This window comes from Lachnoanaerobaculum orale, from assembly GCF_003862485.1.
GTDB lineage: Bacteria > Bacillota > Clostridia > Lachnospirales > Lachnospiraceae > Lachnoanaerobaculum > Lachnoanaerobaculum orale.
On sequence record NZ_RRCM01000002.1, the window covers coordinates 356367 to 403406 of the forward strand.

Annotated in this window: 35 protein-coding genes and 2 pseudogenes; 32 read left to right on the forward strand and 5 right to left on the reverse strand. The window is 35.3% G+C overall.

Annotated features, from left to right (window positions below):
- Window positions 1–270 precede the first annotated feature (270 nt).
- Complete coding sequence (locus tag EHW90_RS11650; protein ID WP_124952893.1) at window positions 271–2271, forward strand: AAA family ATPase; 2001 nt, start codon at window positions 271–273, stop codon at window positions 2269–2271.
- A 98-nt stretch (window positions 2272–2369) separates the two neighbouring features.
- Here the strand turns inward: EHW90_RS11650 and EHW90_RS11655 are convergent, their stop codons facing one another.
- From EHW90_RS11655 to EHW90_RS13895, 3 genes and pseudogenes are all read right to left on the reverse strand, one after another.
- The gene (locus tag EHW90_RS11655) at window positions 2370–3104 is read right to left on the reverse strand and encodes a MerR family transcriptional regulator (protein WP_009447362.1); all 735 of its coding nucleotides are present in this window, start codon (window positions 3102–3104) and stop codon (window positions 2370–2372) included.
- Between the two features lie 185 nt (window positions 3105–3289).
- Window positions 3290–3648, reverse strand: a pseudogene (locus tag EHW90_RS13890) (transposase).
- Between the two features lie 198 nt (window positions 3649–3846).
- Window positions 3847–4041 (reverse strand): transposase, encoded by a 195-nt coding sequence (locus tag EHW90_RS13895; protein WP_408610038.1) that lies wholly within the window; start codon window positions 4039–4041, stop codon window positions 3847–3849.
- 196 nt (window positions 4042–4237) lie between these two features.
- Between EHW90_RS13895 and EHW90_RS11665 the strand changes: the two genes are divergently transcribed.
- From EHW90_RS11665 to EHW90_RS11785, 25 genes are all read left to right on the forward strand, one after another.
- Entirely contained in the window at window positions 4238–5197 is a 960-nt protein-coding gene (locus EHW90_RS11665; protein WP_124952894.1) for a helix-turn-helix domain-containing protein, read from the forward strand.
- A 180-nt stretch (window positions 5198–5377) separates the two neighbouring features.
- Window positions 5378–5956, forward strand: a complete 579-nt coding sequence (locus tag EHW90_RS11670) for an MptD family putative ECF transporter S component (RefSeq protein WP_124952895.1) — start codon at window positions 5378–5380, stop codon at window positions 5954–5956.
- Window positions 5956–6636, forward strand: a complete 681-nt coding sequence (locus EHW90_RS11675) for an energy-coupling factor transporter transmembrane component T (RefSeq protein WP_124952896.1) — start codon at window positions 5956–5958, stop codon at window positions 6634–6636. Before EHW90_RS11670 ends, EHW90_RS11675 begins: the two co-directional genes overlap by 1 nt.
- Before the next feature lie 16 nt (window positions 6637–6652).
- The gene (locus tag EHW90_RS11680) at window positions 6653–8098 is read left to right on the forward strand and encodes an ABC transporter ATP-binding protein (RefSeq protein ID WP_124952897.1); all 1446 of its coding nucleotides are present in this window, start codon (window positions 6653–6655) and stop codon (window positions 8096–8098) included.
- Window positions 8099–8129: 31 nt separating this feature from the next.
- Window positions 8130–9857 carry an ABC transporter ATP-binding protein gene (locus EHW90_RS11685; protein ID WP_124952898.1) on the forward strand — a complete coding sequence of 576 codons (1728 nt, stop codon included), beginning with the start codon at window positions 8130–8132 and terminating at the stop codon, window positions 9855–9857.
- A complete protein-coding gene (locus tag EHW90_RS11690; protein ID WP_124952899.1) occupies window positions 9841–11577 on the forward strand; it encodes an ABC transporter ATP-binding protein in 1737 nt (578 codons plus the stop codon). The genes EHW90_RS11685 and EHW90_RS11690 overlap by 17 nt, the downstream gene beginning before the upstream one ends.
- Window positions 11578–11916: 339 nt before the next feature.
- Window positions 11917–13287 (forward strand): sodium-dependent transporter, encoded by a 1371-nt coding sequence (locus EHW90_RS11695; protein WP_124952900.1) that lies wholly within the window; start codon window positions 11917–11919, stop codon window positions 13285–13287.
- Window positions 13288–13433: 146 nt separating this feature from the next.
- Window positions 13434–13718, forward strand: a complete 285-nt coding sequence (locus EHW90_RS11700; RefSeq protein ID WP_007594995.1) for a co-chaperone GroES — start codon at window positions 13434–13436, stop codon at window positions 13716–13718.
- A 32-nt stretch (window positions 13719–13750) separates the two neighbouring features.
- Window positions 13751–15370: a chaperonin GroEL gene (groL, locus tag EHW90_RS11705; protein ID WP_124952901.1), complete on the forward strand. Its 1620-nt coding sequence runs from the start codon at window positions 13751–13753 to the stop codon at window positions 15368–15370.
- A 248-nt stretch (window positions 15371–15618) separates the two neighbouring features.
- On the forward strand, window positions 15619–16905 hold the full coding sequence (locus EHW90_RS11710; protein ID WP_124952902.1) for a hypothetical protein: 1287 nt from the start codon (window positions 15619–15621) through the stop codon (window positions 16903–16905).
- Between the two features lie 21 nt (window positions 16906–16926).
- On the forward strand, window positions 16927–18354 hold the full coding sequence (locus tag EHW90_RS11715) for a hypothetical protein (RefSeq protein WP_124952903.1): 1428 nt from the start codon (window positions 16927–16929) through the stop codon (window positions 18352–18354).
- 87 nt (window positions 18355–18441) lie between these two features.
- On the forward strand, window positions 18442–20304 hold the full coding sequence (locus tag EHW90_RS11720; protein ID WP_124952932.1) for a pentapeptide repeat-containing protein: 1863 nt from the start codon (window positions 18442–18444) through the stop codon (window positions 20302–20304).
- A gap of 18 nt (window positions 20305–20322) precedes the next feature.
- On the forward strand, window positions 20323–21663 hold the full coding sequence (locus tag EHW90_RS11725) for a hypothetical protein (RefSeq protein WP_124952904.1): 1341 nt from the start codon (window positions 20323–20325) through the stop codon (window positions 21661–21663).
- Between the two features lie 61 nt (window positions 21664–21724).
- Window positions 21725–22357, forward strand: a complete 633-nt coding sequence (locus EHW90_RS11730) for a hypothetical protein (protein ID WP_124952905.1) — start codon at window positions 21725–21727, stop codon at window positions 22355–22357.
- Between the two features lie 21 nt (window positions 22358–22378).
- Window positions 22379–23014: an acyl carrier protein gene (locus EHW90_RS11735; RefSeq protein ID WP_124952906.1), complete on the forward strand. Its 636-nt coding sequence runs from the start codon at window positions 22379–22381 to the stop codon at window positions 23012–23014.
- Window positions 23015–23027: 13 nt separating this feature from the next.
- On the forward strand, window positions 23028–24182 hold the full coding sequence (locus EHW90_RS11740; RefSeq protein WP_124952907.1) for an SseB family protein: 1155 nt from the start codon (window positions 23028–23030) through the stop codon (window positions 24180–24182).
- Window positions 24183–24200: 18 nt separating this feature from the next.
- The gene (locus EHW90_RS11745) at window positions 24201–24887 is read left to right on the forward strand and encodes an acyl carrier protein (RefSeq protein ID WP_124952908.1); all 687 of its coding nucleotides are present in this window, start codon (window positions 24201–24203) and stop codon (window positions 24885–24887) included.
- A gap of 168 nt (window positions 24888–25055) precedes the next feature.
- A complete protein-coding gene (locus EHW90_RS11750; RefSeq protein WP_124952909.1) occupies window positions 25056–25796 on the forward strand; it encodes a hypothetical protein in 741 nt (246 codons plus the stop codon).
- Window positions 25797–25897: 101 nt separating this feature from the next.
- On the forward strand, window positions 25898–26557 hold the full coding sequence (locus tag EHW90_RS11755) for a YoaK family protein (protein ID WP_124952910.1): 660 nt from the start codon (window positions 25898–25900) through the stop codon (window positions 26555–26557).
- 17 nt (window positions 26558–26574) lie between these two features.
- Window positions 26575–27573, forward strand: a complete 999-nt coding sequence (gene mgrA / locus EHW90_RS11760; protein WP_124952911.1) for an L-glyceraldehyde 3-phosphate reductase — start codon at window positions 26575–26577, stop codon at window positions 27571–27573.
- Complete coding sequence (locus EHW90_RS11765; RefSeq protein WP_124952912.1) at window positions 27566–28123, forward strand: chromate transporter; 558 nt, start codon at window positions 27566–27568, stop codon at window positions 28121–28123. The genes mgrA and EHW90_RS11765 overlap by 8 nt, the downstream gene beginning before the upstream one ends.
- On the forward strand, window positions 28120–28677 hold the full coding sequence (locus EHW90_RS11770) for a chromate transporter (RefSeq protein WP_124952913.1): 558 nt from the start codon (window positions 28120–28122) through the stop codon (window positions 28675–28677). Before EHW90_RS11765 ends, EHW90_RS11770 begins: the two co-directional genes overlap by 4 nt.
- A gap of 29 nt (window positions 28678–28706) precedes the next feature.
- Window positions 28707–30194 (forward strand): UDP-glucose--hexose-1-phosphate uridylyltransferase, encoded by a 1488-nt coding sequence (locus tag EHW90_RS11775; RefSeq protein WP_124952914.1) that lies wholly within the window; start codon window positions 28707–28709, stop codon window positions 30192–30194.
- 132 nt (window positions 30195–30326) lie between these two features.
- Entirely contained in the window at window positions 30327–32195 is a 1869-nt protein-coding gene (locus tag EHW90_RS11780; RefSeq protein ID WP_124952915.1) for a hypothetical protein, read from the forward strand.
- Window positions 32173–35214 carry a toll/interleukin-1 receptor domain-containing protein gene (locus tag EHW90_RS11785; RefSeq protein WP_124952916.1) on the forward strand — a complete coding sequence of 1014 codons (3042 nt, stop codon included), beginning with the start codon at window positions 32173–32175 and terminating at the stop codon, window positions 35212–35214. Before EHW90_RS11780 ends, EHW90_RS11785 begins: the two co-directional genes overlap by 23 nt.
- A gap of 69 nt (window positions 35215–35283) precedes the next feature.
- On the opposite strand, the gene EHW90_RS11790 is transcribed toward EHW90_RS11785, so the two are convergent.
- Window positions 35284–36324, reverse strand: a complete 1041-nt coding sequence (locus tag EHW90_RS11790; RefSeq protein WP_124952917.1) for a YeiH family protein — start codon at window positions 36322–36324, stop codon at window positions 35284–35286.
- 197 nt (window positions 36325–36521) lie between these two features.
- Here EHW90_RS11790 and EHW90_RS11795 point away from each other — a divergent pair, with 197 nt between their 5' ends.
- From EHW90_RS11795 to EHW90_RS11820, 6 genes are all read left to right on the forward strand, one after another.
- Window positions 36522–38240: an N-6 DNA methylase gene (locus tag EHW90_RS11795; protein ID WP_124952918.1), complete on the forward strand. Its 1719-nt coding sequence runs from the start codon at window positions 36522–36524 to the stop codon at window positions 38238–38240.
- A 35-nt stretch (window positions 38241–38275) separates the two neighbouring features.
- Window positions 38276–39784, forward strand: a complete 1509-nt coding sequence (locus EHW90_RS11800) for a class I SAM-dependent DNA methyltransferase (RefSeq protein WP_124952919.1) — start codon at window positions 38276–38278, stop codon at window positions 39782–39784.
- Between the two features lie 18 nt (window positions 39785–39802).
- Window positions 39803–40987 carry a restriction endonuclease subunit S gene (locus EHW90_RS11805; RefSeq protein WP_124952920.1) on the forward strand — a complete coding sequence of 395 codons (1185 nt, stop codon included), beginning with the start codon at window positions 39803–39805 and terminating at the stop codon, window positions 40985–40987.
- A 125-nt stretch (window positions 40988–41112) separates the two neighbouring features.
- Window positions 41113–42081 carry a site-specific tyrosine recombinase/integron integrase gene (gene xerA / locus EHW90_RS11810; protein WP_124952921.1) on the forward strand — a complete coding sequence of 323 codons (969 nt, stop codon included), beginning with the start codon at window positions 41113–41115 and terminating at the stop codon, window positions 42079–42081.
- Between the two features lie 36 nt (window positions 42082–42117).
- The gene (locus tag EHW90_RS11815; RefSeq protein WP_124952922.1) at window positions 42118–43263 is read left to right on the forward strand and encodes a restriction endonuclease subunit S; all 1146 of its coding nucleotides are present in this window, start codon (window positions 42118–42120) and stop codon (window positions 43261–43263) included.
- Window positions 43264–43388: 125 nt separating this feature from the next.
- Window positions 43389–46682: a DEAD/DEAH box helicase family protein gene (locus tag EHW90_RS11820; protein ID WP_124952923.1), complete on the forward strand. Its 3294-nt coding sequence runs from the start codon at window positions 43389–43391 to the stop codon at window positions 46680–46682.
- A 6-nt stretch (window positions 46683–46688) separates the two neighbouring features.
- On the opposite strand, the pseudogene EHW90_RS11825 reads toward EHW90_RS11820, so the two are convergent.
- Window positions 46689–47040 (reverse strand): annotated as a pseudogene (locus EHW90_RS11825) (hypothetical protein); the annotation flags it as partial.

Below are 47040 nucleotides of genomic sequence, written 5' to 3' on the forward strand. Positions count from 1 at the left end.
AAATAGATAATAAATTGACAAAAAAATAAGACTGAAATCCAGTCTTTATAAGGGTTTGAGGTTTATAAAGGGAATCGGTAGCTGTCAAACTCCCGTATGTTGAGATGGTGTGTACTTTTTTGGGGAAATTTCACAATTTAAAAATAATATATTTTATTAATATTAAACACTTACAGATAAGGAAATTGGAGTGAAAACATTTACAGATTTACCGGTTTGTGGCACAATTAAAAGTACTAATGCAAATATTATGTAGAGAGGAGTTAAAAATTGTATATAAGTAGAATAATAGATAAAAATATAGGACCGATTTCTAAAATTGATATAAGCCCTTCTTTTATGGATGATGGAAAACCTAAGCCTCTTATAATAGTAGGTGAAAACGGTAGTGGAAAATCAACAATGATATCTAATATTGTAGATTCATTATATGAGCTTGCAGGAAGAGTATTTAGTAATGCATTACATCATGATAAAGAAAGTTATAATTATTCATACTATAAGGTTATCAGTAGTAATGAGATAAAAGTAGGAGAAAGATATCTTTTTTCTAGAGTGATATTTGATAATAGAGTGGAATATTTATTTAAAACTGGTGATTGTTCATTTGAACAATTTAAGAATGAGAGTGGTTATGATGGAGATATCACAAACTGGGATACAAATACCGGAATAAAGGAAATTTATGGTTTAGATAACGAAGAAATAAAGGAAGTATTTTCTGAATATGTAATATGTTATTTTGGACCTGAACGCTATGAAAAGCCTAGTTGGTTAGGTGATACATATTATGATGATTTGTCAACACATTTATATGTTGAACCTAAATTTAATAATAAGCTAAAGAATCCAATAATGGCATATAATATTGGTAAAGGTAATTTTAGATGGTTACTTGATGTAATTGCTGACTCAAGGACAGATATAGGTATAGAAAAAAATAATACTCTGAAAACAGTTCACACAAATATACAGGAATTAATAGCAATGTCATCAGCACGACGAAATATTGAGAAAGTTATGAGTATTATACTAAATGAAGAGGTATATTTTGGACTTAACTTGAGAGTTCATGAAGGAGCAAGATTTAATATAAAAAGAGTTAAAGATGATTCAATAATTGCCTTATCAATGGATTCGTTGTCTACAGGACAATTGGCTCTTTTTAATATTTTTACAACTATAATTCGTTATGCAGATAATAATGATATCAATAAGAGTGTATATCCGGAGAGTATAATGGGAATAGTAATTATCGATGAGATAGAATTACATCTTCATTCAATACATCAAAAAGATATATTACCAAGATTGATGAAAGCGTTTCCATATGTTCAATTTATCGTAACAACACATTCACCATTATTTTTATTGGGACTGGAGGAGATATATGGTGATGATGGTTTTGATATTTACCAAATGCCTGACGGAAACAGAATTGGTGTTGAAAGTTTTTCGGAATTTAAAAGAGCCTATGAATACTTTACTGAGACTGAAACACATAATAAAAAGTTGAGGGAAGCAATTGATAAATCTGAATCAAGTAAACCGATTATTATAACTGAAGGAGCAACAGATTGGAAGCACATGCTTGCTGCGTATAATAAACTATCAAAAATCGACAAGTATAAAGAAGTATTTAATGATTTAGATTTTGAATTTTTTGAGTATGAAGCAAAGAATAGTAATAAAAACACAGAAAATAAGATAGATATGGGTAACACTGCATTATCAACCATGTGTGAGAGCTACTCTAAAATGCCCAATAGTAGGAGAATGATTTTTATTGCAGATTGTGATGATGATAGGACAAATAACAAGATGTCTTTACAAGGTGTTAAATATAAAACTTGGGGAAATAATGTATTTTCTTTTATTTTACCTATTCCTGACTTTAGAAAAGATACTCCAGAAATTTGTATAGAACATCTTTATAGTGATGATGAAATTAAAACTGAACACAAAGAAGGAGATATTTCACGTAGATTATATTTAGGTAATGAATTTAATAGTCATGGATATATGACAAAAGAGGATAAATGTTGTGAAAAGAAAAAATTGTGTGGAAGTGATAAGATTTCAATTATTGATGGATCATTTGGAGAGAGAGTAATTAATCCTAAAGAAGACAACAGTCCGAACTTTGCACTTTCAAAAATGGATTTTGCAGAATGTGTATTGAATGAAAAATCTGGATTTGAAAATTTTGATTTTTCTAATTTTGTTCCTATATTTGAAATTATTAAAGAGATAATTGAAAATGAGAATTGATATAAAGATAAATTAAACATACAAAAACACTTGATTTTCACCTCTAAGTACAATGAAATGATACTTAGAGGTGAAAATATATTAAAAAGATTTATAAATTAAATCTCTTTTACATACTGTTGAATTGCATTACATAGATACTGTGCCATACCTTCTCCGAATTTGTCCATATTATCTTTAAATTCCGGATTTTTAACATATCCATAGCCTATGCTTGAAAATACATCCGCACTACAGTCAAATGAGTATTCACAAATATGTTTATGAAGCTTTTTTGCCAGTTCTGTATTTTCTTTTGATGTAGCCTTCAGTCCCTTTGACATATTATTCGATATGGCAAAAAAGATATTATTAAAACCATCGGTAATTTCCTGTTCTCTTCCTTTTTGCTTTTTAACAGCTTCTTCAATAACTTCCTTTCCATAAAGGTCTATTGCTTTTTGTTTATATTTTTCATTGTCCTGATATGTAAAACCTTTGAATTTTTCTTTTGTTGACATAGTAATTCTCCTTTCTCTTGACTCAATAGTCTTTTCCAATGTATCAATAAGTGTTAAGAGTTTTTGCTTTTCTTTTTGCATCAAAACGAGTTGTTTCTTTAGATGATGGAGTATTTCCGAATCTTCCTGTTTTAATAAATCCTTTATCTGTTTTAAAGGAAATCCCAGATATTTATAAAACAATATCATTTGCAAAAAAGACATATCATCCTCGGAATAATATCTGTACCCGTTTTCATGCTTTTTAGGTGAAAGTAAACCTAGTTCATCATAATGGTGTAAAGTGCGCACCGATACACCGCTTATTTCACTAACCTTTTTAATTAAAAACATTTGAGAACCTCCTAACAAGGATAAGTATAAACTATGACGCAATGTTATAGTCAATACTTAAAATTAAAGATTATTCATATTAACAAAATATTTATCCTGAATTATTCACGGTGCAATATTTAAATTAAGTACCGTGCTATAAATCTCTAAACTTAATCCATGAAGCTATAACTGACTTAATACACCTAAAAATGGGCTGACTCCATGTTTGTAACAATGAATGTATACATGTATGTCATTTGGTTTTCAGGCTTTTCAACTTTACAGACAACACGTCTTTCATAAGGCCAAGGTCCGGCTTGATACATGAATTCACCATAAACTACAGCATAATCTACTTTGTTGTTTTTTGTAATTTCATCAAGTTCATCTACAAGGTAAGATGCCTTATCATGAAGTACAGCATTTTCTTTCAAACGAATTACATAACCGGTATCGTTTTCTTCACACTGTTTATAAAACTTAGTGTTGCAAAACCGCTATCAACACGAAGAAGAAGTTTAACTTCCGGAAAATCTTCAAGTATAGGCTGAAGAAAGTCCACAACCCCTGTACTTGAATACTGAGTTCCATCCCGGAGCTGAATTTTAATTAAATCTCCGGTAATTCATCATAGCAAACAAGCGGATGCTAAAGTACCTTTATTAAGCACTGCTTTAAACGCAGGATCATTTGTAAGTTCATATGAAGTGTCATCTTCAAAATAGCCTGCAATGATCATATATATCATCTGAAGAAAGTTTTATTTATCAGTATGATAACAAAATAATGCAGAATCATTGGTTTTAAATGATTGACCGAAAAGTTTATCAATGCCAAGTTTACTTACGAATTCTTTTATAAGAAGTAAGCCGGCATCGGAGGATAAATCGCCTCCATCGAAATTAATTTTAATTTTTCTATTGCTTTCAAGTGATAAGGTGTTTACAATACTCATAGAGGGCTCCTTTGTGTAATTTTGTTAAGTTTAAAGCACTTTAAATTTACCACAAATGGACGCTCTTTTTTTATTCACTTGATAAGTGAATGGTAATATTTAGTAATAACATAGTAATAATGTGGCTTTCAGCCACTTTCATGGTGTTACCGTGAATAATCTAGGTTAAATATAAAAAAATGAGGTGAGAAAAGAAATGGAGTTAAATGAAAACAATGTTATTGAAAATACTTATGATAAACTCTTTTTTACAGAAAAAAAGCAGACAAAGGATATACAAATATATTGCTTAAAAAATGATACAGGAACAGGTGAAATGCGCTGCTATAATCTTTTGGAGGGAATTCAACTTTCTTACAATACTTTGAATATGCAAACTACTTATCAAAAGGTAGAGCCTAAGGAGGGTATGTTACAGATTGATCATTGTTTAGAAGGTTGTTATGAATTTATTTTAGAAAATAACGAGCATGCCTTTTTAGGGAGAGGAGATTTAAGTATTGTTGATCTTGGAAAAGCTATATTTAAAAATTCATGTATTCCAATGAAAAAATATGTTGGGCTTTCACTTTTTATTGATATAAATGTGGCTCAAAAATCAATTGATAAATATTTCCCATATGGAGACATCAATCTGAGCAGATTACGAGATAGACTGTGTAAAAATGGAGCATCTTTGATTATACGTTCTCGTGATGGAATAAATCATATTATCAACGAATTGTATGAGGTAGATGAAAGAGTAAGACTTCCATACTCTATTATAAAAACGATAGAGTTACTTTTATTTTTAAGATTGATAGAATCAAAAGATACAGAACAGTTTTCATCATTTTCCGAACCGGTATACAGAGCAACTCAAGAGTGTTATAAAATGATTATAGAAAATCCTTTTGAATGGCTGAAGATAAAAGATTTAGCGAAAAAGTTTGCGGTTTCCGAATCAAGTCTTAAAAATTGCTTTCAATGTATTTCGGGGCAATCGATAGGTGCTTTTATGAGGACAAACAGAATAAAAGAAGCAGCAATTCTTTTGAGTAAAAAACCATACTTAAGTATAGGGAAACTTGCCGAGATGGCCGGTTATGAAAATCAAAGCAAGTTTTCAAAGGCGTTTAAAAGTATTATGGGTAAATCTCCAAGTGAATTTAAGTGAGAGCAATTTGTCTTTTTGGAGTTAAAAAATACCCAATTGGTTATAGAGAACTTCTAACATTGCAGGTACACTTAACATAGATGGTGATATAAGGCACCGGTACACCGGTGCCTTAATTTTTTCATCAGGGTTAGTTGAAGCTAACAAATAAAGAACCGGAATTTAGGAGGGAAGTTTATTATGAAATTAAAAGACATTATTCAAATCACTGTATTTACAGTTATTGCTTTTGTTTTAGGTATGGCTGTATCAATGGGAACAGGAATGTTGGGAACAGTTTCTCTTTATGTTGCAAGTGGATTTTCTGCACTTGTAATTGCACCGCCATTTGTTGTAATGGCAAAAAAGATTAAGAAAAAACCTTCAGCATTTATATTTTTCATGTTGTTGGCTATTTTTTGGTCATTAATGGGATATTGGCCGATGCTTATTATAAATTTAATAGCAGGTATTGTGGCCGAAATTATCATAGGAAATTATGAAGATGATAAACGAGTTGCAGCGGCAGTGGCGACCGGAATGTTTATCATTTCAATGCACGCTATGACTTTTGTAAAAATTTTAGGCCCTGAAAAATTAGTGGAAGTATTTACTGTTTTTTCTCCGGAGCAAGCTCAATATATGTACACATTTTTTACACCTAAAGCAATGTTGATTTCGATTGCTATAAATATCGTTTTAGTTATTGTGGCCGGCATGTTCGGAATGTATATCAATAATAAATTTTTTGAAAAAAGAGAAGAGAAAGGGATACTTTAATGCAAAAAAACACAGTAAAAGAGACTTGCATAGTTAATAGTATAGTTTTGTTTATCCTCATCGTTTCATTTTCCATTACACTTTTTATTACTGATAAACTTGGCTATTATATTATGATGTCCGTTTCATTTATTTTGTTACTAACGCATTCAAAAAAAGCATTTCTTAGTGTGTCTGTAAAGTACCTGTTTCTTTTATTGCTTTTGCATTTGTTGGGGAAACTTCCTTATGAACTTGGAGTGGCGTCTTTTATAGGTTTACTCTTAATTGGGATAAAACTTTTTCCTATTTTTGTTTTAGGTAGGATACTGATTTCTTTATCGCCACTTACTATAATGAGTTCCTTAAGGAAAATTGGAATTACAAATAACTTTAACCTTAGTATTGCTACGGGACTTAGATTTATGAGTGAAATGGAAATAAGGATTAAAGAAATACGAAATGGTATGAAAGTAAGGGGTTTAAAAATAAGCCTCTTACATCCTGTCCGTTCATTTGAACTTTATCTTATTCCATTGATGTATAAGTGTCTTCATGTAAGCGAAACTTTAACATCTTCCATTATTTCAAAAGGTGCAGAGTATAAAATAAAAAAAACAAGTTACAATCCAACTAAATATAATATTTTTGACTTGATTTGTTTGGTTGTTTCTTTTTATTTAGTATGGAGATTGTTTTAGATACAGAGGATTATAAATGAAAATTTTAGAAGTCAAAATCAACAAATTTAAGTATAAAAACAGCAAAGAGATTATCTTAAAAAATTTAAGTTTAAGTGTTGAGCCGGGTGAATTGATTGTTATAACAGGACTTTCAGGATGTGGAAAAACGACTTTGACAAGAATATTAAATGGCTTAATTCCCAATCACTATGAGGGTGATTTAGACGGAGAAGTAAAATTATTTGATAAAAATTTGCCGGACTATGAAAAAGGTGAGCTTGCAAAATATATCGGCAATGTGTTTCAAAATCCGTCGGATCAGTTTTTTGCTACCATTGCGGAGGAAGAAGTTGCCTTTGTTGGAGAAAGTTTAGGAATGCCTCTTGAGGAATTAAAGCAAAAAACAAAAGAAGCCTTTGAGAAAATGGGGATTTCTGACTTGATGGATAAGAAACTTTCTGAACTTTCCGGAGGACAGAAACAAAAAGTGGCGATCGCTTCCACTTTACTATATGATACGAAAATTATTTTCTTTGACGAGCCTTCCTCCAATTTGGATTATCAAGGGATTGCTCAGTTTAGAGATATTGTCCGCACTTTAAAAGAAATGGGAAAGGCGATTATTATTGCGGAACATCGATTGTTTTTTTTGAATGATTTATATGACCGGTTAATCTATATGAAAGATGGGACAATCGAGAGGGTGTTTTCTCAAGGAGAACTCACAGAGGATGACTGTAAAAAATATGGATTACGAGCAATCAGTTATCAGTCTCTGAAAGCACAAAACTCGGATGAAGAGCAAGAAAAGGTTGCCGAGATCGTGGATTTAAGTATCAATATCGGGAAACAGGAACTTATAAAGAATCTTTCTTTTAATCTTCATTATGGAGAAATAATGGCAATCATCGGGGAAAATGGAATCGGAAAAACAACATTAGGAAGAACTTTGGCAGGTTTAATTAAAAATAAAGGGAAAATAAGCTATGGAAAAACAACGAAAGAAAGATTGAAGCAATCGTATTATATGATGCAGGATGTGGATTATCAAATTTTCTTTGATACGGTGGAAAATGAACTGATTCCTAAAAATAAAGTGAAAGATAGTGAATACTTAAAAGAAGTCACTACCTATATTCATGCAATTGATTTGTGGGATAAAAAAATGGATCACCCACAAGAGCTTTCCGGCGGGCAAAAGCAAAGGCTTGCACTTGCGACTGCCTTTTTAAGTGAAAGAAAAATCATTATATTGGACGAGCCGACTTCAGGGCTTGATTATAAGAGAATGAAAGAAATAGGAGCTATGATAAGGAGATATGCCGCCAAGAGACCGGTGGTTATTATTACTCATGATTTAGAACTTCTCTTTGAGGTGTGTAATACGGTGTTGATGCTGGATGACAAGACTCATAAAAAGATAGCTGTAAAAGGAAATGAAGATAAAATATCGGATTTCTTATTTGCTCCCATAAGATAAAAATTTTTGGTATAAGAGGAGGATTTAAATTATGAATTTAATCAAACAGTATGTAAAAGAACAGAAGAACACTTACATTCAATCCGTTCTATTGGCAATTTTAGGAGTGGTATCCGGTCTTGCCGCATATATCATATTAGCAAAAATGATTGTAGGACTGATCGGAAAAAACACAGAATTTGGATTTTATTTGCAATATGGTCTTATGATATTAGCCGCAATGGTCTTGAAAGAAATCTTTGCGGCGGCTTCCACTTCCATATCGCATCAGGCAACGTTTTATTCCTTAAAAAAGATAAGGGAAGAAATTTCTAAAAAACTGTTTCGGATGCCCCTTGGAAAGGTTATGAATATTTCTTCCGGTAAGCTCAAGAATATTATTGTAGATCAGGTGGATTCCATGGAAACGATCTTAGCACATATTATTCCTGAAATGACTGCCAATATCATCGCCCCGATTCTCTTGCTGATTTATATGTTTATTTTGGATTGGAGATTGGCACTTGTTTCCTTGATTCCTCTTGTGATTGGAATGTTCTGTATGAAATCGGTGATGGCATCTTATGGGAAAAAGTATCAGCAATCGGTGGAAATCAATCAGAAAATGAATAACGCAGTGGTGGAATACATTGGTGGAATTGAGGTCATCAAGATGTTCAATCAAAGCGAAACTTCCTACCAGAAATACAGTGAAGCAGTCCATGAAAATGCGGCATTTTATTATCATTGGATGAAAGAAACGATGATTGGTGTATCTGCATACAGAAAAATTTCACCTATGTCCTTGCTTACAATCCTGCCGTTAGGAGTTTATTTCTATTTAAATGGTTCCTTAACAATAGCTACTTTTATAACCATCATTGTACTTTCATTCGGAACGGTGGAAAATATATTGACGGCGACCAATTATATGGATGATCTGTCCAGAATAGGAACGATTACAAAGGAAATCGGATTGATTTTGGATGCCCCTGATCTTGAGCATGGTAAAGAGAATGTTTCGTTATCCGGTAGTGATATTGAACTGAAAAATGTGGATTTTTCCTATTCGGAAGATAAGAAAGTATTAGAAGGGGTCAGTTTGACGATTGGGGAAAATCAGGTAACGGCATTTGTCGGTCCGTCAGGAGGTGGAAAATCAACCATTACGAAGCTGATCGCAGGTTTTTGGAATGCAGATGCCGGAGAAGTAAGTATCGGAGGAAAAAATATCAAAGAGATTCCGCTGGAACAGTTATCCGAAACCATCTCTTATGTATCACAGGACAACTATCTATTTGATATGTCTGTCAGAGAAAATATAAGAATCGGAAAGCCGTCGGCAAGTGATAAAGAAGTAGAAGAAATAGCAAAATTATCCGGCTGTGATGAATTTATCCGAGGGTTATCCGCCGGGTATGACACGATTGTGGGAGAAGGCGGAGGACATTTGTCCGGAGGAGAAAAGCAACGAATTTCTATCGCAAGAGCCATGCTGAAAAATGCACCGATCGTTATTTTAGATGAAGCCACCTCCTATATGGATACCGAAAACGAAAGCATTGTGCAGGAAGCCATCAGTAATTTGGTGAAAGGAAAAACATTGATTTTAATTGCACATAGGCTTAGAACCATTGTCAATGCAGATAAAATATTTGTGGTCGAAAACGGGAAGATTGAAAGTTGTGGACAGAATGAGGAACTTTTAGAAACGTCAAAAGTCTATTCCTCTTTATGGAAAGCTGCGGGAAAGGAGGAGCGTTATGATTACAGTATTTAAGAAAATATGGAACTTTGCGGAAAAGGAACAGCCGAATATACAAAATTCCATTATTGTCGGCTTCCTTTGTGCGGCATTTAATGCAATGCAAATGGGTGGTGTGTATTATGTTCTCGTTAAAATATTTGACGAAACTCTTTCCATGAAGGATATAGCCATTGTCTTAGGGATTCTTCTTGTCAGCTTAGTCGGAAAGATTATCACGCAATATATATCTCAGCTGGAGCAAACACATGCTGGCTATTTTATGGCGGCGGATAAAAGAATCCGTATCGGAAACAAGCTGAAAAGAGTACCGATGGGATTTTTCAGTGAATTCAGTTTAGGAAAGATTACAACAATGAGTACCACCACTCTCAGCCAGATTGAAATGCAGGTACCGATGCTACTTGTGCTTGTTTTAGGCGGATTACTCAATACTTTCGTCTTTGCCTTAGCCTTATTTTATTTGCACATAATGGCAGGAATTACCGCATTTTTGGGTATCCTTGCTTTTTTTATTATCACCTATTTTATGGAAAAAAAGTCAAGAGAAAATGCAAGCGAAATCGGTATTGCTCAAACACATTTGACAAAACAGGTACTGGAAACCGTACAAGGAATGCAGGTGATTAAATCATACAATTTAGGCGGCAAGAATAATAAAGAACTGAGCAATGCGTTTGAAGAAAACTGCAATATTACAATGAAACTGGAAAAAACCATGACGCCATATATCGCCTTACAGCGAATTGTTCTTGGAATCAGTATTGCCGCTATTATTATTTTATCTGCCAAGTATTACATTGAAGGAGATATGCTTTTGGCAGATGCGATTATGTCTATGATTGCCGGCTTTATTATTTTTGAAGGAATTAAGGCGGCAGGAAGCTCTATGGCGATACTGAGAATTGCAGAGAACTCCATCGACAGCTTGAAATATTTGGAAAAGATTCCTGAAATAAAAGAAGGAGCTGAAACAAGTCCAATCCGTCACCCGGATATTGAATTTAAAGATGTTTCTTTCGCTTATGATGAAAAGACAATTTTAGATCATATTTCCTGTGAGATGAAGAAGAACACCATGACCGCCATTGTCGGTCCGTCCGGAAGCGGAAAGACGACCTTTTGCAATCTGATTGCAAGATTTTGGGATGTAAACGCAGGAGAAATCTTAATGGGCGACAAAAACATTAAAGAGTATACCCTGCCCAATCTGATGAGTCATATCGCTATGGTATTTCAGAATGTATATCTCTTTGAGGATACAATTGAAAATAATATCAAGTTCGGTGTGCCAAGTGCCACAAGAGAAGAGGTCATAGAAGCTGCTAAAAAGGCGATGTGTCATGATTTTATAGAAGCCTTGCCAAATGGTTACGATACGTTGATTGGAGAAGGCGGAGCCACTCTTTCCGGAGGACAAAAACAGAGAATTTCCATTGCCAGAGCTATGTTAAAAGATGCCCCGATTGTCATTTTTGACGAAGCCACAGCAAATATTGATCCGGAAAATGAAGATAAACTAAAGGCTGCCATTGAAGAACTGACAAAGAACAAGACCATCATTATGATTGCTCATAGGCTTTCTACCATACGAAACGCCGATCAGATTTTAGTTTTAAATAACGGGAAAATAGAACAACGAGGAAATCATGAAGGACTGATGAAGCAGGGAGGTTTGTATAAAACCTTGATAAGCATGAAAAATAAAGCAACTATTTGGAAGATTGCCAATTAGTGTGAAGAAGAAGGTTAAGATGAAACTAGTGGGACATCACCTATAATATTCTGTATTATTTTATATTTATCCGGATTCAGATTAGATAAAAAAGAGGATTTACAATTATCATCAAGTAAAATGACTACATATGACAGTATGTTAATATGATGAAACAAATACAACTTGATTAAAGAATGTTTTAATGCATAACATAGAATTCTTTTATGAAATATGCTATAATATTTTACATTTGATTTAACAAGTTATTGGGGTAAAGCGTTTTCTATGGTGCCGATTGTTTCGCACTGATTGTTCTCGCAATCCTCAAAAATATCAAGTGTTTATTAGGAGGATATTTTGGAAAGAGAAAGGTTAAAGTCCAGGCTCGGGTTTATACTCATTTCAGCCGGATGTGCGATAGGTATCGGTAATGTATGGAAGTTTCCGTACATGACAGGAAAAGGCGGAGGCGGTGCATTTGTACTGCTGTATCTGATATTTTTGGTAATGCTCGGTCTGCCGATAATGACAATGGAGTTTTCTATAGGAAGAGCTGCAAGAAAGAGTCCGGTATTGGCATACCAAAAGTTGGAACCCGCCGGAAGTAAATGGCATATACATGGAATAGTGGCATTTATAGGTAATTATCTTTTAATGATGTTTTATACCACTGTAACAGGGTGGATGCTTCATTATTTTTACCTGACTGTAACAGGAAGATTTGAAGGACTTGATTCAGACGGTGTTTTGGATGTATTCAATACTATGCTTACACAACCGGGAATAATGATATTTTGGATGGTTGTTGTAGTAGTAGTGGGAATGTTTATAGTATCAAGAGGACTTGAAGCGGGGCTTGAAAATATCACAAAGATAGTTATGGTTACACTGCTTGTGGTAATGATTATACTTGCTGTAAATTCATTCTTCTTAAAAGGTGCTGCAGAAGGGCTTAAATATTATCTTGTACCGAACATAGGCAGAATAGAAGAAACAGGTATAGGTAATGTTATAACCGGTGCAATGAATCAGGCATTCTTTACATTAAGCCTTGGAATAGGTGCAATGCTTATATTCGGAAGCTATATAAGCAATGACAGAAGTATGCTTGGAGAGTCGGTGACAATAGTTATACTGGATACTTTCGTAGCTATAGTATCAGGACTTATTATTTTCCCGGCTACATTTACATATGGTGTGGATCAGACATCAGGTCCGGCACTTATATTTATCACATTGCCGAACATCTTCAATAAGATGCCGCTTGGAAGACTTTGGGGAAGTTTCTTCTTTATATTTATGTCATTTGCGGCATTCTCTACAGTGCTTGCAGTATTTGAAAATATAGTTTCCTGCGGCATGGACCTTACAAAGAAGTCAAGAAAACAGGTGAGCCTTTTCAATATGATTATTATAATAGTACTTTCACTTCCATGTGTATTCGGATTCAATATCTGGAGTTTCGGATGGTTAAAGCCTTTTGGAGGAAGCATACTTGATCTTGAAGATTTCCTTGTAAGTAATATAATATTGCCGCTTGGATCTTTGGTATATCTTTTGTTTTGTGTCAGCAGATACGGATGGGGATGGGATAATTATATGAAGGAGTGTAATAAAGGTGAAGGCCTTAAGATGAAGAATTGGATGAGATTCTATCTTACATATATACTTCCGATAATTGTTTTATTCATATTTGTATTTGGAATATATGATAAGTTTTTTAAATAATAATCGTTATAAATCAGCCATTAACTGTTAAAGTTGTGGCTGTTTTTTAAATTATTTAGAAAATTAGCACTCAAGCCTTGACACTGCTAATAAAAAGTGGTATAAACTTACATAGTTGATTATATAACTATTAGGAGGAATACAAAATGAAGTTGGTACCTTTATTTGATAGAGTAGTTTTAAAGCAATTGGTTGCTGAAGAGACAACCGCATCCGGTATAGTACTTCCGGGACAGGCAAAGGAAAAGCCTTCACAGGCAGAGGTTGTTGCTGTAGGTCCGGGCGGAGTTGTAGACGGAAAAGAAATAAAGATGCAGGTTAAAGTCGGAGATAAGGTAATTTATTCAAAGTATGCCGGCACAGAGGTGGAGCTTGACAAGGAAGAATATATCGTTGTTAAGCAGAATGATATTTTGGCGGTAATAGAATAATACATAATATATAAATTTAGAGGAGAAATACTATGGCTAAGGATATTAAATATGGCGTAGAAGCCAGAAAAGCATTGGAAGCCGGTGTAAATAAGCTGGCTGATACAGTAAGAGTTACATTGGGACCTAAGGGAAGAAATGTAGTACTTGATAAATCATTCGGTACACCGCTTATTACAAATGACGGTGTTACAATTGCAAAGGAAATAGAGCTTGAAGATGCATTTGAGAACATGGGTGCACAGCTTGTAAAGGAAGTTGCTACAAAGACAAATGATGTGGCAGGTGACGGTACAACTACAGCTACAGTTCTTGCACAGGCAATGATAAACGAGGGAATGAAAAACCTTGCAGCAGGTGCAAACCCTATAGTTTTGCGTAAGGGAATGAAGAAGGCTACAGATGCAGCTGTAGAGGCTATTGCAAAGATGAGCGAGCCTATAAAGGGCAAAGAGCAGATTGCGAGAGTTGCAGCTATTTCTGCAAGTGATGATGAGGTTGGAAGCCTTGTAGCGGATGCTATGGAGAAGGTGACCAATGAGGGTGTTATCACTATCGAAGAGTCAAAGACAATGAAGACTGAGCTTGACCTTGTAGAAGGTATGCAGTTTGACAGAGGTTATGTTTCCGCATACATGTGTACAGATATGGAGAAGATGGAAGCAAATCTTGATGATCCGTATATACTTATTACAGATAAGAAGATTTCAAATATTCAGGATATTTTACCTCTTCTTGAGGAGCTTGTTAAATCAGGACAGAAGCTTCTTATTATAGCTGAGGATGTAGAGGGTGAGGCTCTTACAACACTTATAGTAAATAAGCTTAGAGGAACATTCAATGTCGTAGCTGTAAAGGCTCCTGGATATGGTGACAGAAGAAAAGATATGCTTAAGGATATCGCTGTTCTTACAGGCGGTACTGTAATCAGTGAGGAACTTGGACTTGAGCTTAAGGATGCTACACTTGCAAGCCTTGGTAGAGCAAAGAGTGTTAAGGTTCAGAAAGAGAACACTGTAATCGTTGACGGACAGGGTGCAAAGGCCGATATCGAAAAGAGAGTTGCTCAGATTAAAGCACAGCTGTCAGAGACTACATCCGATTTTGATAAGGAGAAACTGCAGGAGAGACTTGCAAAGCTTTCAGGCGGTGTTGCGGTTATCAGAGTCGGTGCGGCTACAGAGACTGAGATGAAGGAAGCAAAGCTTCGTATGGAAGACGCACTCAACGCTACAAGAGCTGCTGTTGAGGAAGGTATCATTGCAGGAGGCGGTTCAGCTTACATCCACGCAAGCAAGGAAGTTGCAAAGCTTGTAGCTACTCTTGAAGGTGATGAGAGAACAGGTGCAAAGATTATTCTTAAGGCACTTGAGGCACCGCTTTTCAGAATAGTTGAGAATGCGGGACTTGAAGGAAGCGTTGTTGTAAACAAGGTAAGAGAGTCAAGTGTAGGTGTAGGCTTCGATGCTTACAGAGAAGAGTATGTGGATATGGTTAAGTCAGGTATCTTGGACCCTGCAAAGGTTACAAGATCCGCACTTCAGAATGCAAACTCGGTAGCATCTACACTCCTTACCACAGAGTCGGCAGTTGCTAATATTAAGGAAGATGCACCTGCAATGCCTGCAGGCGGCGGAATGGGAATGATGTAATAAAACTTTATAATAAAGCTTATAGGCACACTTTGGAAACAGAGTGTGCCTTTTTTGTGTTTAAAAATCAAATTTTTATATAATAAGCTGTGCTTAAAATAATGCTATAGTAATATCTTATAAAAACAATGACGTATTTTCGTTACTATGCATAATATATTTTTGTGTTAATGAAGATTATAATTTTAGTAAAATATATTTTATCAATATAAAAAATTTATCAAACTTTGTACATCAAGGAGGAGCTTATGAAGAGAGTATTTAAAGTTTCTGTTATGGGATTAATGGTTATATCTATGTTATCTATGAACGCTTGTGGAAAGAAAAACAGTGAAGATTTGGAACCGAAAGTAGAAGCCACACAAAAAGTGGAGTCAAATTATGTGGTAGATTCAGATTCTTATAAAGATTTTGCTGTTGGAAAGATAGAAAATGGTGTATACACCAATAAGATGTTTAATATAAAGGTTAACGGAATAGAAAACAATTATAATTTTGAGAGTGATGATTCAATTAAAAAGCAGTTCGGATATAATGATTCGGACAGAACAAATATTGATTCAATAAAAGCAGTTTTAGATAAAGGTGATACATTTGTAGATATGTATGCAACTACAAGAAAAAATAAAAGAGCTGTTGCAATGATGCTTTTTAAGTCTGATTCCGACCTTGATACTTTTTTGGAGAAACAATTGACAAAATTGGATTCGGATTTGGGTGCAAGTAAAACAACCATAAATGTGCTTGGAAAAGAAGTTAAAGGTATAAGATACACAATAAATGGAAAAGATTCAAAAGTATATCAGAAACTGGCTTTTATAAGAAGGGGAGAATATATAATGGTTATTCTTTCAGGCGGGACTTATGCAGCTGCTCCACAAACAGGTTTTGATTCAATTGAAATATTGGACGATAAGGAAGAAATAGAAAGTGCAGAGACAAAGGCTAATTCAAATGAAATAAAAAGCACCGCTGAAAGTGTGGAAACTTCCGGTGAAGATGCTGAACTCCAAATAGGTGAGACAGACAGTGATGTATATACAAATAAGATGTTCGGATTAAAGTTTGACGCAAAGTCAAATAATATGACATTTGTAAGTAAAAAAGAGTCAAATAAAAACTTTTATGATACAGGAAAAGAAGAATCGGATATTACAGCAGTAAAAGAATATCTTGATTCGGGTAAAAAATTTTCAGATATGTATGCTACAGGTGAAAAAGGATCTGTAAGTGTAATGATAAAGAAGGAAGAAAATATAAAGGATGTAGATACTTATGCAAATAGAGCTGTTGTAGGAATAAAAGAGGGTATACAGGGTATGGGTATGGAAGTCGAAACACAAAAAGGTAGCGGAGAGTTTTTGGGTGAAACTATGCCTTATGTAACAGTCAGTGCAACTGAAAACGGAGAGACTATGTATCAAAAGATAGTATTTTTAAAAGTCGGAAATTATGTAGCAGAGATAACATCATATGCAGAAAGTGAAGAAAAGGCAAGTGAATGCATAGATATGTTTACAAAGCTTGAGGAATAATTAAAATATAAAAGGGGAAATATGGGAAGAAATTTAAATGGAATCATAAGCGGTATATTACTTGTATCTATGCTGTCTGTGGCAGGATGTAATAAAGGTGAGAGTAATGAAGGTAAAAGTAATGAGAGCGTATCTGTTGAAGATACAAAGAAAGAAAAAAAGAAAGATAAATTTGAGCTTTCATTAGGTGAGATAAGTGATGATGTGTATCTTAGTAAGATGCTTGATTTGAAGTTTGACGCGAAGTCCCACGATATGGATATATATTATGAGGAAGGTCTTATCGGAGAAAATGACGACGCAGTATATGACAGAACCGATATGGATGAGGTAAAAGAAAAGATAGCTGACGGTGCGGTAATCAGCGATATGGGAGCAAGTGATACGGACGGCCTAAGAAGTGTCAGTATAACGATACGAAAGGCTCCGGACTCTAAGACTTTAAACAATTATATATTTGACCAAATACGTGATTATGAGGATATGTTTAAAGAGGATGAGGAAGAATTTGATATGATGGAAAAGTCATATGTTAATCTTACAGACGGAAAGGTTACAGGTAAGAAAATACCGGGTATTGAAATAAAGTCTGTATGGGAACATGACGGTGTCAGGGATATGATGTTTTATGAGAAGCAGCTGTTTTTAAAATACGGAGATTATATAGTGACTATAGATGTATCCGCATACGATGCCGATGATGCACAGAGTTTACTGGATATATTTGAAAAGCCTGACGAGTCGGATTTTGAAAAAGCAAAGAACTCACCTAAAGAAGATGAAACAAGAGAAAGTAAGTCTGAAAGAAGAGACAGAAGAAAAAGACAGGAAGAAAACAGGAAAGAAACTGAAGAAAGCAGTGAAGAAACTACAGAAGAAAGCAGTACCGCAGAAAGCAGTGTTGAAGAAAGTAAAGAAGATAAAGTATCAACAGGAGATTTTTGTGCAGGCGTAACAGATGGAAATGTGTATACAAACAGTGCGCTTAATATAAAAATTGATATTACAGGTAAACATATGGTCTTTGCATCGAATTATGAAATGGAGCTTCTCGGAAGGCCGTCAGGTATAGTGTCGGAAGAAGATAAAAAATATTATGTAGATAAAGGTAAGCCTGTGCTTGATATGGTTGCACATGATGTAACATTTGACAATACAATTCTTGTTTTGCTGGACGGTGATGTGGACTTATCAAAAGTGGATGCCGGTGAGGATTCATATTTTGATAAGGGCGAAAATGCACATGTAGAACGAAAAAAAGAAAAGATTAACTTTAACGGTAAGGAACTGTTATGTCTAAGTAAGGTGGAGACTAAAGATAACGGCAGCAAGTATTATGAAAAATATCTTATCATACCTTATGGAAAATACACGGCAACCATCGGAGCAATGGGGAACGATGAAAACTTTGTAAAAAATGCATTTAAGATGTTTACAATTGCGGAATAATATATTTTTGTGTTAATGAATATTATAATCTTAATAAGATATATTTGAGCAATAGAGAACTTGTATTTTTCAAATAGGGAGAAGATTATGAAAAGAATTTTAAAATTAATAATTATATGGCTTATTACGGTAATCATATTGCTTGTTTCAGGGTGTGGAAATAAATCGAAAAAAGTAGAACACACAGATTTAGAAAACACAGATTTAGAAAACACAGATTTAGAAAATACAGATTTAGAAAATATAGATTTAGAATATTCAAATCTTTATTTGGGAGAAGTCAATAAAGATATATATGTAAATAAAATGTTTCAGTTGAAACTTAACGGAAAAGCACATGATATGTATGTGATTAGTAGAGAAGAATTAGGAGATATGAAAGAATACTCGGATACGGACTCTATACAGACAGGTAAAGATAAGAAAAATTATGTAAATGATATGGAAGCCTTTGATAAGTCAGGTGCACACAGATATGTCAGTATAAAAATATATAGAGAAATCGAAGAAAAAGGCATGGAAAAATATATTGAAACTGAGCTACAAAAACAAAAAAAAGAATATGAAGGAGAATATGATAATGCTGAAGTGAAATTGTCAACGCAAACATTGACGGATAAAGAAGTACAGAGCATAGATATTCGCTTAAACGGAGAAAGAATAGAATATGCTGAAAGTATTTTATATATGAAAGTTGATGATTATTTTATTGAGATAAAAGTTGAGGGCAAAGACAGCAAGGATATTCAGGAAGTTTTGAGTATGTTTGTAGCTCCGGATTATGAAGAGCATGTAGAGCCAAAATATATTTTTGATTTAGATGCAAATGTAAAGTTCACCGTCGGTGAAATTGAAAACGGTATATATACAAATAAGATGCTTAACTTAAAAGTTGACGGTAAAGCTAATGATTTAAGGTTTAGAAATGATGAGGAAATTAAAAAGAAGTTTGGATATAATGATTCGAACAGAGCAGATATAGAATCTGTAAAAGAAGTTTTAAATAAAGGTGATTATTTTGTAGATATGCATGCGACTACACCTGATAATAAATTAGCTATTGCGATATTTGTCTATAAGTCCGAGTATGATTTGAATACATTTCTTGAAAAAGAACTTAATAAACTAAAAAAGGAATTCAATGCAAGTAAAAAAACAATAGAGTTATTTGGAGAAGAGATTCCGGGTATAGAATTTAAAAAGGTTTATTATGACGGAACAGCAACCATAGATTTAGCATTTATAAAAAGAGGAAAATATATAACCGTTATTTCTTCAGGGGGAGAATATTCATCGGCACCAAAAGACGGATTTAAATTATTTGAAGTATTAGATAAACAAGTTGAGATTGATAGTGATGAAACAACAGATTCATCAGAGAGTATAAATGAGGGGGAGGAAGTTGATAATAATTTTGAGTTTTCTATCGGTGAGATAAATAACGGTATCTATACAAACAAGATGTTCGGAATCAGATTTGATGAAAAAACACTTGGAATGAAGATAAAAAGTAGGGAAGAAGAAAATAATAGATTTTATAGTACCGATGAAAAAAAGTGGGATATTGATGAGGTATCGCAACTTCTGGAAAATGGTGACAAGTTTGTGGATATGCGTGCAGATATTGAAAATAAAAGTATATTAAGCGTCCTTATAAAAAAGGAGGATACACTAAAGGACCTAGACAGTTATATAAACAGGCAAATGGCAGGCTTAAAGGATAAATATGACATGAAGGGTATATACTCGGAGATAAAAAAAGGTGAGGATGAATTTTTGGGAGAAACCAGACCATATATAAGTGTATATACTAATATATATGGTGTTGATATGTATCAAAGGAGTGAATATTTAAAAGTTGGAAATTATATTGCTGAGATATCTGCATATGCCGGTGATGAGTTATCAGCAAAGCAAATGATTGATGCAATCAGTAAAATTGAGGAATAAATATATTTGGAGGAGACTATGAAGAGAATTTTTAAATTGGGAATACTGGCTGCTGCTTTATCACTTTGTTTTTCAGGATGTGCTTCAAAATCCGATAAAAAATCCGATGAGACTGTAAGTGAGTTCAAAGATGACGACATTGTATTGGGTGAAGTGGTTGACGGAGTATATACAAGCAAAATGCTTGACTTAAAGTTTGACGGAAATGTAAATGATATGGATGTAACTGCGGAAGAGGAATTTACAAACAGGCTTGACGGCAAAGTGGTAAAAAGGTCGGATATGGAAGCCGTACATGACAGACTGGATAAGGGCTATTATATAGGTGATATGGAGGCTTATGATAATAAGAACAAGGGAAATCATGTGGAGGTGGAGATATATAAGGATATACACCATGAGATGAAAGACGGCTTGGAAAATTATATTGATAAAGAGGTAAAAAAGCAAAGAAGTGAGCAAAAAGAGAGATTTAAAAACCCTAAAGTAGAAAAGACAACAAGAGATTTTCTGGGAGACAAGTTACTTAGTGTGGATGTTATCATAGATGAGGACGGTATAGAATCTGCCGATACCACATTATATAAGAAAATGGGTGAATACTTTATGGAAATTCATGTAAGAGGTGATAATGCCGAGGATATTGACAGGTATTTGGGAATGTTTGAAAAGTATTCGGACTCAGGTAACAATGCAAAAAGCAGTAAAGCGGATAAGTCAGATAAAGCAGATACAAAATCAGATACAGATAAAAAGGCCGATACGGATACAAAAGCCGTTGAAGAGACATCCGAGGTTAACGGCTCTGAAGATACGCTTGAGCTTGGTAGTGTAAGTGATAAAGTTTATTCAAATAAGATGCTTAATATAAAGTTTGATATAAGCAAAACAGGTCTGGATTTTGTAAGCGAAGAAGGACTTAAAAATTTGGGAAATGACGGTATAGATAAATCGGATTTAGATGCTGTAAAGAAGCATATCGAAGACGGTAAATCATTTACAGATATGTTTGCGGTTGATAATAACGACACTACAAAGAAAATCAGCGTTTCATTGGCAAAAAACGATATGTTGATGCCTATGGATGAATATTTGGATGCACATAAAGCGGTAATGGAAAGTCAACTTAGTAAAGTCCCAAAAGATCAGCTAAAAAGTTCAAGGGTAAAGAAATCGGATGCACATTTTCTCGGTAATGAATTATCATGTTTGGATATTTACGTGGATACAACGGTTGGAAAACAGTGTCAGAAATATCTCTTTGTAGTAAAGGATCATTACATGATGATTATAGTATCAAGCGGTAAGGACGAAAAAGAGGCACAGAAAGGACTTGATTTATTTCAGCAATATCAGTAAATAAAATAAAAATTATGTGGTATACTAAGACAAAAGTATATTCCGGATATAGGAGGAAAAAATGAAGAAAAATTTTAAACTTATAATTATGGGTGTTGCAGTTTTGTCTGTGCTTTATATAACGGCTTGCGCCCGTAAAGATAAAGCAAAAGAGAGTGCACAGGCGGATAAGGATATAGTGGTGAAGTCTTTTGCAGATGACAAAAAGGATACTGAGCTTGACGGTAAACTCGACGGGGATGTGTATACCAACAGCGTATTTAATATTAAGTTTGATGCAAAAGCTGCAAATATGGAGATGACCAGTGCAGCAGAGATTAATGCTATGAGTATCAGCCACAATGATTACTCGTTAAAGATGGAGGCAAAAAGCAGAGATTCGGGAAGTAGGGTGAATTTTACAGTCCTGGATGACGGTACCGATGTAAAGTCGTACATAGATGAAGATAGTGCTACAATAAAAGAGGAAAATAAAGGTCTTGGTGATGAGAATGTTAAAGTGGAAAGCTCTACAATAAACTTCCTCGGTGGGGATGTAGAGTCTCTTCACGCAGAGCTGACTTCGGGAAGTGTAACATATTATCGTACAAAAGTATTCTTACAGTCGGACAATCATGTGGCTGTAATAGAAGTAAATTCACAAGATGCACAGAGTATTGATAATTGCCTTGGCGCATTTACAAAGGCTGAGTAAATTATTATATAAAGGAGAAAGATGAAGAAGAATATTAAACTTATAATGGCAGGTATTGTGGTTTTGTCGGCACTTTCCATAACTGCTTGTAAAGATAACAAGACCGAGAGTAAAGCTGAAAGTAAGACGGAGAGTCCTGTTGCAAGTACTGTAGAAAGCACTGCTGAGCGTGCAAACAATGAAGATATGAACGGTACATATGACGGCAGTGTATATACCAATAAAGTATTTAATATAAAGTTTGATGCCAAAACAGTAAATATGGAGATGGTAAGTACCGAGGATCTTAGCGATATGCAAAAAAAGACACATGATGATACATTGAAGATGTATGCACATGACACTGCAAACAGCAGCTCGGTACTGTTCGGACTTGTAAATATAACCTCGGATTTAAAGGCCTATATTGACGGAAATATAGCAAGAATTAATAAGGATAATGAGGGTGCAGGAGATATTAAGGCGGAAAGTACCACTATAAAATTTTTGGGTCAGGATGCTCCTTGTATAAATGCAAAGTTGACTGCAAACGGTGTAACACAGTATCATACAGAGGTATTTTTAGAGTCCGGAAAGGATGTATCCGTTATAGTTATAAATGCTAAAGATGAAAAGGTTGTTAAAGACTGCTTGAACGCCTTTACAAAAGCGAAGTAACTTTGGAGTATATATGTTTTGGGATAAGATAAAAGATGCTTTTTCATCTGAAAAAAGTGTTGATGATAATAAAGAAAACAAAGTAGTTAAGGGCAGATTTACCATGTTGGTAAAGGGCAGTAAAGACGAGGGAAGTATACTGCTTGAAGGTGATGTTTACGGTACTGTAAAAAAAGAGGATGTTACCGTACTGTTTAAAGACGGAAAAGTATCTCATCTAAAGATAGCAAGGCTTATAGACAGTGCAGGCAATGATTGCGAATCTGTTACGGATGCATATGCAAATATAGGGTTTGAAAGTATAGATAAGGGTGATGATTTTAAATACGCCTTGATTACAAATATAGACTTTCAAATAGAATCCGATGTGAACAAGGCTGTAGAAAATCCTTATATACTCGGTCTTTTATACGAATATGATAATAACTACAATGATGAAGACTTTATAAATCTGTTTTTCCGAGAGATGGTAATGTCACATTATCTGTTGCCTGTGAGAATGTCTGAAGATTTTAAAGGCAGCGGCAGTACGGTTTTGAAAAAAGATACAAAGATAGATATCTACGGTATCGAACTTCAAGGCGGAATAAATGCACTTCCTGTATTTACAGACTGGGTCGCCTTGAAAAAATGGTCGGATATGGGAGTTGCAAATTGGAAAATGGAAACAATTATTGAAAGCTTTCCCGATATTGTGGGATTTTTAAAAGGTGAAGGCGGATTTATTATCAATCCTTACGGTCCGCAGTCGTTCTATATGAATTCGGAAAATATCAATAATATAGTGAATTCATCCGGATATCAAAGTCAGTTCGGTGATGCCAAAATAGAAACAAAGGTCGCAAAGGGCGGAGAGAAAAATTTTTTGGGGTATCCGCCTGATAATGAAGAAGTGGCGGCTATAAAAAGGAGATTGGTCGCATTCGGAAATGCTCACAGCGAGATAAATTTAATAGATATGATGCTTAGAGTGGATGAGACAGGTACAAAGTCATATCTTATAATAACGGATATAGATGACAGCGATGTAAGAAAGTATTATAAAGATATTTATAACAGTTGCAGAGACCTTTTAAGAGAAGTGGTATATCTGGATTTTGCCACCTTAAAGCAGGCGGATTTTGCTAAAGATAAAATGAATCCGACGCCACTGTATAAAAAGAGTTGATTATATTCAGGAGGAAAAATGAGAAAAAATTTTAAACTTATAATGATCGGTATTTTGACAGTGTCCGCACTGTCTTTTACAGCTTGCGGCGGTAAAGCAAACAAGGCGGAGACTACAGCTGAAAGTACTGTAGAGAGCACTGCGGCAACTACTGAAGAAAGCAGTGAGACTGCTGCCGAGAGCACTACGGAAAGTGCCGGTGAGACTTCAAGTGCAGCAGCCGCTGATATAAAGGGTTCACTTAACGGTGATGTGTATACAAATGACGAATTCAATATAAAGTTTGATGCCAAGGCAGGCGGTATGGTAATGGCAGGATCTGAAGAGTTCAACGCTATGAGATCAATGTCAAGTGATGATACATTGGAGATGTATGCATATGACGACAGTTATACAAAAATAGCGATGTTCGGTGTTTTGAAGGATAACACGGATATTAAATCTTATATAGATGAGAATATAGCTACAATAAAGAAGGACAATGAGGGAATAGGCGAGAACAATATAAAAGTGGAAAGTTCTACTCTAAAGTTCTTGGGAGAAGATGCTCCATGTCTTAATGCACAGTTGACTTCAGGCGGTGTAACACAGTACCATACACAGGTATTTATAAAGTCCGGAGACCATGTAGCGGTAATAGCCGTAAACGGTTTGGATGAGCAGAGTATAAAGGACTGCTTAGCAATGTTTACAAAGGCAAAATAAAGTTTTAAAGGGTAAATTTTAAGTTTTTGCATTAGTATCTTAACAATTAAACAAAGGCAGGTTAAAAAAATATTTACATTTTAATCACATTGTTGTAATATTTTATCATAAAGCAATCACACAAAAATTTTACTATATGTAAAAAAGTATATTACATGGAGTATTGATATGAAAAAAAATATTTTTATACCTTTATTGTTTTTAACAGTGGTGATGACTGCCTGCAGTAACGGTGCCAAGAGTGAAACTACGGCAAGTACAACTGCGGCTGCAGAGACTACCACAGTTGCGACTACGACTACCGAAGCTCCTACTACAGCTGAGACTACAACTCAGGCTGCGGTAATTGAGGAAGAGAGTCATGCGGAGGACGATATACAGTTTTACAGAGGAAAAAAAGAAAACAATGTATATACCAACAGCGTCTTCAATATCAAGTTTGATGCACCTGCCAACGGCTACAAGATGCAAAGCAGAGACAATATCGCACAGATGAGAGATATTTTCATCAAACAGTCAGGTATGTCACAGGAAGAGGCGGACAGCAGTATATATATGGATGTATATGCTACCAGTGAGAACGGCAAGGGTGTCAGCAGTGTGAATGTAGTCATAGAGAAGATGGGTACACCTTTTGAAAATGAGACCGAACTTGCAAAGGTTGTGGACAAGCTGCAAAATCAGTATAAGGCTGCAGGTATGGTAAATGTCAGCGTCGAGAGCGATAAGGCAAGGTTCAACGGAAAGGAGACCATTGCACTGAACGCTACCGATACAAGCGGAAATTATACCGTATACAGAAAGCAGATTTATATTAAGTCCGGAAACTTTATGGCTATTATTACAGCGAGCAGTACTTCCGAGGAGAAGGCACAGAAAGCGCTTGACGGATTTACAAGTTTGAACTAAACAAAGAAAGTATAGTCTTTTGCGGCTATACTTTTTTATTGCTTTTATTTATTTGAAATTTGTTCTAAAATAAAGTGATGTGTATAAAGAGGAAAAAAACTATGAATAAAAGGCAGATTTCAGAGTCCATAGAGGTCGGCATATTTTTGGCACTTTCAGGCGGATTTATGGATGCATATTCATATATAAACCGTGGAAAGGTTTTTGCAAATGCCGAGACGGGAAATATTATATTGATGGCACTTAAGGTATGTGAGGGCAAGTTTTTTGAAGCTGTCAATTATCTTATACCGATAATATCATTTGCTGTAGGCGTGGCCATATGTGAGATAATAAAATATAGAAAAGAAAGAATAAATATGATACATTGGAGGCAGATACTGGTGATGTTTGAGATATTCGCATTTATAGTAGTAGGATTTTTGCCTCAGGAAATGAACAGGGTTGCCAATTCCATAATATCTATGATATCGGGAATACAGTTTGCCACATTTCCGAAGATAAGAGGTACAGCCATTGCTACCACCATGTGTACAGGTAATCTAAAGACCGGAACCCAGAATATGTATCGCGGAATAAAGACGGGGGACAGGTCCGCCATAGAAAAAGGATTATATTATTATGTATGTATATTAGTTTTTATAGCAGGTACGGCGATAGGATATTTTGCAGTGAAGCTTATGGCTGAAAAGGCAATTTTTCTTGCAGCACTTGCAATGATAAATATTTTTATAATGATGTTCAAAGAATTTGAAGATTGATTTGAAAGGAGATCTTTATGTATCATGCAAATGAAGACAGATATGAGAAGATGAGATACGCATACTGCGGAAACAGCGGACTGAAGTTACCGCTTGTATCTTTGGGACTTTGGCACAATTTCGGTGATCACTCAAATCTTGAAAATATGAAGAAAATCATATTTACGGCGTTTGACAACGGTATCACACATTTTGACCTTGCCAACAACTACGGTCCGGCTCCGGGAAGTGCTGAAAAAAATTTCGGCATTATCCTGAAAGAAGACATGGGAAAGTACAGAGATGAGCTGCTAATCAGTACAAAGGCGGGCTACACCATGTGGGACGGTCCTTACGGGGATTTCGGCAGCAGGAAGTATCTTATTGCAAGTATTGACCAAAGCTTAAAGAGAATGGGACTTGAGTATGTGGACATATTCTATCACCACAGAATGGATAAGAACACACCGCTTGAAGAGACCTGTGGAGCATTAGCACAGATAGTAAACAGCGGTAAAGCACTTTATGTGGGACTTTCAAACTATGACGGTGAGACCTTGGAGCAGGCTACAAAGATCCTTGGTGAGCTTCATGTGCCTTTCATTATCAATCAAAACAGATATTCAATCTTTGACAGAACTGTTGAGAACAACGGTCTTAAGGATATGTCGGCAAAGCTGAATAAGGGAATTATTTCATTCAGTCCGCTTGCGCAGGGACTTCTGACAGACAGATACTTAAACGGCGTACCGAGTGACAGCAGAATAGCAACCGACGGAAGATTCTTAAAGACTGATAATCTTACAGAAAAGAAATTAAACGCCATAAGAGAGCTTAACGAGACGGCAAAGAAAAGAGAGCAAAGCCTTGCACAGATGGCTCTTGCTTGGGTATTAAAAGACGGTATTGTGACATCCGTACTTATAGGCGCATCAAAGGCTGAGCAGGTGCTTGACAATATAGCTGCTATAAAGAATACAGAGTTTAGTGATGAGGAATTAAAAAAGATAGATAAGATCGTTAAGGACAATGAATAAAAAAGTTCTTATCAAGCTTTTTTTGTCAACGCTGTATCTAAGTGCATTCACCTTCGGAGGCGGATATGTTATAGTCACTTTGATGAAAAACAAATTTGTAGACGAATGTCATTGGATTGAAGAAAAAGAGATGCTTGACCTTGTGGCAATTGCACAGTCAGCTCCGGGAGCTATTGCAGTAAACGGTGCAATAGTGGTGGGATATAAGCTTGCAGGTATAATAGGAGTGTTGGTGGCGACCGTTGCCACTGTTATTCCGCCTTTTCTTATAATATCTGTTATCTCGGTGTTTTATACATTGTTTAGAGAGAACAGATTTATAGCTTATATTCTTGACGGTATGCAGGCAGGTGTAGGAGCCGTGATAGCTTCAGTAAGCATTCAGATGGGATTTGGTATTGTAAAGGAAAACAAAATAAGTTTTGTGATAATGGCTGCGGTTTTTGTGATGAGTCTGTATTTTAAAATAAATATAATATATATTATTTTGCTGTGCATTCTTATAGGCGTTATAAAGACTTTAGTACAAGCCGGAAAGAAGGCGTTATGATTTATCTGAAACTTTTTATAAGCTTTCTTAAGATAGGTGCATTCAGTTTCGGCGGAGGTTATGCCGCAATGCCGCTTATAGAGAGCGAAGTGGTGAATACAAATCATTGGCTCAGTGCGGCCGAGTTCGGAGACCTTATTACAATATCACAGATGACGCCGGGACCGATTGCGATAAATTCCGCTACATTTGTAGGCATAAGGATTGCAGGTATCTTCGGTGCAATGGCTGCGACTTTCGGATGTATATTGCCGGCTTTGATACTGGTGACTGTGATAGCGTGGCTGTATACAAAGTACCAAAAGTTATCAATGCTGCAGTCAATACTGGCCGTCTTACGACCGGCTGTAGTTGCAATGATTGCAATATCGGGTGTGAAGATACTGATGCAGGCATTCGGACTTGATATGCTGACAATAAAGAGTATAAGATTGCATATGATTGTGATATTTTTTGTATGCATGATACTTTTGATAAAATATAATAAAAATCCGATAACGGTAATGGTTTTTGCAGGGGTGTTAAACCTCTTGTACAATGTTTTAACAGACTAAAAATATATGAGGAGCGGTTTAGAAACAAGATGATAAACAGACTTATAAATGAGCTTATGTATTATGCTTTAAGTGAGCATTTGGTGGATGAAGATGACAAAGTATTTGTGACAAACAGTTTGCTGGCTTTGTTTAATCAGGTGGAGTTTCATGAAGAAGAAATCAAGGAAGAAAGAGTGCTTGCGGATATTCTAAAGGATATGTGCGACTTTGCTCTGAAAGAGGGAATTATAGAAGATGACAGTGTGACTGTGACAGACCTCTTTGATACAAAAATTATGGGACTTTTGACACCGATGCCGTCTACAGTAAGAAGAGTATTTAAGGAAATATACAGTGTGGACAGTAAGCTTGCAACGGATTATTTTTATAAGCTTAGTAAGAGGTCAAACTATATAAGAGTGGACCGTATAGCAAAGGATGAGAAGTGGGTGACAGATACAGCCTACGGACCTATTGATATTACTATAAATCTTTCAAAGCCAGAAAAGGATCCCAGAGATATTGCAAAAGCCGGAGCGGCAAAAAAGTCAGGCTATCCAAGCTGTTTACTCTGTATGGAGAACGAGGGCTATGCAGGAACATTCTCACATCCTGCAAGGCAAAATCTCAGACTGATTCCTATAGCATTGGACGGTGAGGATTACTTTTTACAGTATTCACCATATGTGTACTACAATGAACACTGTATTATCTTCAACAAAGAACATAAACCGATGAAAATTGACAGGGCTGTATTTAAGAAACTGCTTGAGTTTGTAAAGCTTTTCCCACATTATACTGCAGGTTCAAATGCCGACCTTCCTATAGTAGGAGGTTCCATACTAAGTCATGACCATTTCCAGGGAGGCGGATATGTTTTTGCAATGGCAAAGGCGCTTTATGACAGGAAATTTGTACTTAAAGGTTATGAGGATTTGAATGCAGGTATTGTAAAATGGCCTATGTCCGTAATCAGACTTCAGGGAAAGGATATTGACAGGATAGTACAGGCGGCCGACCACATTTTATCAAGTTGGAGAGCATATAGTGATGAGGAAGCTTTTATCTTCAGTGAGACTGAAGGCACACCTCACAATACCATAACACCTATTGCAAGGATGCATAAAGATTTGTATGAACTTGACCTGGTGCTTAGAAATAATATCACTACAGAAAAGAGCCCTTGGGGTGTATACCATCCTTCTGCCGATCTTCACCATATAAAGAAAGAAAATATAGGTCTGATTGAGGTTATGGGACTTGCAGTACTTCCTGCCAGACTGAAAAGAGAGATGGAAGAACTTGAAGAGTATATACTTGAAAATAAGGACATCCGCAACAATGAAGTATTAAAAAAGCATGCAGACTGGGTGGATGAGTGGATAAGCAACTACAATATAGAAAAAGAAAATATTCACAGCATTGTTCAGGCGGAAATCAGTAAGGTATTTGTAAAAGTACTTGAATGTGCCGGAGTTTATAAGAGGGACGAAGAAGGACAGGAAGCATTTGACAGGTTTATAAAGACATTGTAAATCGTGAATAATAAAATATTAAGTTTATATTTATAAATCGTGATTGTAAGTCAATACTCTAATCATATATAATTAGAGTGTTGGCTTATTTTTTATAAAAAATATGATAAGCCGTTAAGAAGCGGAGCAATTATGAAGGAAAATAGAAATTATTACAAGAAAAAGATTTATCTTGCCTTACTGATTATTACATTTATTTTAGGTTTTGTAAGCCTGTATGAATATTACAGGATGACGATTCACAATCCGTTCAGATTACTTTCCACTGTTTTATACGGAGTTATAAAGTTGTTTTTATTCACACCCCCTATATCGACGGATGATAAAACAAGTTTTTTATATGAGATTGCAAAGTGGCTTGCACCGATACTTACATCCACTTTTATATTTACCAAGATTTCAAATACTTTGCTTCATATAAAAAATATATGGTTTAATAAGATAAGTGCAAATCATATCCTTGTCTTTGAAAACAGCGTTATGGGAGAGACATTGATTAACAATCTTATAGATGATAAAAATTCTTATAAGATATCACTTATATCAAAACATTTTATAGATGACAATCTGAAGAGTAAGTATGAGAAAAAGGGAGTGGCGACTTATCAGATAGACTTTGAAAAAAGTGATAAGAATGAGATAAGAGAGTTTTTAAATACTGTAAATATCAATAATGTAAAATATATGTTTTTCTGTTCGGATACGGATTTGGAAAACTATGCCCTTTATATAAATGTGATAAAAAGGATAAAGCCGCAAAGACATATAGGATGTTATATAAAGTGTGAGTCAAATACCGTATCATCGTATATTGAAGATATGATTGTCTATGAAAGAGAGAAAAAAGAAAATCTCAAAAAAATAGATACGACACATTTTAATCAGACAGATTTGACTGTAAGAAAAATCATGTGTGAAAGTCTTGTAAATGAGAGTATATCAAAGAGTATGGATTCATTATCTTCTATGGGAGATATAATATCGGCAGAGCAGATAGATGAAAATATCAAAAGAATGCATATAGTGGTGATTGGTATAAATGAACTTACAGGTACATTATTAAAGTTCATTGCAAATGATATGACTACAAAGCTTACTGAGGATACGCTTATAAGTATAATGGATTATGATGCCGATACCAAGACGGAAAAGTTGTTTGCCGAAAATATAGGGTTAAAAAAGACTTTGGATTTTCATATAACGGACTTTAATAAAGTGCCTTTATATGAGAGTTTAAGAATTATGAAGGAAAGACCTTCACTAATATTTTTGATGAATGAGGATGTGGTAAAAAGTCTTAAATACCTGAATATAATAAATAAGCAGTTCATTGATGTTGCAAAGATAATAAGAAATGTGTCAAATATTGATTTGACCTATGCACTGCCCAAGGATGAAAATATAAAGCTCTTCGGGGACGTTTCTCAGATTATGACAAGTGACATCCTTATAAGAGAGGCTCTTGATAATCATGCCAAGAAGTTCAATAACAGCTATAACGAGTATTCACAGTTGCTTTTAATGGGCGGAGGCAGCAGCTGGAATGAGCTTTCCTATGTTAAGAAGACATCTTCAAGACTGTCGGCAATGCACGCAGGAGTGAAGGAAGATATATTAAGAAAAATATTCTTTGATAAGTCACAGGATTTTATAAAGGACTATTTGAATAAAAAGTTCGAAGAGTTTAAAAAATTGGAAGAAATCATGAAAACGGATAGTGAGAAGTTTAAGACAGAGTTTCGTGAATTTTTGAAAGCCAATCCTATACTTGATTTTCTTTCAAGTCTTGAGCATAAAAGATGGTGTAACAGCTATTATACAATGAACTTTGTATACGGAGAAAAAAAGGACGAGAACTTAAAGACACATCCGTGTCTGATAGATGATTGGAACAGAGTGCTGGGTGATAAGTTTGATGTATGTCATCCGGAGTATGATTTATTATCGGTGTTTACTTTGTTTTTGGGAGAGGATAATAATGGAAAAAGAAAAGAAGCATAGAACATCGTCTGATGAAATGCTGAATGCATCGTATGAGTACAATGAAGTCAGCTATAAGTATGACGCTTTTATAAGCTACAGGCATGTGGAGCCGGATCAGACTGTAGCAAAATATGTTCATCAGATGATAGAGACATTTAAGGCTCCGAAGGAGTTTTATAAAGACGGTAAAAGACCTGTTTTCAGGGTATTTCGTGACAGGGAAGAACTTGCAGCCAGAGATCTCGGTGCATCTATAGAAGAAGCGCTTGCACAAAGCAGATATCTGGTAGTCATATGTTCAAAGAGAACTCCGCTGTCTGAGTGGTGTCAAAAAGAGATAGAGATATTCAAAGGCTTACATGGTGAAGAAAAGATAATACCTGTACTTATAGAGGGAGAACCCGATGAAGCCTTTCCAAGTCCTTTAAAAGAAATAAAAGATCAGGGTGACGGGCATGAGATATTGGCGGCGGATATAAGACCTGATGAGATATTCAGTGATGAATTTAAAGGATATGAAAGTATACAGGATAAGCATAAATTAAATGAGCTTACGAAGCAGTCTATAAATCTTTTAAAGACCGAAAAGTACAGAATAATGGCAACTATACTGGGTTGCAGCTTCGGAGATTTGAAGCAAAGAGATAGGGAAAGAAAGAATAAAAGAATTTTAAACCTTTCATTATCGGCAGGCGCGGTATTTTTGGTATTCGGAATGTTTATGGCGAGTGCTTATCACAAGGCGGAAGTTGCAAGGCAGGAGGCGGTGCAGTCAAATGCAAGTATTTTGATGAAGACTTCAAAGGACTATGCAGGTGACGGAGACTATTTAAAAGCCGCTCTTGTTGCAAAAGAGGCTATGAAACCTATAAGCAAAAATATGAAGCATTACAATACTTTAAAGGCTGAAGAGTTCTCCATATTCAACAGTGTTATATATCACGGAGGGGCTTCCACACTTACAGTGATTCCCACAAAAAACAACATGACATTTATGGCATTAAGCAATGACGAGAAATATGTTGCATACGGTCTTGATAACAATAACACCGCTATAGCAAGTGTGGAAAACGGAGAAATAATAAAGGAATTTGAAGGGCACAGTCAGCAGGTAAAACTTTTAAGTTTTTCTGTGGACGATAAGTATCTGGCATCGGCTTCATTTGATAACACCTGTATCATATACGATATCAATACAGGCGAACAAAAGGCTGTACTTGATATAGAAGGTATACCTATGCTGATGCGGTTCTCAACAGACGGTACAAAACTGTTCTATGCCGTATTATATAATGACAGTACCGTATTTTATGTATATGATACCATAAACTGGGAGAAGAAATCTGAATTCACAGTTGAAGGTCAGGTAAAATCTGCAGATATAAAAAAAGACGGCAGTGAGATACTTATAACATTGAATACAAATACTGACGACCAGGTTACCAGAAGAAGTATGGAAGACGGAAGTATAATAGATGTTATACCGAAGATATCCGAAAAGAATATTATTACACAGGAAGATTCTTATAAGCCGTATAAGTCCGCCGCATATTCTGCCGACGGCCAAAATATACTGTTGCTTACAGATGCCGAAATAATAAAGATGTCTTTTGACAAGCAGGAAGTTTTCAGAAAAGATATGTATATAAATCCTGATGACAACAAGGTTATATATGAAAGTGACGACGGAGGAAAGATTGCCGTAAAGTCAAATACCAAAATATATATATTGGACGGAAACAGCGGAGAAATATCGGATGAGATATATTTTGAAAAACTTAACCTGAAATATTATGTTTACAATCCCGATACAAATACCGTAGTAGGTTTTGGAGAAAACGGGAATTATTCTATATGGAAGGATAATGCGGTTGTAGAGGATAATCTGAAATACGGAAGCGGTACACCTGTCGAATTCAAGTTCTTAAAAGACGGAAGTAAGATATTGGCAAACTCACATGAGAGTCAGGCAATAAAGATAATTGATTTAAAATCCAGAGTCTCATCAGAATCGATATATGCAAGGATAATGGCAAATTCAAACGATTCTTCAAAGATGCTTTTGTCTGACGGAAAAGATGTTTTACTTTCAGGCGATGACGGAAAGACAAGCAGCAAGATAAATGTGGACGAGTCTACAATAGACGGTGTCGCACCTGACAGTAAGTACTATAAGATATCAAATAACGGCAGGTACTATGCGACTGTTGTTACTGTATTAGACAGTGATAAACCTGTACTGAAAGTATATGATTTACAGGAAAATGACAGTAAACAACTTGAGATGGACTCACTTTCATCTGTATTTAACTTTTCAAATGACAGTGAGCAAATATTGTTGGCTGACGGTAAGAACGGACTTAGAGTATTTGATTCAAACAGTATGGAACAGGTGAAAAGCTACAGTGATATAAAAGACGATTCGGGAAAGATGATATTATCACCGGACTCGAAGATACTTGTTTTCAATAACATATCAGGCACGGCATCAATATGCGATATGGAAAACGGAGAGCATATTGATGATGTGGCGGGAGAAGTACTGGATGTTCAAAATACCGGCGATGAGATAAAGCTTAAGGGAATAAAGAACAACACCGCATTCACATGGAGCAATAAGAGCGGTCTTGTCACATGGGATATGGATGATGCCTGCAGGCAGACTCCTCTAAGTTTTAACGATGTAAATATGTATAATGCAAATACAGATTTGCTGATGATGATCAGAAATAATGAAAATGACAGAAAGTGTTATATAGTAGATTTTTCAACGGGAAAGGTCAGAATGACTTTAAATTCAGCAGTAAAAAAGTATACCGTCAACGGTCATATCTCACCTGACGGTAAGCTTATAGCTATAGACCAGAACTACTATTCAAATTATGACAGTAAAAGTGCAAAGACCTCGTATTATACGGAGGCCAAGGTATATAAAATACTGAGTGAAGACGAAGTCTCAAAGGAAGTAGACAATATACTTGCAGGAAGAACACTCACACAGGATGAAAAAGTTCAAATCGGTATAAGTGCAAAGTAAAGAGCGGCTGTCGGGAAACGACAGCCGCCTTTTTTGGGTTCTTTGTCAAGTTTTTGGGTGAGTTTAATTTTACCATATGTGAAGTATATGCTGCATCAAAAGACTTACTGCGGTAATTCCTATCCAACATATGCCACCTAGTATAATAGGTTTGCCACCGGATTTGATAAGCTTTATCAGATTACTGTTCAGTCCGATTGCAGCCATTGCCATAATGATACAGAACTTACTGAAATCCTTTAAAGGAGCAAAGGAATGTGAAGGAACACCTGCACTTAAAGCAACAGTAGTGATAACAGATGCGATAATAAAAAATATTATAAACATCGGAAATGATCTTTTAAGGCTGAAGCCGTTTTTATTATCATTTGACTTCTTTGCATTGATTATTGCAAGCACCAAAGTAATGGGAATGATTGCAAGAGTTCTGGTAAGCTTTACCGTAACAGCCTTATCAAGAGTCTGAGTGCCCAGATTCCACATACTGTCCCAAGTGGAAGCGGCGGCGGTAACGGATGAAGTGTCATTTACTGCAGTTCCTGAAAATACTCCGAAAGCCTCTCCGCTTAGAGTATCAAAGCCAATCATTTTTCCAAAAACGGGAAAGAGCAATGCAGCCAATACATTGAAAAAGAAAATAACGGATATGGCCTGTGCCACCTCGTCATCATCCGCATTTATTACAGGTGCTGTAGCCGCTATGGCGGAGCCTCCACATATGGAAGAACCTACTCCAACAAGAGTTGAAATATTGCCGGGGATCTTCATCAGCTTATGTAAAATAAAGGCAATTATAAGTGCGGTGGATATTGTGCATATGATTATAGGGAGCGACTGCCTGCCTGTTTGAAGTACAACGCTTAGATTAAGGCCGAACCCAAGGAAAACAACAGCCGCCTGCAAAACATATTTTGAAGTGAACTTTATTCCGCTACCTGCCATGCCCTTATCATTCCAAACAAGAGTAATTATCATACCTGCAATAATCGCAATCACCGGACCTCCGATTATAGGAAATCTCTTCCCCAGAAACCAAGCCGGCAGAGCAATGAGAAAGCATACAAGCATACCTATAAGATTTTTTGATAAGAAAGATTTTATTGAATTCATCTTAATGTCCTTTCTGAATTTTATAGTATGATTATAGTACAATAGGGGGAATGTGGGAAGAAAAAATGTGTTTGATAGAAAATATTTATAAATAATATAAGGTTATTAAAAACCTTAAAATAAAGCTTGACTCCCATGATTTTTAGGTTTATTATAACCTTAAAAATAAAGGTTGTTAAAAACCTAAAAGGAGGGATATGGATATAACATATCTTAAAAGATTGGAAAAGCTTGATACATCGGGTATTTCAGAAGCTATAGACAGAGAACTTAGGGTAATATCAGGTGATAATAAATCAAGATATTCAACCATATTAGCGTATATATTGTACAGAGCGTCCAAAGATAACATTAAAGACCTTGACAGTATTGAATTGTTTGAGAGCAGCTGCGATGTAGACAGCAGTATAAAAATGGAGTTGGATTATTATTGTCATGATATATGGCCTGTATTAGACAGATTAAAGATATATGGATTTGATGAAGATAATCTGCTTGCCTATCTGTTATTTAACAATGATTTGGAAGACAGTTTAAGAGAGACATCTACTCCTAGAGGAATATTAAAGCTTGCAGCTAAGATATTGGATGTACAGGAAAATGAGAGTGTATTGGAGCTTTGTTCAGGCAAAGGGAATTTCTTTGTTGAGCTTGCATTGCTGAGAGAGAATATAAAATATACCGGTATAGAGCTTAGTATGGCAAATAACTTTATTGCAAATATAAGGGCATCAGTATTGGAAAGGGATATATCTTCGGTTTTGAGTGATGCCATGACATACAAAGCGGAAAATAAGGCGGATAAGCTGTTTGCCAATTATCCTTTTTTGATTAACTTTCCGGATATGGAAAATATTGTAAAAGATATGGAAATGTTGCCTGATAATATAAAGAGAGCTTCCTCAGACTGGATATTTAACTTGAAATTGGTTGAGCAGATGAAATCAGGCGGAAAGGCTGTAGCTGTCATGACAAACGGAACAACATGGAATTCTACAGACAAAAAAATAAGAGAATACTTTGTTAAAAGCGGATTTATAGAGGCAACCATTTTGCTACCACCAAAGTTGTTTCCGGGAATATCTGTTGCAACAACCCTTGTGATTTTCAGTCATGGCAACACTAATATTAAGATGATTGATGCCGGTGAGAATTTTACAAAAGAAGGAAGAAGGAATGTATTATCGGATAATGACATATCAGATATACTGGATTTATTACAAAAAGATGGTAAGAACTCTATCACAATAAGTATAAAGGAGATTGCAGAAAATGATTATATAATCAATGCAAGAAGATACTTGGAGAAAGCACCTGAGATTAAAGACGGTGTTGCTATTGCGAACATTGTAAAGAGTATAACAAGGGGAGCACAGCTGAGGGCATCAGATTTGGATGAAAACAAATCAGCTGAGCCTACAAACTACAGATATATTATGTTGTCAAATATAAATGACGGAGATATCTATTTTACAGATAATCAGTACTTGAAGGATATACAGCCTAATTTAAAGAAGTTTTATGCAAGGAATAATTCAATCATTTTGACAAAGACGGGATCACCGGACTTTAAATCGGCAGTTGTACAGGTGGCAGAAGGTATAGAAATATTGGCTACAGGAAATATGTTTATTCTTGAAATAGATGAGACGAAAGCTGATCCATATTATGTGCAGGCACTTTTTGACAGTGAACTTGGAAGAGCCTTATTTAAAAGTATATATGTCGGCAGTGCAATCCCGACAATTTCTTTAGAAAAGCTGAAAAAACTTGAGATTCCTTTGCCTTCGCTGGAGGAACAGAATATAATAGGGGAGAAGTATAAAGAGGAACTTGGGAGGATAGCCGACTTAAAAGAAAAGCTTTTGACCTCAAGAGAAAAACTGAAGCGAATTTACAATATAAAAACAATTTGAAATAAAAGTATTTTGTGAAAACAGAAAGGGAGATTATGACAGGCGAATTAAAAAATAAAATCGACGGATTGTGGGAGATATTCTGGACAGGAGGTATTACAAACCCTTTAGAAGTCGTGGAGCAGATGACATATCTTATGTTTATCAGAGATATTGACAGTGCAGACAATATAAGAGCAAAAGAAGCGGCAATGCTTGGATTACCTTTTAAGAGTATATTTGACGGTGAGGTGGAGATAGATGGACGTAAAGTGGAAGGCGAACAGCTGAAATGGTCTGTTTTCCATGATTTTCCTGCGCAAAGGATGTACAGTATAGTGCAGGAATGGGTTTTCCCTTTTATAAAAAATCTGCATGGTGATAAAAAAAGTGCATACAGTAAATATATGAGTGATGCTATTTTTAAAGTAAATACACCTCTAATGCTTTCAAAGATAGTAGATGCTATGGATGAAATATACGCAATAATGGATAAGGAGCAAAGTACCGATGTCAGAGGAGATGTATATGAGTATTTGCTTTCAAAACTTGAAAAATCAGGTGTAAACGGTCAGTTCAGGACACCAAGGCATATTATAAAAATGATGGTAGAAATAACGGACCCACAGCCAAATGAGACTATATGTGATCCGGCGTGCGGTACCTCAGGATTTCTTGTAATCAGTGGTGAGTACTTAAAAGAAAAATATAAAAAAGAAGTACTTATGGACAAAAAGAATAAAGAGCATTTTATGAACAGTATGTTCCATGGATTTGATATGGATAGAACCATGCTTCGTATAGGTGCTATGAATATGATGACTCATGGTATCGAAAATCCCTGCATAGAATATAGGGATAGTTTATCCGATCAAAATCCTGATAAGGATAAGTATTCTCTTATACTTGCAAATCCTCCATTTAAGGGTAGCCTTGATGCTGATATAGTATCTACAGATCTATTGAAAATATGCAAGACTAAAAAAACCGAGCTATTGTTTTTGGCACTCTTTATAAGAATGTTGAAGATTGGAGGAAGATGTGCCTGCATAGTACCTGACGGTGTGCTTTTCGGTTCATCCAATGCTCATAAGGCTATAAGAAAAGAATTGATAGAAAATCAAAAGCTGGAAGCAGTAATATCTATGCCGTCCGGAGTCTTTAAGCCATATGCGGGAGTATCTACAGGTATACTTATATTTACAAAGACCAATCATGGTGGAACAGATAATGTCTGGTTTTATGATATGACAGCGGACGGCAAGAGTCTGGATGATAAGAGAACTCCGATAGCAGATAATGATATACCGGATATCATAGCCAGATTCAAAAATCTTGACGGGGAAAAGGACAGAAAGCGTACAGATAAATCCTTCATGGTACCTAAGAGTGAAATCATAGAAAAAGATTATGACTTGTCTATCAATAAATATAAGGAAGTGGAGTATGTCCCTGTAGAATATCCGCCGACATCTGAGATCTTGGATGAAATAGAGAAGCTGAACGAACAGATAATGGAAGAGACCAGAGTATTAAGAGAATTATTGAAAGGGACCTCAAATTGAGGTTTGTGTGGGAAAATAATGACTGAAAAAGTTAAGTTAAATGAGATTACAGATATATATTTAGGGGTAACTCATACACCAGAGTATGTATTAGATGGTGTTCCTTTTTTGTCAGTTAAGGATATTAGTGGTGGAAAGATATGTTTTGATGAGTGTAAATTTATTTCTCAAAAAGAATATAATTCACTTTCTGAAGGTGCTAAGCCTAAGGTTGGTGATATGTTATTTTGTCGTGTAGGTACTATAGGAAAACCTATAATTATTCCGGAAGGAACACCTTTGTTTGGTTCATTTGTTAGTTTGGGGTATTTACGCAATAAAGCCAAAGATAGATGTAATTTAAACTACTTGAGATATTGGATGTACTCTAATTCGTTTTGGAAGCAAGTTAATAAAAATGTTAAAGGTGCATCACAAGTAAATTTGAATACTGGTTGGCTTTCCAATTTTGAGATTAGATTGCCCGATTTTTCTGAACAGACATATATAGTATCTATACTTGATAAATGTAAGTTAATAATTGAAAGAAGAGAAGAAGAACTAAAAAAGTTTGATAATCTCATTAGAGCCCGATTTGTTGAGATGTTTGGAGATTTGGTAGAGGGTGATAAGATTAAAACTAATAGACAGAAAATTGGTACTATTGCTTCTGTAACAAAATTGGCAGGATTTGAGTTTACTAAGTATATAAAATATAAAGATATAGGCTCAGGAGATGATGTTATAATGCTTAGAGGTTTGAACTGTAAGAGAGGACAACTTATCTTAGATAATATAAAATGGATTGACAGAGAAACTTCTAATCTTTTACCCAGATCAAAGCTTTATATTGGAGATATTCTCATAACATATGCTGGTACAATTGGTGATGTTGCTTTAGTCGATGAAGATAATAAATATCATCTTGCACCTAATGTCGGGAAAATCACCTTAGTGGATAAGTCAAAATACAATCCAGTTTTTTTAGTGCACCTTTTAATGTATACAAACGAATATATAATGTCATTTGCATCTAAAGTAGCACAGGCTTCAATCAATATGCAGAAGATTAGAGATTTTGAATACTATTTTCCAAATTATGAAGAACAAAAATATTTTGCTAATTTTGCTACACACGTCAACAAATCAAAAGTTGAGGTGAAAAGGGCACTTGATGAAGCACAGCTATTATTTGATAGTCTTATGCAAAAGTACTTTGGATAGGAAATAAATAATAAAAAACTGGGATAAATGTATGAAAAAGCGTCTATATTTGAGTATAAACAAATCAGGATATGTAAAAAGTATTGGTTGGTGTAGGATGATGGTATATAAAGGAGTATACTGTCATGGAAGAAAAAATTGTAATCATACTAAACGAAATGTCTGAGTATTTATCTATTTCACAGATGAAAAAGCTTCAGGAGGTTATCTTGAAAGCTTTTTCTGATAATGTGGCTACTAAGCAAAACATATCGAATGAAGATTTCTTGCAACTCTTCTTAGATGCAAAGAAAGTGGAAGGATGTTCTGAAAGAACTATACAGTATTATAAGGTAACTATAGAACACTTGCTAAAGAATAAAGATACACCTGTGAGAAGAGTGACTACAGAAGAGATGAGGGAGTATCTCTCTGACTATCAAAAGATAAATAATTGCAGTAATACTACTATTGACAATATAAGGAGAAATATTTCCAGTTTCTTTTCTTGGCTTGAAGAGGAGGACTATATTCTAAAAAGTCCTATGAAGCGTATACATAAAATAAAGACCAGAACTGTGGTGAAGAGTGTTATTTCAGATGAGAGTATAGAAAGACTTAGAGACAATTGTGAATCAAAAAGAGATAAGGCGATAATTGACCTATTATATTCCACAGGTATTAGAGTAGGTGAGCTTGTGAATCTGAATATCAGTGATATAGATCTTGAAGGTCGTGAATGTGTAGTATATGGTAAGGGAAATAAAGAGAGAAAAGTATACTTTGATGCCAAAGCAAAGGTACACCTTATTGATTATATTGAGAGTAGAGATGATGATAAGGAAGCCCTTTTTGTAACTTTGGATGCACCACATGACAGATTGAAAATAAGTGGAGTGGAGATTAGATTGAGAGAACTTGGCAGAAAGTTGAATCTTGAAAAAATCCACCCGCATAAGTTCCGTAGGAGTATGGCAACAAGAGCCATAGATAAGGGAATGCCAATAGAACAAGTGCAAAAGATACTTGGTCACTCTCAAATAGATACTACAATGCAATACGCCATGGTAAACCAAAATAATGTAAAGAATTCCCATCAAAGATATATTGCTTAAAATTTTGCAACTTGAGGTTTGTGAGGGATGGTTTAGATGCAGAAATTGTGGGAATATAAAAAGCTTGGGGATGTATGTACTGTAGAACGAGGGGGGTCTCCAAGACCAATTGACAAGTTTATTACGAATGACGAAAATGGTATAAACTGGATTAAGATTGGTGATACTTCAGATTCAATGTACATAACCTCAACAGCTCAAAGAATTATGAAAGAAGGAATGAAGAAATCAAGGTATGTTAAGCCTGGAGATTTTTTATTATCAAATTCTATGAGTTTTGGACGCCCATATATATTAAAAATAGATGGGTGTATTCATGATGGATGGCTTGTATTAAGAGATGAGGAAAAGGTGTTTGATAAACGATTCCTTTACTACTATTTAAGCTCCAAAAGTACGTATAAAAAGTTTGAAGCTATGGCTGTTGGTGGAGTAGTAAACAATCTAAATAGTGAGATGGTAAGAAATACATATGTGCCAATACCTAACAAAGATGTGCAGTTAAAAATTGCAAATCAGTTTGATATGGTAAGAAGTATATTAGAGAGTAGAAAAAAAGAATTATTATTATTAGAAAATCTTGTCAGAGCCCGATTTGTAGAGATGTTTGGAGAAGGATTAAAAGATGATGGAAAGTTTAAGCTAAAACCAATTTCGGAAATAGGACAGGTTGTTTCAGGCGCTACTCCGAAGACATCTAGGTATGAGTATTGGAATGGAGATAATGTATGGATTACTCCGGCAGAACTATCAGATGAATCTTTTGTAATCTATGATTCTGAACGTAAGTTAACTTATGAAGGAGTAGATAGTTGTGCGGTAACTTTACTTCCCGTAGGTACTGTTATTCTTTCAAGTAGAGCACCGATAGGTAAGGTGGCAATAGCAGGTGTGGAAATGTATTGTAATCAAGGGTTTAAAAACATAATTCCAAGAAATGTAGTTAGTTCTATTTACCTTTATGAGTTGCTAAAAATGGAAACAGAGTATTTGAAATCTCTTGGTAGAGGAGCAACATTTAAAGAAATATCTAAGCAAATTGTTGAAAATATAAGAGTAAAAGTGCCACCAATAGAGTTACAAAATCAATTTGCTACATTTGTAGCCCAAGTCAACAAATCAAAATTGTTAGCCGCCTCGCAACCTCAAATCCATATATACAAAACCCTAACTTTGCTGTAAAATAGCCATAGTTAACGATTTCCTTAATATAAAGGGCCTTATACAAATAAAACCTTAAGAATATGCTCCTAAGTTGAGATATTCTCTATTAAATACTACTTACTAAAACTATGGGGAGGTTTGCCATGGGCAACTTTGACTATTTGAAAGAGGAAAAGAGGTTTGATACCTTTTCAAATGTTGCTATTGCGGCAGAAAAAGTTTTATATATAGATCCGGGACTATGCGTGATGAATTGTCGCAGAGCGATGGAGTTTGCTATTAAATGGATGTATTCGGTGGATGCTTCATTGACTAAGCCGTATCAGGACAATCTGATCAGCTTGATGAATACTGAAGAATTCAAAGATATTATTGATGCGGATCTGTTTAAGCGTATGGATTTTATACGTAAGATAGGTAATGACGGTACTCACAATGCAAGGAAGGTAACTGAGGAGCAGGCAATGCTTTGTCTTGAAAACCTGCATATATTCTTTGATTTTGTGAGTTATTGCTATGCTGATAATTATGTTGAACAAAGTTTTGATAAATCACTTTTGAAAAAAGAGGTAGAGCCGCCGAAGACACCGGAAATTTCCGATATAGATTTGGATAAGCTGATAGCAGAGAATGCATCACTTAAGGCTTCACTTACAGAGCAGAGAGAAGAAAAGATTCAAAGCTATGTTACAAAGCCGCTTGAACTGTCGGAATATTCAACAAGAAAAATATACATTGACACTATGCTTGCAGATGCAGGATGGAGAGAAGGCTCCGACTGGTTAAACGAGGTAAAGATAGAGGGATTGTCTAGCGATTCAGGTAACGGATTTGCGGACTATGTACTTTATGATGATGCCCATAGACCGCTTGCTGTAGTAGAGGCTAAGCGTACATGTGTGGATGTTGTTGCAGGAAGAAAACAGGCAAACGACTATGCAGACGCTATCGAGAAAAAAACAGGAAGAAGGCCTTGTATTTTCCTTACAAACGGATTTGAGACAAGAATAATAGACGGTGAATACCCTGAAAGAAAGGTAGCAAACGTATATTCAAAAGAAGACTTGGAAAAGATGTTCAACTTAAGAAAGATGAGAACATCTCTTGAAAATGTCGTTATAGATAAGAATATTGCAGGTAGGTATTACCAGGAGGCCGCAATCAAGGCGGTATGTAATTCTTTTGACAAAAAACATCGCAGGAAAGCATTGCTTGTCATGGCTACAGGTTCAGGAAAGACAAGAACTGTAATAGAGTTGTGTCATGTACTTCTTGATGCAGGTTGGATTAAGAATATCTTATTCCTTGCGGACAGAACGTCTTTGGTAATTCAGGCAAAGAGAGCGTTTAGAAATAATTATCCTGACCTTTCGGTAACAAATCTTTGCGAAGAAAAAGATAATTACAATGCTCACTGTGTTTTTTCTACATATCAGACAATGATGAATTGTATAGATTCGGCCAAGGAAGAGGATAGAAAGATATTCACCTGCGGACATTTTGATCTTGTGATATGTGATGAGGCACATAGGTCTATATATAATAAATACAAGAATATTTTTACATATTTTGATTCTCATCTTGTAGGACTTACAGCTACACCAAAAGACGACATTGATAAAAATACTTATGAAAGATTTGACCTGGAGCAGGGAGTTCCGACATATGGATATGAACTCTCACAGGCTGTAAAGGACGGATATCTGGTTGACTTTTTATCAGTTGAAACGAAGCTTAAGTTTATTGAGGAAGGAATTGTGTATGAAAATCTTTCCGATGAAGATAAGAGTATATATGAGAATACTTTTGAGACGGAGGATGGTGAAATACCTGACTCAATAAGCTCATCGGCACTTAATGAGTGGATATTTAATGCAGATACTATTCGCAAAGTGCTTGATACATTTATGAAAACCGGAATCAAAATAGAATATGGACAAAAGATTGGAAAGAGTATTATCTTTGCAAAAAACCATGCACATGCTGAAAAAATTCTTGAAATCTTCAATAAAGAGTATCCGCATCTAACCGGCTATGCGCAGGTTATTGACAACAGGATTAAGTTTGCACAGCGTATTATTGATGATTTTTCTGAAGCAAATAAATTGCCACAGATAGCTATTTCTGTAGATATGCTTGATACAGGTATTGATGTACCTGAGGTTGTTAATCTTGTCTTCTTTAAGAAGGTAATGAGCTATGCAAAGTTCTGGCAGATGGTGGGTCGTGGTACAAGATTGTGTCCGGGGCTTATTGACGGAGTTGATAAGTCTAAATTTTATATATTTGATTTTTGTGGAAACTTTGAGTTCTTCAGAATCAATAAGAATAAGGGTAAAGTCTCTGCAAATGATATTTCGATACAGAGTGCTATCTTTAATTTAAAGTTTGAGATAGCATACAGATTACAGGATTTGGACTATCAGAGCGATGAACTTAGATCATTCAGGAAAAGACTTGTCGAAGAGATGGCAGCAAAGGTATCAGAGCTTTCAAGAGAAAGATTTGATGTAAAGCAACATTTAAAGTTTGTGGAATTATATTCTACGGAGGAAGGATATAAGGCACTGACATTTGAAGATACTGTGTTGATAAGAGAAGAACTTTCACCTCTTATTTTACCTGAAGATGATGAAATCAGTGCAGTGCGTTTTGATGCATTGATGTATGGCATAGAGCTTGCATGCCTTGCAGGCAAATCATATAAGAGATTTGTTACCGATTTGAGGAAGAATGCGAAAAAACTTGCAAGTATTGCTAATATTACAGAGATAAATGAGCAATCAGACCTTATAGAGGATATATTACATACTGACTACATTGAGGGCTGTGGAGTAAACGAGTTTGAGATAATAAGAGAAAAGCTCCGTGGACTTATGAAGTATATTCCAAAAGGAGGTATTATATATGATACCAACTTTACTGACGATATTATTTCTATAGAATGGAACGACTCGGATCTTGAAAGTGATTCATTGAAGAATTATCGTGCAAAGGCTGAATATTATATTAAAGAGCATCAGGACAATGAGGCTATAAAAAAGTTAAAATCCAATATTCCTTTAAGCAAAGATGATATAAAAGAACTTGAAAAAGTGCTTTGGTCAGAACTTGGAACAAAAGAGGAATATGAGAAGGAATATGGACAAAAGCCGCTGGGTGAGCTGGTACGAGAAATAGTCGGGCTTGATATGAATGCTGCAAAGGAGGCGTTTTCAGCATATCTTGAGAACAGCAATCTTGACAGCAGACAGATTTACTTTGTAAATCAGATTGTAGAGTATATAGTTCACAATGGAATGATGAAGGATTTATCTGTATTACAAGATACCCCGTTTACAGATCAGGGAAGTATAGTTGAGATATTTACAGACTTGGGAGTATGGGCAAATATCAAAGGTATTATTGACAGCATTAATGAGAATGCGGCTGCGTAGAAAGATTTATACAATATAACCTGACTTCTGTCGTTTCTCTCGAAACCCGGTACTCCAGGTATCCAAGAGCATGCAGTTTTGAAAGAAATTGTCGACTTCAGCTTTGTTTAAATAGAGGGCATCAAGGTTACTAAAACCAACCGGTTTTTTAACCTTTTCGTTAATGGCCTGATCTCTTGATATATTGATATATGTATTATCGCCTTTATTTACCACCCTAAAATCACGCATAAAGTTGATCAAGTCATAAGAGTTTATTTTATTCTTGAAGCACTTGATTTCTAATACTCTTAAAAGAAACAAGCTAAGGTAGCATATCAAAAAATGCCCATAGATTGTTTCTTTTTTCTGTAAATAA

What these genes read in the sequence shown, in the direction of transcription:
- EHW90_RS11655 (WP_009447362.1), bottom strand. Translation starts at nt 3,104, where the DNA reads ATGTTTTTAATTAAAAAGGTTAGTGAAATAAGCGGTGTATCGGTGCGC.
- EHW90_RS13895 (WP_408610038.1), bottom strand. Translation starts at nt 4,041, where the DNA reads ATGAGTATTGTAAACACCTTATCACTTGAAAGCAATAGAAAAATTAAA.
- EHW90_RS11665 (WP_124952894.1), top strand. Translation starts at nt 4,238, where the DNA reads ATGGAGTTAAATGAAAACAATGTTATTGAAAATACTTATGATAAACTC.
- EHW90_RS11670 (WP_124952895.1), top strand. Translation starts at nt 5,378, where the DNA reads ATGAAATTAAAAGACATTATTCAAATCACTGTATTTACAGTTATTGCT.
- EHW90_RS11675 (WP_124952896.1), top strand. Translation starts at nt 5,956, where the DNA reads ATGCAAAAAAACACAGTAAAAGAGACTTGCATAGTTAATAGTATAGTT.
- EHW90_RS11680 (WP_124952897.1), top strand. Translation starts at nt 6,653, where the DNA reads ATGAAAATTTTAGAAGTCAAAATCAACAAATTTAAGTATAAAAACAGC.
- EHW90_RS11685 (WP_124952898.1), top strand. Translation starts at nt 8,130, where the DNA reads ATGAATTTAATCAAACAGTATGTAAAAGAACAGAAGAACACTTACATT.
- EHW90_RS11690 (WP_124952899.1), top strand. Translation starts at nt 9,841, where the DNA reads ATGATTACAGTATTTAAGAAAATATGGAACTTTGCGGAAAAGGAACAG.
- EHW90_RS11700 (WP_007594995.1), top strand. Translation starts at nt 13,434, where the DNA reads ATGAAGTTGGTACCTTTATTTGATAGAGTAGTTTTAAAGCAATTGGTT.
- groL (WP_124952901.1), top strand. Translation starts at nt 13,751, where the DNA reads ATGGCTAAGGATATTAAATATGGCGTAGAAGCCAGAAAAGCATTGGAA.
- EHW90_RS11710 (WP_124952902.1), top strand. Translation starts at nt 15,619, where the DNA reads ATGAAGAGAGTATTTAAAGTTTCTGTTATGGGATTAATGGTTATATCT.
- EHW90_RS11715 (WP_124952903.1), top strand. Translation starts at nt 16,927, where the DNA reads ATGGGAAGAAATTTAAATGGAATCATAAGCGGTATATTACTTGTATCT.
- EHW90_RS11720 (WP_124952932.1), top strand. Translation starts at nt 18,442, where the DNA reads ATGAAAAGAATTTTAAAATTAATAATTATATGGCTTATTACGGTAATC.
- EHW90_RS11725 (WP_124952904.1), top strand. Translation starts at nt 20,323, where the DNA reads ATGAAGAGAATTTTTAAATTGGGAATACTGGCTGCTGCTTTATCACTT.
- EHW90_RS11730 (WP_124952905.1), top strand. Translation starts at nt 21,725, where the DNA reads ATGAAGAAAAATTTTAAACTTATAATTATGGGTGTTGCAGTTTTGTCT.
- EHW90_RS11735 (WP_124952906.1), top strand. Translation starts at nt 22,379, where the DNA reads ATGAAGAAGAATATTAAACTTATAATGGCAGGTATTGTGGTTTTGTCG.
- EHW90_RS11740 (WP_124952907.1), top strand. Translation starts at nt 23,028, where the DNA reads ATGTTTTGGGATAAGATAAAAGATGCTTTTTCATCTGAAAAAAGTGTT.
- EHW90_RS11745 (WP_124952908.1), top strand. Translation starts at nt 24,201, where the DNA reads ATGAGAAAAAATTTTAAACTTATAATGATCGGTATTTTGACAGTGTCC.
- EHW90_RS11750 (WP_124952909.1), top strand. Translation starts at nt 25,056, where the DNA reads ATGAAAAAAAATATTTTTATACCTTTATTGTTTTTAACAGTGGTGATG.
- EHW90_RS11755 (WP_124952910.1), top strand. Translation starts at nt 25,898, where the DNA reads ATGAATAAAAGGCAGATTTCAGAGTCCATAGAGGTCGGCATATTTTTG.
- mgrA (WP_124952911.1), top strand. Translation starts at nt 26,575, where the DNA reads ATGTATCATGCAAATGAAGACAGATATGAGAAGATGAGATACGCATAC.
- EHW90_RS11765 (WP_124952912.1), top strand. Translation starts at nt 27,566, where the DNA reads ATGAATAAAAAAGTTCTTATCAAGCTTTTTTTGTCAACGCTGTATCTA.
- EHW90_RS11770 (WP_124952913.1), top strand. Translation starts at nt 28,120, where the DNA reads ATGATTTATCTGAAACTTTTTATAAGCTTTCTTAAGATAGGTGCATTC.
- EHW90_RS11775 (WP_124952914.1), top strand. Translation starts at nt 28,707, where the DNA reads ATGATAAACAGACTTATAAATGAGCTTATGTATTATGCTTTAAGTGAG.
- EHW90_RS11780 (WP_124952915.1), top strand. Translation starts at nt 30,327, where the DNA reads ATGAAGGAAAATAGAAATTATTACAAGAAAAAGATTTATCTTGCCTTA.
- EHW90_RS11785 (WP_124952916.1), top strand. Translation starts at nt 32,173, where the DNA reads ATGGAAAAAGAAAAGAAGCATAGAACATCGTCTGATGAAATGCTGAAT.
- EHW90_RS11790 (WP_124952917.1), bottom strand. Translation starts at nt 36,324, where the DNA reads ATGAATTCAATAAAATCTTTCTTATCAAAAAATCTTATAGGTATGCTT.
- EHW90_RS11795 (WP_124952918.1), top strand. Translation starts at nt 36,522, where the DNA reads ATGGATATAACATATCTTAAAAGATTGGAAAAGCTTGATACATCGGGT.
- EHW90_RS11800 (WP_124952919.1), top strand. Translation starts at nt 38,276, where the DNA reads ATGACAGGCGAATTAAAAAATAAAATCGACGGATTGTGGGAGATATTC.
- EHW90_RS11805 (WP_124952920.1), top strand. Translation starts at nt 39,803, where the DNA reads ATGACTGAAAAAGTTAAGTTAAATGAGATTACAGATATATATTTAGGG.
- xerA (WP_124952921.1), top strand. Translation starts at nt 41,113, where the DNA reads ATGGAAGAAAAAATTGTAATCATACTAAACGAAATGTCTGAGTATTTA.
- EHW90_RS11815 (WP_124952922.1), top strand. Translation starts at nt 42,118, where the DNA reads ATGCAGAAATTGTGGGAATATAAAAAGCTTGGGGATGTATGTACTGTA.
- EHW90_RS11820 (WP_124952923.1), top strand. Translation starts at nt 43,389, where the DNA reads ATGGGCAACTTTGACTATTTGAAAGAGGAAAAGAGGTTTGATACCTTT.